Source organism: Plantibacter cousiniae (nom. nud.), assembly GCF_977070315.1.
This window is the reverse complement of the sequence record NZ_CDRVEU010000013.1, coordinates 57672-115187: the sequence shown is the minus strand read 5'-3', so window position 1 is coordinate 115187 and position 57516 is coordinate 57672. Positions and strand designations below refer to the sequence as shown.

56 protein-coding genes and 1 pseudogene (2 of these 57 running past the window's edge) are annotated in these 57516 nt (G+C 56.1%); 34 read left to right on the top strand and 23 right to left on the bottom strand.

The window, feature by feature from the left end:
- Positions 1-789, top strand: partial view of a sugar porter family MFS transporter gene (locus ACW55A_RS22680; RefSeq protein WP_498811206.1) — the 3' portion only. The gene continues 633 nt to the left of window position 1, outside the view; 789 of the gene's 1422 nt are visible here — the last part of the coding sequence; its start codon lies beyond the left edge, outside the window; it ends in the stop codon at positions 787-789.
- A 114-nt stretch (positions 790-903) separates the two neighbouring features.
- On the opposite strand, the gene ACW55A_RS22675 is transcribed toward ACW55A_RS22680, so the two are convergent.
- From ACW55A_RS22675 to ACW55A_RS22665, 3 genes and pseudogenes are all read right to left on the bottom strand, one after another.
- The gene (locus ACW55A_RS22675) at positions 904-1176 is read right to left on the bottom strand and encodes a transposase (protein WP_498811205.1); all 273 of its coding nucleotides are present in this window, start codon (positions 1174-1176) and stop codon (positions 904-906) included.
- A pseudogene (locus tag ACW55A_RS22670) lies at positions 1134-1399 on the bottom strand (transposase); the annotation flags it as partial. The pseudogene ACW55A_RS22670 and the gene ACW55A_RS22675, both read right to left, overlap by 43 nt.
- 103 nt (positions 1400-1502) lie before the next feature.
- Positions 1503-2036, bottom strand: a complete 534-nt coding sequence (locus tag ACW55A_RS22665) for a hypothetical protein (protein WP_369317911.1) — start codon at positions 2034-2036, stop codon at positions 1503-1505.
- 70 nt (positions 2037-2106) lie between these two features.
- Here ACW55A_RS22665 and ACW55A_RS22660 point away from each other — a divergent pair, with 70 nt between their 5' ends.
- The gene (locus ACW55A_RS22660; RefSeq protein WP_148279879.1) at positions 2107-2388 is read left to right on the top strand and encodes a hypothetical protein; all 282 of its coding nucleotides are present in this window, start codon (positions 2107-2109) and stop codon (positions 2386-2388) included.
- Positions 2389-3313: 925 nt separating this feature from the next.
- Here ACW55A_RS22660 and ACW55A_RS22655 read toward each other — a convergent pair.
- Entirely contained in the window at positions 3314-3535 is a 222-nt protein-coding gene (locus ACW55A_RS22655; protein ID WP_369317912.1) for a hypothetical protein, read from the bottom strand.
- A 375-nt stretch (positions 3536-3910) separates the two neighbouring features.
- On the opposite strand from ACW55A_RS22655, the gene ACW55A_RS22650 reads away from it, so the two are divergent.
- From ACW55A_RS22650 to ACW55A_RS22640, 3 genes are all read left to right on the top strand, one after another.
- Entirely contained in the window at positions 3911-4942 is a 1032-nt protein-coding gene (locus tag ACW55A_RS22650) for a diguanylate cyclase (RefSeq protein ID WP_410935964.1), read from the top strand.
- Between the two features lie 211 nt (positions 4943-5153).
- Positions 5154-5846, top strand: a complete 693-nt coding sequence (locus tag ACW55A_RS22645; protein WP_498811204.1) for a hypothetical protein — start codon at positions 5154-5156, stop codon at positions 5844-5846.
- Between the two features lies 1 nt (position 5847).
- Positions 5848-6801 (top strand): tyrosine-type recombinase/integrase, encoded by a 954-nt coding sequence (locus ACW55A_RS22640; RefSeq protein WP_369317915.1) that lies wholly within the window; start codon positions 5848-5850, stop codon positions 6799-6801.
- A 945-nt stretch (positions 6802-7746) separates the two neighbouring features.
- Here the strand turns inward: ACW55A_RS22640 and mtlD are convergent.
- Positions 7747-9888 (bottom strand): bifunctional mannitol-1-phosphate dehydrogenase/phosphatase, encoded by a 2142-nt coding sequence (gene mtlD, locus ACW55A_RS22635; RefSeq protein ID WP_410930314.1) that lies wholly within the window; start codon positions 9886-9888, stop codon positions 7747-7749.
- A gap of 1251 nt (positions 9889-11139) precedes the next feature.
- On the opposite strand from mtlD, the gene ACW55A_RS22630 reads away from it, so the two are divergent.
- Together ACW55A_RS22630 and ACW55A_RS22625 are read left to right on the top strand one after the other, a co-directional pair.
- Positions 11140-12336 (top strand): DUF1254 domain-containing protein, encoded by a 1197-nt coding sequence (locus ACW55A_RS22630; protein WP_498811203.1) that lies wholly within the window; start codon positions 11140-11142, stop codon positions 12334-12336.
- Positions 12333-12707 (top strand): DUF6388 family protein, encoded by a 375-nt coding sequence (locus ACW55A_RS22625; protein WP_498811202.1) that lies wholly within the window; start codon positions 12333-12335, stop codon positions 12705-12707. Before ACW55A_RS22630 ends, ACW55A_RS22625 begins: the two co-directional genes overlap by 4 nt.
- A gap of 241 nt (positions 12708-12948) precedes the next feature.
- Here the strand turns inward: ACW55A_RS22625 and ACW55A_RS22620 are convergent, their stop codons facing one another.
- From ACW55A_RS22620 to ACW55A_RS22605, 4 genes are read right to left on the bottom strand one after another with little or no spacing between them, the layout of a single operon-like run.
- On the bottom strand, positions 12949-14160 hold the full coding sequence (locus ACW55A_RS22620; protein ID WP_498811201.1) for a methyl-accepting chemotaxis protein: 1212 nt from the start codon (positions 14158-14160) through the stop codon (positions 12949-12951).
- Entirely contained in the window at positions 14090-14446 is a 357-nt protein-coding gene (locus ACW55A_RS22615; protein WP_498811200.1) for a Tar ligand binding domain-containing protein, read from the bottom strand. The genes ACW55A_RS22620 and ACW55A_RS22615 overlap by 71 nt, the downstream gene beginning before the upstream one ends.
- The gene (locus ACW55A_RS22610; protein ID WP_410930312.1) at positions 14337-14675 is read right to left on the bottom strand and encodes a hypothetical protein; all 339 of its coding nucleotides are present in this window, start codon (positions 14673-14675) and stop codon (positions 14337-14339) included. Before ACW55A_RS22610 ends, ACW55A_RS22615 begins: the two co-directional genes overlap by 110 nt.
- Positions 14675-15646 carry an efflux transporter outer membrane subunit gene (locus ACW55A_RS22605; protein ID WP_498811248.1) on the bottom strand — a complete coding sequence of 324 codons (972 nt, stop codon included), beginning with the start codon at positions 15644-15646 and terminating at the stop codon, positions 14675-14677. The genes ACW55A_RS22610 and ACW55A_RS22605 overlap by 1 nt, the downstream gene beginning before the upstream one ends.
- Here ACW55A_RS22605 and ACW55A_RS22600 point away from each other — a divergent pair.
- The gene (locus ACW55A_RS22600) at positions 15641-16396 is read left to right on the top strand and encodes a LysR family transcriptional regulator (protein WP_498811199.1); all 756 of its coding nucleotides are present in this window, start codon (positions 15641-15643) and stop codon (positions 16394-16396) included. The genes ACW55A_RS22605 and ACW55A_RS22600 overlap by 6 nt on opposite strands.
- A 763-nt stretch (positions 16397-17159) precedes the next feature.
- Here the strand turns inward: ACW55A_RS22600 and ACW55A_RS22595 are convergent.
- From ACW55A_RS22595 to ACW55A_RS22580, 4 genes are all read right to left on the bottom strand, one after another.
- Positions 17160-18059 carry a TniQ family protein gene (locus ACW55A_RS22595; protein WP_498811198.1) on the bottom strand — a complete coding sequence of 300 codons (900 nt, stop codon included), beginning with the start codon at positions 18057-18059 and terminating at the stop codon, positions 17160-17162.
- Entirely contained in the window at positions 18059-18850 is a 792-nt protein-coding gene (locus ACW55A_RS22590; RefSeq protein ID WP_498811247.1) for a TniB family NTP-binding protein, read from the bottom strand. The genes ACW55A_RS22595 and ACW55A_RS22590 overlap by 1 nt, the downstream gene beginning before the upstream one ends.
- Before the next feature lie 74 nt (positions 18851-18924).
- The gene (locus tag ACW55A_RS22585; protein WP_498811197.1) at positions 18925-19389 is read right to left on the bottom strand and encodes a Mu transposase C-terminal domain-containing protein; all 465 of its coding nucleotides are present in this window, start codon (positions 19387-19389) and stop codon (positions 18925-18927) included.
- A 66-nt stretch (positions 19390-19455) separates the two neighbouring features.
- The gene (locus ACW55A_RS22580; RefSeq protein WP_498811196.1) at positions 19456-20733 is read right to left on the bottom strand and encodes a TnsB C-terminal domain-containing protein; all 1278 of its coding nucleotides are present in this window, start codon (positions 20731-20733) and stop codon (positions 19456-19458) included.
- A gap of 844 nt (positions 20734-21577) precedes the next feature.
- Here ACW55A_RS22580 and ACW55A_RS22575 point away from each other — a divergent pair.
- Both ACW55A_RS22575 and ACW55A_RS22570 read left to right on the top strand, forming a co-directional pair.
- Entirely contained in the window at positions 21578-22072 is a 495-nt protein-coding gene (locus tag ACW55A_RS22575) for an alpha/beta hydrolase (protein ID WP_499140641.1), read from the top strand.
- 227 nt (positions 22073-22299) lie between these two features.
- Positions 22300-22818 (top strand): sigma-70 family RNA polymerase sigma factor, encoded by a 519-nt coding sequence (locus tag ACW55A_RS22570; protein ID WP_498811195.1) that lies wholly within the window; start codon positions 22300-22302, stop codon positions 22816-22818.
- A gap of 8 nt (positions 22819-22826) precedes the next feature.
- Here the strand turns inward: ACW55A_RS22570 and ACW55A_RS22565 are convergent, their stop codons facing one another.
- The 4 genes from ACW55A_RS22565 to ACW55A_RS22550 all read right to left on the bottom strand — a co-directional run bounded on the left by ACW55A_RS22565 (position 22827) and on the right by ACW55A_RS22550 (position 26676).
- Positions 22827-23960, bottom strand: coding sequence for an aldo/keto reductase (locus tag ACW55A_RS22565; RefSeq protein WP_499140640.1), 1134 nt, complete (start codon positions 23958-23960; stop codon positions 22827-22829).
- A 57-nt stretch (positions 23961-24017) separates the two neighbouring features.
- The gene (locus ACW55A_RS22560) at positions 24018-24791 is read right to left on the bottom strand and encodes an SDR family oxidoreductase (protein ID WP_498811193.1); all 774 of its coding nucleotides are present in this window, start codon (positions 24789-24791) and stop codon (positions 24018-24020) included.
- 228 nt (positions 24792-25019) lie between these two features.
- Positions 25020-26012, bottom strand: coding sequence for an aldo/keto reductase (locus tag ACW55A_RS22555; RefSeq protein WP_498811192.1), 993 nt, complete (start codon positions 26010-26012; stop codon positions 25020-25022).
- A 73-nt stretch (positions 26013-26085) separates the two neighbouring features.
- A complete protein-coding gene (locus ACW55A_RS22550) occupies positions 26086-26676 on the bottom strand; it encodes a flavodoxin (RefSeq protein ID WP_498811191.1) in 591 nt (196 codons plus the stop codon).
- A 139-nt stretch (positions 26677-26815) separates the two neighbouring features.
- Here ACW55A_RS22550 and ACW55A_RS22545 point away from each other — a divergent pair, with 139 nt between their 5' ends.
- The gene (locus ACW55A_RS22545) at positions 26816-27730 is read left to right on the top strand and encodes a LysR family transcriptional regulator (RefSeq protein ID WP_498811190.1); all 915 of its coding nucleotides are present in this window, start codon (positions 26816-26818) and stop codon (positions 27728-27730) included.
- Between the two features lie 40 nt (positions 27731-27770).
- On the opposite strand, the gene ACW55A_RS22540 is transcribed toward ACW55A_RS22545, so the two are convergent.
- Complete coding sequence (locus ACW55A_RS22540; protein WP_498811189.1) at positions 27771-28712, bottom strand: hypothetical protein; 942 nt, start codon at positions 28710-28712, stop codon at positions 27771-27773.
- A gap of 204 nt (positions 28713-28916) precedes the next feature.
- On the opposite strand from ACW55A_RS22540, the gene ACW55A_RS22535 reads away from it, so the two are divergent.
- The 19 genes from ACW55A_RS22535 (at position 28917) to ACW55A_RS22445 (ending at position 48433) form a co-directional block, all read left to right on the top strand.
- A complete protein-coding gene (locus ACW55A_RS22535; protein ID WP_498811188.1) occupies positions 28917-30284 on the top strand; it encodes a carboxylesterase/lipase family protein in 1368 nt (455 codons plus the stop codon).
- Positions 30285-30593: 309 nt separating this feature from the next.
- Positions 30594-31445 carry an energy transducer TonB gene (locus tag ACW55A_RS22530; protein WP_498811187.1) on the top strand — a complete coding sequence of 284 codons (852 nt, stop codon included), beginning with the start codon at positions 30594-30596 and terminating at the stop codon, positions 31443-31445.
- Positions 31446-31473: 28 nt separating this feature from the next.
- A complete protein-coding gene (locus ACW55A_RS22525; protein WP_410930290.1) occupies positions 31474-32229 on the top strand; it encodes a MotA/TolQ/ExbB proton channel family protein in 756 nt (251 codons plus the stop codon).
- Positions 32226-32645, top strand: a complete 420-nt coding sequence (locus ACW55A_RS22520) for an ExbD/TolR family protein (protein WP_410930289.1) — start codon at positions 32226-32228, stop codon at positions 32643-32645. Before ACW55A_RS22525 ends, ACW55A_RS22520 begins: the two co-directional genes overlap by 4 nt.
- Before the next feature lie 160 nt (positions 32646-32805).
- Positions 32806-33771, top strand: a complete 966-nt coding sequence (locus ACW55A_RS22515; protein ID WP_498811186.1) for a hypothetical protein — start codon at positions 32806-32808, stop codon at positions 33769-33771.
- Between the two features lie 143 nt (positions 33772-33914).
- Positions 33915-34433 (top strand): sigma-70 family RNA polymerase sigma factor, encoded by a 519-nt coding sequence (locus ACW55A_RS22510; RefSeq protein WP_498811185.1) that lies wholly within the window; start codon positions 33915-33917, stop codon positions 34431-34433.
- Between the two features lie 73 nt (positions 34434-34506).
- The gene (locus tag ACW55A_RS22505; protein WP_498811184.1) at positions 34507-36210 is read left to right on the top strand and encodes an ABC transporter ATP-binding protein/permease; all 1704 of its coding nucleotides are present in this window, start codon (positions 34507-34509) and stop codon (positions 36208-36210) included.
- An 18-nt stretch (positions 36211-36228) separates the two neighbouring features.
- The gene (locus ACW55A_RS22500) at positions 36229-37485 is read left to right on the top strand and encodes a thioredoxin family protein (RefSeq protein WP_498811183.1); all 1257 of its coding nucleotides are present in this window, start codon (positions 36229-36231) and stop codon (positions 37483-37485) included.
- A gap of 20 nt (positions 37486-37505) precedes the next feature.
- A complete protein-coding gene (locus ACW55A_RS22495; protein WP_498811182.1) occupies positions 37506-38846 on the top strand; it encodes a TldD/PmbA family protein in 1341 nt (446 codons plus the stop codon).
- A gap of 18 nt (positions 38847-38864) precedes the next feature.
- Complete coding sequence (gene tldD, locus ACW55A_RS22490; protein WP_498811181.1) at positions 38865-40322, top strand: metalloprotease TldD; 1458 nt, start codon at positions 38865-38867, stop codon at positions 40320-40322.
- Positions 40323-40435: 113 nt separating this feature from the next.
- A complete protein-coding gene (locus tag ACW55A_RS22485) occupies positions 40436-42832 on the top strand; it encodes a TonB-dependent siderophore receptor (RefSeq protein WP_498811180.1) in 2397 nt (798 codons plus the stop codon).
- Between the two features lie 179 nt (positions 42833-43011).
- Complete coding sequence (locus ACW55A_RS22480; protein ID WP_498811179.1) at positions 43012-43497, top strand: Lrp/AsnC family transcriptional regulator; 486 nt, start codon at positions 43012-43014, stop codon at positions 43495-43497.
- Positions 43494-44171, top strand: coding sequence for a pyroglutamyl-peptidase I (pcp, locus tag ACW55A_RS22475; RefSeq protein WP_498811178.1), 678 nt, complete (start codon positions 43494-43496; stop codon positions 44169-44171). The genes ACW55A_RS22480 and pcp overlap by 4 nt, the downstream gene beginning before the upstream one ends.
- A 174-nt stretch (positions 44172-44345) precedes the next feature.
- Positions 44346-44654 (top strand): hypothetical protein, encoded by a 309-nt coding sequence (locus ACW55A_RS22470; protein WP_061434187.1) that lies wholly within the window; start codon positions 44346-44348, stop codon positions 44652-44654.
- Between the two features lie 9 nt (positions 44655-44663).
- On the top strand, positions 44664-45089 hold the full coding sequence (locus ACW55A_RS22465; RefSeq protein ID WP_498811177.1) for a hypothetical protein: 426 nt from the start codon (positions 44664-44666) through the stop codon (positions 45087-45089).
- Between the two features lie 46 nt (positions 45090-45135).
- Positions 45136-47181, top strand: a complete 2046-nt coding sequence (locus ACW55A_RS22460; RefSeq protein WP_498811176.1) for an AAA family ATPase — start codon at positions 45136-45138, stop codon at positions 47179-47181.
- A complete protein-coding gene (locus ACW55A_RS22455; protein ID WP_498811175.1) occupies positions 47178-47531 on the top strand; it encodes a beta-keto acid cleavage family enzyme in 354 nt (117 codons plus the stop codon). The genes ACW55A_RS22460 and ACW55A_RS22455 overlap by 4 nt, the downstream gene beginning before the upstream one ends.
- Positions 47532-47588: 57 nt before the next feature.
- Positions 47589-47870, top strand: a complete 282-nt coding sequence (locus ACW55A_RS22450; protein ID WP_498811174.1) for a hypothetical protein — start codon at positions 47589-47591, stop codon at positions 47868-47870.
- On the top strand, positions 47798-48433 hold the full coding sequence (locus tag ACW55A_RS22445) for a PfkB family carbohydrate kinase (RefSeq protein WP_498811173.1): 636 nt from the start codon (positions 47798-47800) through the stop codon (positions 48431-48433). The genes ACW55A_RS22450 and ACW55A_RS22445 overlap by 73 nt, the downstream gene beginning before the upstream one ends.
- Before the next feature lie 21 nt (positions 48434-48454).
- Here the strand turns inward: ACW55A_RS22445 and ACW55A_RS22440 are convergent, their stop codons facing one another.
- Complete coding sequence (locus ACW55A_RS22440) at positions 48455-49660, bottom strand: MFS transporter (protein ID WP_455809000.1); 1206 nt, start codon at positions 49658-49660, stop codon at positions 48455-48457.
- 110 nt (positions 49661-49770) lie between these two features.
- Between ACW55A_RS22440 and ACW55A_RS22435 the strand changes: the two genes are divergently transcribed.
- Positions 49771-50397: a TetR/AcrR family transcriptional regulator gene (locus ACW55A_RS22435; protein WP_003364386.1), complete on the top strand. Its 627-nt coding sequence runs from the start codon at positions 49771-49773 to the stop codon at positions 50395-50397.
- A gap of 79 nt (positions 50398-50476) precedes the next feature.
- Positions 50477-52330 carry an ABC transporter ATP-binding protein gene (locus ACW55A_RS22430; protein WP_498811172.1) on the top strand — a complete coding sequence of 618 codons (1854 nt, stop codon included), beginning with the start codon at positions 50477-50479 and terminating at the stop codon, positions 52328-52330.
- 92 nt (positions 52331-52422) lie between these two features.
- Here the strand turns inward: ACW55A_RS22430 and ACW55A_RS22425 are convergent, their stop codons facing one another.
- A complete protein-coding gene (locus tag ACW55A_RS22425; protein WP_005745113.1) occupies positions 52423-53391 on the bottom strand; it encodes an ABC transporter substrate-binding protein in 969 nt (322 codons plus the stop codon).
- 87 nt (positions 53392-53478) lie between these two features.
- Positions 53479-54297 (bottom strand): phytanoyl-CoA dioxygenase family protein, encoded by an 819-nt coding sequence (locus ACW55A_RS22420; protein WP_003364393.1) that lies wholly within the window; start codon positions 54295-54297, stop codon positions 53479-53481.
- A gap of 108 nt (positions 54298-54405) precedes the next feature.
- On the opposite strand from ACW55A_RS22420, the gene ACW55A_RS22415 reads away from it, so the two are divergent.
- Both ACW55A_RS22415 and ACW55A_RS22410 read left to right on the top strand, forming a co-directional pair.
- On the top strand, positions 54406-55314 hold the full coding sequence (locus ACW55A_RS22415) for a LysR family transcriptional regulator (protein ID WP_499140639.1): 909 nt from the start codon (positions 54406-54408) through the stop codon (positions 55312-55314).
- Positions 55315-55412: 98 nt separating this feature from the next.
- On the top strand, positions 55413-56285 hold the full coding sequence (locus ACW55A_RS22410; RefSeq protein ID WP_057401802.1) for a LysR family transcriptional regulator: 873 nt from the start codon (positions 55413-55415) through the stop codon (positions 56283-56285).
- Between the two features lie 54 nt (positions 56286-56339).
- Here ACW55A_RS22410 and ACW55A_RS22405 read toward each other — a convergent pair whose 3' ends face one another.
- On the bottom strand, positions 56340-56765 hold the full coding sequence (locus ACW55A_RS22405) for a VOC family protein (protein ID WP_003364399.1): 426 nt from the start codon (positions 56763-56765) through the stop codon (positions 56340-56342).
- A 177-nt stretch (positions 56766-56942) separates the two neighbouring features.
- A protein-coding gene (locus tag ACW55A_RS22400; protein ID WP_498811170.1) for a nickel/cobalt efflux protein RcnA crosses the window boundary here: on the bottom strand, positions 56943-57516 show its 3' portion. It continues 308 nt past the right edge of the window; the window shows 574 of its 882 coding nt (coding positions 309-882); its start codon lies off the right edge, out of view; its stop codon occupies positions 56943-56945.

Here is a 57516-nt window from a genome sequence, read left to right as displayed (position 1 = left end):
GACCAAGTGGCCGAGGCGCGCGAAACCCTCGAACAGGTACGGGAGACATCCCGCGAGGTGCGCAGGGAGATCGCCGAGATCCGGGCGGTCCAAGAGCGACTCGAAGACGCCCCCACGGGTTGGGCGGCGCTGCGGCAGCCATGGTTGCGGCCCGCCCTGATCGCCGGACTCGGCGTCGCGGCGTTCACCCAGCTGTCGGGCATCGAGATGATGATCTACTACACGCCGACCTTCCTTGCCGAGGCTGGCTTTGGCCATTCCTCGGCGCTGTTGGCGGCATTGGGCGTGGCCATAACCTATCTAGTCATGACCTTTGTCGGTAAGCTTGTGGTGGACCATGTTGGTCGCCGGCGGTTGACGCTAGTGACTATGCCCCTGGCGGCCATCGTGCTGCTGACCCTGGCTGCCGTCTTCCGCTGGCAACTGGGTGGCGAACACCATGGCGGCTTGGTGGTGACATTGCTGCTGCTGTTCATGGTCTTCAACTCGGCGGGTATCCAGATCATCGGCTGGCTAGTGGGCTCGGAAATCTATCCGCTGTCGATCCGTGATCAGGCGACTGGCGCCCACGCCGCTATGCTCTGGGGCTCCAATCTGCTGCTAACCGGGACCGCGCTATCGTTGGTCAGTATTCTGGGGGTAGGAGGCGCCATGGCGTTCTATGGTCTGCTCAACGTCCTGGGCGTGCTCTTCATCTTCTTCTTCGTACCGGAAACCGCAGGCCGATCGTTGGAAGAAATCGAAACCTCGCTGCGCCAGGGCACCTTCCTCAAGCGCTCCGGGCGTTAAGGATGGTCTGAGCAACACTACCAAATGACGAGACATGTGACATCGGCACGCTGAGCTGCGCTCAGACGTTGGAATCTCCATCGTTTTTGGCGCTTTTTCGCGCAATTTCCCCGATCACAGGCACATCTCGGACACGACAAGCAGCAATTGCTTTCGCTTCATGCACAGGTTCGACAGCGCAAACAGCGTCAGTACCTGTGCCGTGTTCTTCGCCAGGCCGCGATAGCGTACATTGACGTAACCAAACTGGCGTTTGATCACCCGAAATGGATGCTCAACCTGGAGCGAACCTGAGCTTTGGCTCTCTCGATCTTGCGTATTGCTTTGTACAACACGCTGCGTTTTCCGTGCTTCTTGTAGGTGCTGCGCCGGGCTGCAACCTGCCATATGACTTGGCGTCCAGCATGCTCTTTGCGCTTCGCGACACCGGTATAGCCTGCATCGGTGCAGACCACGTTCTCAGCACCGTGTAGCAGTTTGTCGACTTGGTCACGTCCGCCACGTTGGCCGCAGTGACCACCACGCTGTGCACCAGCCTCGAGTCATCGTCGACACCAATGTGCGCTTTGGCACCGAAGTAATACTGGTTGCCCTTCTTCGTTTGGTGCATTTCCGGGTCGCGTTTACTGTCCTTATTCTTGGTCGAAGTGGCGCATGAATCAGCGTGGCATCGACGAGGTGCCTTGTTGCAGTGACAGGCCACGCTGGCCCAGTTAGTCATTGATCACGCCGAGAATGCCAGTGGCCAACTCGTGTTTTTCCCGCAGGCGACGGAAGTTGAGAATGGTGGTTTCGTCTGGGATTCGCTTCAGGCGAGGGTCGGTCATCAGCATGGGCATGCGAGTAGCAGAGACAGCAGCTGAAAAAGGATCTCCGCTTTGTACGGCAACTCCGGCTGGATGGGCATCGCGCCATGCTTTTAACTGAGCGTCGTGCTCTTTCCAATCGGCATCATCACCCCCGGCAGGAAGATCCGGCGGGCTGATGTGGTAATCCAGCAAATTGCCCTGCCATTCTTCCGCCTGGGCACGACTAGGGAACGCACGAAGTGGAACGGGCTCTGGCCATGTTTGATGCCGGTTGCCATGACCATAAAAAAAATGACTTGCGGAGTATCCATGGTCGCGTTTTCCTATTTGGATTTGCTTGGCAAGCGGGTATAGGCGGAAAGCGGTAAATCTGACCCTAATCAAGCATCCCAGCTGCGGCGTGGCAGCGCAGTTTCCGGTAGCCTTGACGAAGGCCAAGGCCTGACTCTTCCAAGATCGATTAGACTAGTAAATTGTTCAGCAACATCCTTAACCATGGGAAGCCCTGATGAAAGCACTGTTATTTATTCTCTCTTCAGCTTTGATCGCAGGCTGTGCGCAATCTAAGCCAGCTACTACAGTCCTTCATTCTTATGGCAATGACGGCTTACCGAGCGCCGAGGTCACCGCCTTTCAGGCGGCTGATGCGCGACTCAAGTATCAGAAAGCGCGCATTGAGTACGACCCCAAGGGCTGCGCCCGTTACCAAGGTGTTGCACCTGATGGACAACTCCGTAGCGAACCGCTGCTTGATGCCCGATCACAGCCAATCTGTGCGAAAAATCTTTGAGCTCAAAAATTCGAATGGCTCAGAACTCTGTCGTAGTCGAGGCTACCGACGACCATTGAGCTTAGCCCGCACTATGTGGGCTGCCGAGTCGAGCGAGGTTTTCCTTTGCACATGGCCTCGGTAAGGCGAGCTTGAAAAATACCATCACGCCGAACCCCAATAGACCAGGAAACTCGACCGCTCCAATGCTCTGTGGATTACTGGTGTATCCGCCTCCCCTCCGTACCATTCAAGATCGATGATCACGGGAACAATCCCAGCTATTGCGGCTTCTAGGTGACGCGACTCTCTGATCCAAGTTGCTAATGGAACAACATCACATCGCGCTCTGGCAAACGGTCAGTGACGGATGCAACGCGGATCAGGTGCTTGAATTGTCCAGATCGAAGCGAAGTAGCGCGGCGGGTGGTCATGCGGCCTCTCTGTCAGGATTGCACGGGAATCGTGCTGGATCTGGAGAGAGTCAGGCCAGGGCCTCCTAACAAGGGTATCAGCAGGCCCTACCTGGTGTTCACGGAAAATTGGGATTTCCCGTCCTTCTGCAGCCGCTTTCTCGTGAGTCAGTTGTGGCCTTCCACAGAAGGCCCCAGACTTCACGCAAAGTCCGGGGGACTATTTAACGGATATCCCGTTCTACGCAGCTCACAGGCAGCATAGATCATTGCCCCGACCAACTCCCTAGGGTCAGCCAGACAAGCGGTTACTATGCTGTAACAGCATTAGCTACAACCTAAATGCCTAACTCACGCACCTGACGAATATAATCGATCGTGATCGCCGCGTTGTGCTTTGCAAATGCAGCACTCAGGCGAGGCGGATCGATTCCACTAGACCACCCTACTTGCTCGGTGATGCGTTCGTGTGTCCTGGGCATGGAATGGACGCTTACTTCGATTCATACCTGGTCCACTTGCTGTGGCAGACGCTAGGCGTAGGGTACGGATGGCAATTCCCAGCCTCTTAATTCCGCGTCGGCCTCGGCCATCAGCACTTTCTGCTGTGCTGCGCTGATCCGGCCGCCGTCCAGCAGAGCCTGACTGTAGCCGCGAATGGCCGCATGCATTTTTTCGCAGCAATCGTAAGTCGGAGAGGTGTGTAACTCCGCGATGTCCTGGCGGGCGTGTTCCATTGCTTTTTTAGGCGTCATGCCAAACTCCTGTCTGGGCTATATCCAAAGCGGTTTTGCTCGATACGATATTAAGCCACAACGAAGAAGATGGCAGAGTGCCACTCGCCACCGATTGGTTCTGCTGGGTTGGCAACGCTGAGCCATGATTAGTTGGCCTGCGGGAATGACCGTAAATCAGGCGTGTATTTATGGTGATGCGGGCGAATAGACGCGGCACGTCAATCTGCAATTTATGATGGATGCGCAGCGTCGAAACAATGAGTAAGCACAGGTTTAGAGAGGATTAACTGATCGTTTGAATTGAACTTAGCATTACACCCTCGGTCGGATGGTGGCGCAAGGCCACCAAATACGAGCTACCATGCCCGCCGATCACCTGCAGACGATAAATTCATGACCTCAAAAACAGGATCTTTTGCCAAACGCTTGTACTTGCCGCGGGCGCTAGGTTCTGCTGTTGGGTTCTGGGCAGTTGCCGCAGTGCTGTACACCCTCCCTACCCCAGCCTGGATATGGGGCCTTCTGGCCTTCCAAGGCTTTGTCTGGCCTCATCTAGCGTTCTTGCTGGCTCGCAGGAGCGCGATACCCTATATCGTTGAACGCCGTAATTTGCTTGTCGAATCGGCCTTTGGCGGGTTGTGGGTGGCTGCTATGCACTTCAATCTGCTTCCCACAACCTTGCTAATTTCCATGCTGTGCATGAACAGTATTGCGGTAGGGGGGCCTCTATTACTTCGTTTATCGCTCGCGTCGCTGACGACTGCTGTGTTGGCCTTCACTGGCCTCTTAAACCCGGGATTTGCGCCGGAGACGACCCCTCTACAGGTTTACGCCTGTATACCAATGCTCGCCGTGTACCCACTGGCGGTCGGAGGCGCTGCCTACCACTTAAGCGCAAAACTAGCGGCGCATAAACGTGCATTTCGTGAGCACAGCCGAACGGATATGCAGACTGGCTTACTCAACCAGAGCGCTTGGCGCAGCATCCTTGACGAAGAATACGAATTAGCCAAGCGAGGCCTTGCCCGCTCTGCAGTGGCACTAATCGATCTGGATCATTTCAAAGCGATCAATGATGGGTATGGCCATCTGGCAGGTGACGCCGTCATCAAACTTTTCAGCGAGGTACTGGCCAAGGTAAAGGGTCCAACCGATACTGCCGGGCGGATTGGCGGAGACGAGTTTGGACTGATTATCCGCGGATCGAACATTCAACAGATTCGAGCCACTCTCGCGAGACTGCAGCAACATCTCCAGCAGACTTTTAGTGAGCGGCTCGACGTCCCAGCCGTGTCGCTCAGCATTGGGTTTGCCGAGTTCAGCGTCCATGATGATAGCGCTGAGAATTGGTTGAGGGCGGCGGATCTGGCGCTTTATGAGGCCAAGGGTCAGGGCAGAAATCAGATCGCCGCTGCATATGCCTGATTGGGCTTCATCAAATATTCGTCATGCTTCCTGCAGTTCAATCAGCTAAGCCACTGGTATCACTGAGACCAAGTCCACGTATCTGAATTTCTTTCGTGCGGCTTTTGTGGCGTCCATTTCTGCCTGCAGGGAACTGAGCGTGTCGGCCTCGTGGACAAACAACTGAGTCTCCCCTTCAAATTCGTTATCGTTAATTAGCTGAGAATTCTTGATGGGTACCACTGAACCGTTTCAAATGCGCGATGGTTGGATCCTCGAGGACACCATGGTGGACACCTACGCAGAAATTGCCGAGGAGGCGTTTGCTCAGTTCTTATCGGAAAAAGCCAGCCCTGTGATTCGCCCAGAGCTGGAACATGACGCTGCTGCTTACCATGAGCACGAAAAAAGAAAGAAAATGATGGGAATTAAAACCATCGTTTTCTCCGCCATGACCCTTGAAGCTGCGGCGTATGAATTTGCGACCCTCCAGCTAGGCGAGCACTTTGCAAAAAAGTACCTGGACAAGCTGGATGTAGTGGGCAAATGGCTAATCATTCCGCGATTGGTTTGTGGCCGATCCCTTCGAGAGGATGGCCCAGCCATCAATGGACTTAAAGCATTGATAAAGTCACGCAATGCGTTGGTCCATCACAAGTCCAAAGAATGGGACAGTAGGATCAAAGCCAGCGATACGCTGAATGCGATAAAAGAGCAGCGAGCGCAGTTTGAAAATGTCCAGGTTCCCATCGCGTTTAAAACGCTGATCCTGCTTTCGCTGGAATTGAATGCGGTGCTACAAGCCGACGGTCCTCTCCCATCCTTTGAGGATAGTTGGATACACGCTACCCCATGCGATCCGCTCGTAGCGCAAGTGATCCACCGCTGTCGCGAGGTTCATCGCGATAACTGGCGAGGGCTGTGACGTGACTGAAATTGTTACCCAGCAGGGACGCCGGCTAACCGCTGCGGAATTTCAGCACTTGGCCGCCGTGCCGGCCGCCGTCGAGTGGTTTGCCAATATCGACAACCCGCGCACGCGGCGTGCGTACCAGGGCGACCTGGAGGACTTCTGTCATTTCGTAGGCTTAGCGACTGCAGACGAATTCCGTTCGGTGACCCGAGCGCACGTGCTCGCCTGGCGCGCCGATCTGGAGCGCCGGGGCCTGGCCGGCGCAACCATTCGCCGCAAACTGGCGGCGCTGGCCAGCCTCTATGACCACCTGCTCAACAGCAATGCGGTCACCGGCGGCAATCCGGTGCATGGCGTCAAGCGACCCCGAATCGAAACCAATGAAGGTAAAACGCCGGCGCTCGGTGATCACCAGGCTAAAGCCCTGCTCGATGCGCCAGATCCGGACACGCTCAAAGGCAAGCGCGATCGGGCGCTTCTAGCGGTGCTGCTGTACCACGGGCTACGCCGCGAAGAGGCCGCGCAGCTGATGCTCGCCGACCTGCAGGAGCGTCGAGGCATCAAGCACCTGCGCATCCACGGCAAGGGCGGCAAGCTGCGCTTTCTGCCGTTGCATCCGGTGGCCGCTGAACGCATCTACATCTACCTAGAAGCATCCAGCCTTGATCAGCAGGACGGCAAGACTCCCCTCTTCCACCCGCTGCGCGGCCGCACCACGGGCGGAGGAATCAGCGCCGATGGCATCTACGCAGTGGTAGGGCATTACGCCAAAGCTGCGGGGATAGAGGTTGCGGGGCTGGGGGTGCACGGGTTGCGTGCTACAGCGGCAACGAATGCCCTGGAGCACGAGGCGGATATCGCCAAGGTGCAGGTCTGGCTGGGCCACGCCAATATCAGCACGACGCGGATCTACGATCGCCGGCAGAACCGGCCAGAGGACTCACCCACGTTCAGGGTGAAGTATTGAGGTGTGTGTGCAGCGCGGAAAAAGTGAAAGGTTTAGGTAACGTTACCATTAATAGGCAGGCAGCAAAGCCAAGCAGGCTGCGGGTGACGTCAACCCGGGGCTCTGCTCACGAAGGGAACCCACGTCATAGAGGTCATTGATGTCCGCTGATCATTACAATGCTGCGCCCGTCCCCCCAGAGCAAGGAGCGGCCAACGCCGAAGAGTTGGCTTACCGACTCCGTCAACAGCAGCTGACGGCAGATTTTGGACTGCTCGCCTTGAAAAACCACGATGCAGCGCTATTGCTTCAGGAGGCTACCCCCTCCAGTCGGCTAAAAGGGTCACTCTTGCGACATCCACCAGCGGTGTAATAGATGTATCCGTCAAGCTGTCACACATCACGCTCATGTCCAACGCAATGAATGCATCCCGGGCTTGGCGAAACGCATGGTGCTGGCAATTTTCGCCCGGCGAGTAGTTCCAGCTGAAAATTAATCTCGGCGTCAACCCAACTCGCTAACTCGGCCGCCGCGGAATGAAACGCGCGTCCAGCTCGTTCATATCCGGCGCGTCGTCTGATGCATGCAGCCAAGCCTTTCTGGCAATGCGGTAATCCTCCAAGACCGAAAGGATATCCTCACTAAGTCTGATAGCCGCCGGAAACGATAGGATATGAGGGGGGGTCTGCCTTTTTTCATGGTGGTTTTTCCTACATCTCGTTGCATATATTTATATTCCGGATCGCTGGTTTTGCCGGTACAAAGAGCACGTCGAACAGGAAAGAGAGAAGGTGCCGGCGACTGCCTTGCGAAAGCAGTTCGTCCTCGCCGGCGCCAAACGCGCCCGAGAGTTGCGGGCATGAATCTGGCCAGATGGTTATGTTGAACAGACAAAGCGCTGTAGCGGTTCAGGAACGTCTGGGTAAAACGCGTAAGACTCCCCTGCGTAGTTACGACATGGACGGCTACGATCCAACCTGAAGTGGCCAATCCCAGTGAGCCGAGATAGGTTCCACAAGCTGCCGAAAATGCCCCGAAATCGCCTCTATCAGAGTCGCATCAGTAAGCGGATCTAACCCAGGATAGGGCTTACCGTTGTAGTTCCCCGTATAAGTCAGTACGTTCTCAACACTGCCAGTGTCATCGTAAAGCTTCCTTATCTGAAAGCACTCCTGTTCTTTGCTGTCGGTCGAATGCAGTGCGTAATGGATGGCCAATGCAGCGCCGAACTCCAGAGCAGGGGTATCAATGCCGTGTTTTCTGGCGAGTTCGATGCTGCTCAGAATGCGCTCGTTGCGTTGTAACTTGCGCAAAGGGTCGCGCGCTACACGGGCGCAAGGGTCCTTGAAGGAGGTTTTGCAGCGCTCCAAGAAGGTTTGAGCAAAACCGGCGACGGCCTCGTTCATCTGTGCATTGTCTGCCAGCAAAGCAGGGGCCACCTCCTGACGGATCAAGCGCTCCGCCAAAGCGTCGACACGCGGGTCGCCCATGCCCTGGCCCACCCAGTCGTACCCCAGTAAGCTGGCATACCAGGCAATAATCGCGTGAGGGCCGTTCCATAGACGGTTCTTGATGACCTGGATTTGCGCGATATCGTCGACGGTCTTCACCTGGCGCAGCCTCTCCAGCAGACCGCTGCCGCGCTCCACGTACAGGGGCATGTCCGGCTCGCTGTTGAACAGAATCAAATGCATCTGGTTGAGTGCGCAACTGGACTGGGTGAACGGGCGAAATCGACCAATCAACCGTTCGTATTCAGGCAACGGAGAGGCAGGTTTGGGTGCCGCGATTTGCTCGTCGTCCATGCTGTTTTGAAACATTTGCGACTTTATCCGCAGTTGTCGCAGCAAGGCATCACTGCTGATCTTGTTGACGATGCGGCTGACCACGGTTTCGGCAAAGTGGGTCTTGTTCAAGATCTGCTGGCAGATATCTACCGAGCACAACAGCGCCAACTCCGCTTCGACGTGCCGGCGAACGAAGGCGGCGCCACCTACCTTGTTCAACACAATCAAGATCGTGAGTTCGCGGCCGCGGTGCTCAAAGCGTCGTAACAGCCCCTTGGCGATTACCCCTGCCTGTTTGCGGATGGCTTGCTCGGGCAAGCTAAGTCCAACGATCTCTGCGACGTCATACATATCTATCACCGCTTCGGCGTCATCCATGTCGATCATTCGCATGTTTTCGATGGTCTGATCGAAGGATGTCGCGCCGTAACGCACGCTGTACCGGCCAAACGCCGCGACAGTCTCACGCAGCATGCGCGACCGGGTAGCTGCGATAATTTCACTAGGCCGGGTGTAGCCGTCCCAGTGGGAGAAGACTTGCGTTAGGTATCCACCACCGATGGCCCCAAAGCCATGAATACCCACGCGGAATTGGTTCAGCGCCTGGGGAAAAGGCTCGCTCAATTCTGGTGTGCCCAAGTGGGGGATGCACTCGCTCAAGTCTGCGAGAAACTCGTGCATGCTGTGGTACGCCTTGAGCGCTCCGGCCTTGACCTCGGTGGCGGGCGGCTTGATGTCTTCAATCAGGATCGGCTGCCCTTCCGCACGGATTGCCGACAGCAAACCGTTTTCAGAGTCTTCGACCATGAAGCAACTGCCAGGCGCGCAATTGAGGGCGCCGGCCGCGCGCAAGAATATCTCGGGGTGAGGCTTGCCCTGGCTGACTTCGTCGCCACACACAGTAATGTCGAAGTACTTGAGCACGTTGGCATTGATCAGGTATTCCTCGGCAATGGCTCGGCGGCTTGAAGTAGCGACCGCCATGGTCAAGCCGCATTTGCGTAACCGCTCCAGCACCTCCAGCAAACCCGCCTTGATGGGTACGCCGTGATGACGCACGTACTCCAGTTCAAGTTCATCAGCCCGCTGGCGGATCTGCGCGTAGGGGAAATCTTCACCGTTGTGCGCCTTCGCGAGCGCTTCGGCCTTCTTCGCGCTCAAGCCCAGTGAGCCGATCAAGGTTTCCTCGCTGAGCGGCTTGCCGAAAAGCTCGTTGGAAGCCTGTTTGAGGGTTCTGAAGCGCAACCGCTCTGTATCAAACATGGTGCCATCCATATCGAAGATGGCGCTGAGTATTCTCTTCCCCTGGAAAAAAATCATTGGCTGATGCTCCTTGTAACGTGGGATCGCTCACCGCCAGTCAACCTCGTGCAAGAGGCACTGCGGCAGCACTCTGTCGTGACCCGAAGTTGATGCCGTTTGAGCCTGGATGCCGACCGGTCTGTATTTCACTCAGGTAGTGACGAATTCGGATAGAAAAAGCAGGCGAGCAGAACTCACCGCGACGAAGCGGAAAGTGACGGCGCAGGTTCAGTGACTAAACGATTAGAAAGCTAGGCGGAGGGACGTAAAGATGGCGCCGATAGGCGCAACTGCAAGAGAAACAAGTTGGCAAGCCGTGTGAAGCGGAGAGTGTGGAGCGGTGCGTAACGAACCCTGTGGCCACATTTATGTAGCGTTTAACGTGAGGCCCACAGTGCGCAAACAGGGATGCGTGCAATGGGCCAGAATGGCGATTGATGCGTGTGATTCCATGCATAGGGCTGGATAACTTCCTACGAAGTGGCTCGTCGTTTTTTAGCAATAGCATGTACGGATGCCCAAATCAAGGGTGACGGCTGCACAGTCCGGACTTCAATTGAACCCGAGCAGTGGACGGACATGGCCATCCTTTTTTTGACAAATCCGCAGTGTTAAAGCGCTCCGACGGGGTCGGCTCAAAGCGCTTTTGGTCGGTTCAAGTGAGGTTTTAATATTTTTTAACAATTAGTTTTTGTCTTTTTTTGAAATTGGTAAGCCCCGGAAGACATGGCCTAGAGCCATGACCACGGGACAGATTGTCGCACCCAACGAGAGGTCACGCGGTTGCGCTGAAACGTTTCAGGTGCGATAAAAAAAAGGGATGAGATACGAAAGCCAATAAAAATCCTAAATTTCCGACTGCGAGCCGACAACTTCGCCGAGCCCCTAGTCACAACTTTCAGTCCGCTACTCCTACTGGAACCCTGCCGTTCAACCTCATAGAGGCAATTTCATTCGGTATCGCCAACGCCGAGCTGTAACAAGGACCGGACCATTGAGAAATCAATCCACTCCGAACGGTGACATCGCCCGACTCGGCGAGAAAACCAGTATCCCCTACCCGGGATCTTTCGTCGGCCTGACTGAAGTGATCAGTGCCGTGCAAACCGCCCTGTCTGCTGTGAGAGCGCTGATGAAAATGTCTCTGCTCAATCCAGCGTCGGATGATAAGTCCCCCTCGAACAAAGCCAAGCGCAAGAACAGGCTATGCGCGCATCGGCCTGACCGCGGGGCAAGCGCCACGCGAGCAGAGTAAGGAGCGGGGGACCCATGTCTAAATTTACGTGCGCTCAGGTTTTACTCTCGGCAGCAACATTCACTGCTGCATTTTGCGTTCCGGCCGACACGGCCATCCACAGTCACGAACCGCTTAATTTGGCACCCAATACCTTCCCTCAGGACTATTGCACAGCCAAGCTCAGTCAATACGGCACCCATATACACACCAACAGCGTTCTACCGCTGCGGGCCGCTTTTCCGGTTCATGGCAATCCCGGCGCTCTCATCGCTAATAACTCTGGCATTGGCGAGCAGGGCTTTTCCGACATTTTCCCAATGCCAGGTGAATGGAAGCAGCTAGACATCGGTCCTCCAATCACTTCGTCCACTGCAGAACAGGGTGAAGAATTATCTGCTCCCAATTCCATCGACCAGATCTTCGCCGAGTCGGACCTCCAACAGGCGATCCAAAGCTACCTTTGGGCGCTGCCATTGGTGTTCTACACCCAGTTGCAGGAAGAAATCGGCAACAAACTGGATACACACAGCGGTGACCTGATGATGCTAAGCGGCGACGAAAATACGCTTGGCGCCCAATTCGAAAACCCTTCGCCGGCTTACATTCTAGCGTTCGTAGACCTCAATGAAACAGGTCCACTGGTGATCGAGCTCCCCCCCGATCCAACGGCTGTGGGTGGCGTCGGCGACTTCTGGCAGCGAGTTATCATCGACATGGGGCAAGTCAGTCGGGAGCAAGAGAAGGGTGGCAAATTTCTGGTAGTACCTTCAGGAGTAGAACCTCCCGCTGATGTCGGAAAGTTTGAATTGGCTAGATCGGAAACCACGAACGTGCTGTTGAGCCTTCGCGTACCCAACCCAATCAAGGGTAAAGCGCTGATCAAAAAAATGAAGATCTATCCCTATGCCGAACAAGACAAACCGGGCAAGAACAAACTGCTGTCCACCAGCAGCAGTATCTGGTCTGCCGCGCACCCTCGAGGTATGGCCTATTGGGAACATTTGCACCAGATTATCCAGACGAATCCAGTCAACGAATGTGATCGTTTCGATATGGCCATGCTTGCCGCCCTGGGCGTAGAAAAGGGTAAGCCCTTCAACCCAACCGACGAGCAGCGCAAGGCACTGGAGCAAGGCGCGCAAATTGGCGAAATGATCGCCACGCGCTCCCTATTGGTTGGATCTCCATCCAGATCTTCGAAATCGTCAACGCAGGTAATTCGACCATGAAGAGTCAATCGGACGCGACAATCGGAAGAGCCCCCATGCCACAAAATAAATCCGAGCACGAACTCTTCCTCCTCCTCACTGCCAAGCTAACTCTAAATGACAGTGGCTCTGTTTTTAGTTCGAATGAAGAGCAGATTGAACAGGAATTAGACGATGAGGCTGAGCGACGTGGAATTGCCCAATGGGAGTTGATATTGCAGCTAAGCACCACTTCTGAAGAACAACTACAGAGCCAACTGCATGCAGCCCATCAAGAAATAGCTGAAATGGTCGAGATGAGTTGGGAGGATTACTGTCGACTACACAACCTATCTGAGACGATAGAACAGCATCGTACAAGTGTGCAGGCATTCCCATCGTTCAAGAAATGAACAGATCACTGAGCATAAACTCCTCATTGAAGTGACATCTTTGAATTCATTTGAAAATCAGTTCGGCTACCGCCTTTTAGGCATAGAGAGGACCGCCAGATCCAATTCTTTCCGGAGCTCCTGCGTAAGCGGCTAGCCGACTGTAAGCGGATGGCGAACACACCTTCGGAACTCACACATTCATGAATGAAAATTGCGCCCACGTTTAAGCGGACACAATACAAACTTATATTGTGCTGACCTACAATCGGAATTGCCCTACCAATGTATTAAACGAAATTGCTAACTGCGATAGCTCGTGACTAGAAGCGCTGGTTTGGTTGGCACCCGCCGCCGTCTGCGTCGATAGATCCTGAATGTTAACCAGGTTGCGATCCACCTCTCGCGCTACTTGAGCCTGCTCCTCTGCTGCGCTTGCTATCACCAGGTTTTGCTCATTGATCTGGCTGACGCCTTTACTGATCCGCTCTAGTGCCAGGCCGGCTTCAGAGGCAAGTAATTGAGTGCTGCGCACGAGGTTTTGACTTTTCCCCATCGCCTGCACCGCATCGTCAGCACCGCCACGAACCCTGCTGATCATAGCCTCGATCTCGCCAGTGGATGTCTGGGTACGGTGTGCCAAAGCACGTACTTCGTCGGCCACTACAGCAAAACCACGACCTTGCTCACCAGCACGTGCGGCCTCAATCGCAGCATTAAGAGCGAGCAGGTTGGTCTGCTCAGCGATACCACGGATGACGTCCAATACCTTGGTAATGTCGTGGATCTGTCCGGCCAATGCCTCGACTCGCTGTGTGGAGTCAGTAATTTCCTCTGTCACAGTATTGATAGCCGTCACAGCCTGCTGTACCTGCTTCTGCCCTTTCAATGCGTCTTCAGCAGTCTGGCTGGAGATCTGAGATGTGCTGGCTGCGTTGCGCGCCACTTCTTCCACTGCAGCCGTCATCTCGTTGACCGCTGTAGCAGCTTGTAGGATTTCGTCGTTTTGTCGCACCAGTCCACGCGCGCTGTCCTCTGTAACCGCAGTCAATTCTTCAGCTGCGGAAGCCAGTTGGTTCGAGGCGTCGGCAATTTGCTGCACGGTGCCTTTGAGGTTGCTTTGCATAACGGACAGAGACTGCAACAACTGGCCAGTTTCATCGGTGCCCCGAACCTCGATGGCCTGGGTCAGATCGCCTTTAGCTACGCGCTCTGCACCTTCGACCGATAGGTAAATCGGACGGGTAATCATGCGAGTGACGATCATTCCAAGTACGCCGGCACACAGCATAGCGATCAGGCAGCCCACGATCAGCACCCAAGTCACTTGGTTGTTAGTGCTTTCGCCTGCTTTCGCGACATCGAGAGCCTGGCGACTGTTGGACTCGATTATGATCTTGATCTCAGCAATGAGTTTGAGGTAAGCCGGTGTAACGTTGTTTGTAGCGAGCCTTAGCCTGTTCAATATCGCCACTTTTTAGCGCAGCGAAACCCAAATCCACAGCAGCAATGTAGGCCGGCCAGTCACGTTCGAAATCGTCGCCCGCAGCCCGTTCGTCTGCCTCTAGCGGGGTGGCACGGTAAGTTTTGAATGCATCTTGAGCCTCGGACTGATTATCGCGGTACGACTGGATAACGGCGTTGATATCGTCATCGCTGGCGTTCGCAGCTGGCCCTGGCCAACGCCGCCTTGCTGCGCTCGAACTGGATTTCGGCGTCCACCGGATTGAGCCGGACCACCGGGTCTCCAGCGCGGACATAATCAGTGTTGTCCGCGCCGATCCCCGTGACGGTGCCGGTGATCTGCGAGGTCACTTGAACGGCGTTGCCGTCCACATAAGCGTCTTCGGTGCGTTCATTGCCAACTTGATACCCGTACCACAGGGCCAACAGCGCAATGAGGATCAGACCGGCGCCGATAAAGACAACGGGGCCGGAGTGGCGAGATGCGGCGACAGGGACGCCGGACGCGGGAGATTGAGTGCTCATCATTTACTCGAAAGATCAGGTGTCAGAGCTGCGTTCGACGCAATGGCATCGGGACTGAAGCCGCCCCCCAGCGCCCGGCTCAGGCTGGCCTGGAGTGAAAGGCCTCGGGCGCGCAAGTCAACGAGTTGGCGTTGCTCGGCCAATGCAGCGTTTTGCGTGATCAGTACCTGGATATAGGTGGCAAGCCCGGCACCGTAGCGGCGATTGATCAGGTCGTAGGCATCATTGGCGGTCTGAACGGCCTGTTGTTGCTGGTCCACGCGTTCTTTCAGCCAGCGCAGAGAGGTCAGTTGATCGGCTATATCGTGGAGCGCGTCGATCAACGTCTGGTTGTAGCCTTCGACCGCAACGTCGTAAGCCGCATCCTGGCTGGCCAGATTGGCCCGTAGACGACCTCCGTCGAAAATCGGCAGGCTGATCGCCGGCCCGATCCCGAGCATCCGGCTGCTGCTGTCCTTGAAGTCGCCAAAGCCAAAGCTCTGCAAGCCCAGGGAGGCCGCCAGGTTGACGTTGGGATAAAAACCGGCCTTTGCCACGTCAATTTCATGCCCGGCTGCTTCGACTCTCCAGCGCTGGGCAACCACGTCGGGGCGCCGGCCAAGAAGCTCTGCGGGAAGACGGCTGGGTATCGAAAAAGGCTCGACCTCGCCGATGGCGGGCCTCCGGATGGAACGACCACGGTCCGGGCCTTCACCCATCAACGCCGCCAGCCGGTTCTGGTCCAGCTCCACGGCCTCTCTGAGCGCGGAGAGGGTGGCTTTGCTGGCCGGAATACTCGCTTGAGCCTGTTTGATATCAACCTGGGAATCCAGCTCGGCGGCGAAGCGCCGGTGCGTGAGATCGAGGATCGACTGTTGCTGGGCGAGCACCTGCTCGGCCAGGACAATCTGATCGTAGTTTTTCTGCAATTCGATATACGCCTGCACCATCGCCGAGGAAATCATCAGCGTCGTCGCGTAGAGCTTATGAATCGCAATGAGCTGCGCAGGGCTGACATAAATCTGATGGTTGTGTTCGAAACCTTGATGCTGGAGCGCAATGTCACCCGGGCGGCAGAAAAACTGTTCCTCAGCCAGCCCACCATCAGCTCGGCGCTGAACCGGCTGCGCGGCCTCTTCAATGACCCGCTGTTCATCCGTGTGGGCAACCGGATGGAGCCTACGGCACGGGCCAGCGAGATCATTCATCATCTGTCTCCGGCGCTCGACGCGATGTCCGTCGCCTTGAGCCTGACCCGGGATTTCGATCCTGGCAGCAGCACCATGTCGTTTCGAATCGGCCTGTCCGATGACGTGGAATACAGCCTGATGCCCGCGTTGCTGCAAGCGCTGCACGAGGAAGCGCCGAACGTGGTGATTGTCATCAAGCAGGTCAACGCGTGGAATATTTCCGAGCTGCTAGCCTCGGGCGAGATCACCGTGGGGGTCTGCATTACTAAAGACCTGCCTGCCAACGCCAAGCGAAAGCTGCTGAGAAACGTCGTGCCCATGGTACTGCGCACCGATGTATCCGACACCCCGCTGACCCTGGATGAGTACTGCTCACGCCCCCATGTTGTCGTGTCCCATGTCGCGAACATTTCCAGCTTCGCCGATGAGTGGCTGGAGGCCGTCGGGCCCGCAAGGCTGTGCTTTCGATACCCCAGTACACAACCCTCCCCGCGCTCATGGCCGTCGGCAACATGCTGTGCAATATGCCTGACTACCTCGCGCTGGCGTTGAGTCAGACAGGTGCGTTGCACGCTGAACCCCTGCCCTTCGTCACGCCGACACTGGAATTGTCCATGTCCTGGTTAAGCGTTATGGACAGTGATCCGGCTGAGCGCTGGCTGCGCAGAAAAGTTGAGCACGTTATGGGGACCAGAAAAGGCTCACCTTAACGGTTGCGTTGATGTTAGGTCTGATAAAGCAGTGTTATCCGATGTCAGTTTTTAGGCTCGGAATCAAATACATTGCGCGTAATAAGGTTAGCGCTGACGTGCTGTCAAGCGACTACATAGCGCGCACTGTTCAGCATGGGGCGAAACTGGCCGGCTAGTGGGCACTCGGGCAGCGCACAACCCGCGTTCGACATTAGTGACGAAAGCCGGCCGTCAGGGCGTATTGCTAGACGAAGTCATGGCTGTGACCGAACACTGCAGCATCAAAACACTGTCATGGATTACTTTCAAGTGGGCGCCTTGCACAATTGCCGTGCGACTGACTATTGCTTGTTCCTGAGGCCCGAAATGCAGCGAATCTTAGGATGCTAAACAAAGTTAATTTAGCGAAAGCGTCGAAATTTCAGCCTGTGGATGATTATTTCCTAGGGACTGGCGGCAATTCACAATGTCGGAGTTACGGCACCTAACCCGTGAAAAAATTCAAATGAGATTCCGGGCCTGACCCTTTCAAACCTTACGAGGTAGGCCCGAACTGCCTGCTCGAGGTTGCCTGCCGGCAGTAATTCCAGACCTCCCAAAAGGGACCTAAGCGTGTAGCAGTCTTATACACTTGCACAACCAAACTGAATAGCCTGAAAAATATCAGGATTATAAGTACACCAATCTCTAAACCTAGCGCTTTTTGACATCATAAAATGGATATCCCGCTCATTAAGCACCTCTAATAGGTATCCCACGAGAACAAGACTACCAAATTTCGCCTTGATATTACTAAGCTCAGAACCGTACCTAACCCCCTCCACATAGTTGGGCAGAGTATGCCGAAGAGCGGGTCGATGGCCGCTAAATAGTTCATGTGCTTGACCATGGTTCCCATTGTAAACTGGTGCAAGCAGAAATATATCATATAAATGATCAAAAAGACTTTGCAGGCGTTCGCAGTTTGTTTTTTTCCAGGAGTGAATTCTGCGAATGAGGACAACTCGAAATCGCTGGAAGCTTTCATTCGACCAATCGGCGTCGTAATTGATTGGATGTGAACTTTGCACGAAAGCATCCCAAGAGCGAGTAAACTGTGGAGCAACAATAAGTCTTTGCAAGTCAACACAGTGAACCATGCATACTACCGAATCTTTATAACACCAACTTTTACGCCAGCCTGGCGCTTGTCCTGCGGAAATATCTGCCCTCATACACTGTACACAAAACCACCAGCGCCTACGCCACCCTACGACGCGGCCAGAACTCCTAAAAAAAATACAGCTTAGGTACTCGAATTTATAGGCAAACTCAGGGATGGTTTTGTGAAGCAAAACCACATTGGGATCAAAATCCCAGTCCTCACTTTCAATGAGAGCGCCTCCGCCAAATACAGTTGGTGCTAAAGGTATAAGCTTATCGTTGACCCATGGTCGAGACCGCGTTTTTAATGAAGATCTGAATATCCATGATGAAAGTGTTTCGTCATAAAAAATTTGGGTCATCCCACTTATAAACTTCATCAATACCCCCAAGGATTCGCTGACGCTGAGGATAAGTGAACAGCTTGAATTCGTTCCGACCCACTCTTGAGCGCATAGCAGCCAGCATGACGGATGAGCTCTATAACCTTATCCATTCGGCCTCCAGTTGAGGTAAGAATAGCGGAAACCATATCTCGATCATACAACCTCGAAGGCTCCTTTAATGGCATTAACTCCTCGACACCTAAAAGAAATGTCCGAAAGTGCTCATCCTCGCTCCAGTCTTTCAGTCTTACTTCCGTAAACCTGCGCTGAGTTTCGAGCGTCGCCGAAATAAAGCTACTAGACTTAAGCGTACCAAAGGCAAATAAACAAATTCCGTACCTTTCACCAAGAAACGTCTTCAACATTGAACTATTTATACGCTGCTCAACTTTTCCACACAATAATAGATCGTGTATTTCATCAATAACAATTCCCCAGACATTCCGTAGCTTTAGTATTTCCGACAATTCCCGAGGAATGAAACCGTTGGGACGGGTCCTATCTTGCGTCGGCGGGCAAGGTAATTCTAGTGACTTATAAATCTCCGATCTAAACTCTTTCTGCTTCAGTAGATCAGGATCTGCTGCCATATTTACAAATAGGAGGCCGTCGCTACGTTTGACGCGGAACTTGATCTGATTTACTATGGCAGTTTTACCAGATCCGCCGTTGCCTGTCACTAGCAGAGCGGGAGCCGTGATCCGCCTGGGCGCATCAGCGATATTATTCATAAGATGAAAAATGCTCTCGCTTGGCGAGTGATCTACCCACACGTCCTCTAGCATTAAGGAAATTCGCGTACTGATATCTAGATTTGCAGATCCTCTCCGATCTGACCTGATATGGTCGTACTCCATGCTCAATCTCCTCTCCGAAATGGTTTTGGCGAGGATGAATAGTCCGGAAGGTCTTTGGGGGCTTCGAGTGCAGTATCTGAGAATGGATACGCTTTTTCATATTCTAGGAGCGCAGCGGTTCTTTTTCTTGCTTTTTTAGTTAGCTTTATGCTGATCTCCTCAATATTTGCTGCTTCCCGATATGCCTGTGCCGCTTGCGGCTCCGCAAACGTTCCAGGCTGCAATCTTTCAGAAAAGAAAAGGGATGCCCTATGTTCTTCATAAGAAATATCAGGTAGCGTCATATCGGCGAAAGGGATTGCAACAAACTGCCCATTAAGTTGAACCCATAATTGTTTGAGCGAAAACGGGTCGTATTTCACAACAACTTTCTTTTCCCCCACATAAGAGTATAAGACCGGATCCCAATAGAATCTACCCTTGAATTCTATGCCGCGTGATCGTATGCACCTATATTCCTCAGGCATGAACCGAAGGCGGAATTGGTGCTCGTCAGAAATTTGCGGTGGGTATGGGGTTATACTATGGGGATTTTAATATTCATTCCAGGCTTGCAGTGGAGACTTCGCTATTTCGCTGTGTACAGTCGAATGATACTCTATCACCTGCAAAGCGAACCATTTGGAAAACTCTGTAAATGTTTGGGTGGGTTTTTTTGACTTTGCCAGTCGTTTGCGCGCAACAGTGTTAGACATTGCGCTCCCACTCAATAAATGAACCTTGTTCATCATTGTTCCAATCAGCCGTTCGACATGGCCTCCATAATGCTTCTTTCCTAGCGGACGATGACCGTAGGTAATGTGTGAACGCTCCAGTGCCCTGAGGTATTTTGGGCTGCAATACTCCTTTGCATTATCCATGTACACCATTTCGGGCGGTCCGAATATCGGGTAGCTGTACTCTGACAAACCTAACCTACGAAAAAAATCTTCTTTTCGCATCACTGAATGTGTCAAGGCACATGCAACCGATAAAGAGCTGGGCGCATGAAGGCTGAGGTAGTAGCCAAGTATCACACGACTATATACATCGATAAATAATGTTAACCAAGGACGTCCAATCACCTCTTTACGATCGTCTGAAAGTACTTCCACATCTACTAATGTATGATCCGACTGCACCAACTCTAAGGGCCTTTTGGCATTGTACTTGCCAGGGCGACCATCATGCGTTTGGGATGCGATATCTCGCCCCGATTTCATACGAGTAATTTGTTTCGTTGAAAGAGAAGCCTCTATTCGAGCCTGGACCGTTTTGCGCGCCGGGCATTTCAGCCTGAGTAGATCGCAATTTGATTGCACTTCACGCCAGACTTGCGCAAACGAGACTCCTTCCTTGCGCTTAAATTTTGTTATAGCCTCGCTTATTGCTACTTCGATGTTGTCAACTAAATGTCTTGAACCTTTTTTATTACCACGGCGCTGCACAATCAAGGAACAATAGCCCAAACCCTCATCATATTTGCTCCTTAGCTTATAGATATGCGCAGGTGCAACACTGAGTTCCCCTGCCGCCTGCTCGACAGTAATTTTGCCTTGGACCAGTTTTGTTATCACAGCGAAGCGCTTAACTGCCTGATTTCGCTCCTGTTCAGTAGCTTGCGCATCGAGCGTTATCATGAGAAGAATATCTGGAGCTGCATCATTCTTTTCACTTTTCGCGATGAATTCTACTTCATCCAAACCAACGATCAGCTTTTCTCTTGTTGAAATTACAATTACTTCCACGGACGTTTCGTCCACAGCTCTTAATATTAATGAGAGTTTTCCCCGTGCAACAACCTGCAAACCTCTCTCGAGCTGAACATGCATAATCGACCTCCTCAACCGATAAAGTCCTGTATAGCCAAAAAATACGAGGCCCGACGCATTATTTTGATCAGCGTGCATCAGATCACTGAGAAAAACTGCACAACTCATTGAATTTCAAATAATTTTTATGATTTTATTAATTCGAAAATATTTTATACTTCGTGTATCCGTTACACGCCACAGGTCGAACAATGGTTTTTCATAGTCTTTGCAACGTGCCCCTGCATCGTGCGGGCGGACTTAGAAAACTCCAAGTAGGTCCTCAGATATGCTGGAGTACCCGCTTATCGCCTGATCTGAGCTAGACATGATCCAAATGAGCTTCCTACTTCGAATATGCGGTCAAGCGTGAGCAGACCCACTGCGAACGATCCCTCTCTGTGCTGGGTCAGGTGATGCCGTGGAGTCGCTTGCCGCTGTTGATCCAGACGTTCTGCGCTAAGGCTGATGGCGGAAACTTACCTGCTGGAAACAAGGCTTAGCATTCATTTCGGGTGATCAAGATCTAAAGCACGGCTCCGCTGACTACGTTGTTCGCGCTGTCAAACATATTGATGGATCGAAACATCTGATGGGATGGGCTAATCCACGCTTAACACGAAGAAAAGGCGCAAAAGCTCACCAAAAAAGACGGCATGGCTTTCTTAAAAAATTTATGTCGCGCGCTGCGAATTTTTGACTCGTCACTCAAGGATTCGAGACGATAGGAATATCAATAACAGCGCTTTACAGATTTTTGCTATGCATAAATGATAAAATCGTCTCGACTTGAAAACTTTCTATCATTTATCGCTCACTCTGCCAGTAACCAGTTGAAAAATTTGCCGTTTTATTAACAGCATCTATGGGTAACGCGTACAGCAATGGCTATGTCGATTCCCAACTGGACTCCATTCAACAGCGCATGCAACAAGCGTCGGCTGCAAGAGCTCAGGAGGCTGCGGGCGGGGCAGTGATTTACTCGGGTGATGCCAATCTCAGCGATGAGCAAATCGCCAAGTTGCCCTTCGATCTGTATCGCCAAGGTTATGAGTACTACTGGAAAACCCATGCCCATCCCAACTCCACCTTCAAGTACACCACCAGCAGCCTGATCGACTTGATGCGTTTTGACGCAGCCAATCAGATCGATCTGATCCAGCAGCCGCTGCTCATGATCGCGGGGACCAAAGCTGACAGCCTCTACATGACTGAAGATGCGTTTGCCAAGGCAACGGGCGCGAAGGACAAGGAGCTATTCGAGCTAGAGGGTGCAACGCACATTGAAACCTATTGGGTTCCAAAGTACGTGGCAGCAGCGACCGCCAAACTGGATGCGTTTTTTGGCCGTACGCTGTAAAGCCTGGATCTGATGAGCCGTGCGTGCCAGGCAGATGCCTTCAAACCGCGCTCGGCCTGCAGTCAGATATAAGTGCCTAACCAAACGATATTGGTCACCAGCCGGACCACTTGATACCGTTCAGCCCACCCACTTACGGGCTGACCGGTGCAAGAGATAGACCAAAGCAATGGCTGCCTTCGTCTTCCCCTCGCCATGGATTGTGAGTTGCGCGCAGGAGCAATTAGATGACAGGGCAAAGCTTGGCATCGTCTGAATTACTGGCTGATGTCTTTCGCAACGACTATCAGTGGCTCACCCATAAGCTGCGCTCGCGCCTCGGCTGCGGTGAGAACGCTGAAGACTTGGCATGCGAAGCTTTCACCCAACTGGCGGCACTGCCTCGACTGGAGGAGGTGCGTGAATCTCGGGCGATGCTCATGAGGATCGCCAGCCGCGTCGTCTACGAAGTAAGGCGACGAAAACGGCTTGAGCGTTCCCATCTGGCGACTCTCACTCATCGCCCCAGCCACCACCATGTTTCTCCAGAGCGAAAACATCTTGTGCTCGCCGAGCTGGACGCAATCGACCAATCCCTGCAGGAACTGTCAGAGAAAGCCAGACAGGCTTTTTACTACAAACAATTGGAAGGGCTCACGTACGGCGAGATTGGTCAGCGGTTAGGAGTCTCCGCGAGTATGGTTCGCCAATACGTTGCCACGGCTCTGGCGAAGTGCAACTGCGCGAAGCTCACGAGCATTGGTTAAAACCCTTGTCATTTGGCCGGAGCCTCCACATCGGAAAATGCCAGCACGGCATCAGGCAAGCGTGCTCCCTTGATCTCGATCACCTGCACCGACCGATTCAGTTCGGCGACCTCCGCGGGGGTAAACCGGACTCCTGCCGCGCCGATATTTTCCAGCATATGGGCCATCTGAGTGGTTCCCGGAATCGGTACGATCCAGGGCTTTTGCGCCAGCAACCATGCCAGCGCAATCTGCGCCGGCGTCGCCTGCTTGTGTTGTGCCCAGGCATTCAGCAAATCTACCAAGGCCAGATTATGTGGCACGTTTTCGGGAAAGAAACGCCCCTCGACCTTGCGGATGTCGCCGTCGGCAAAGCGCGTCTTGCCATCAATCGCCCCTGTCAGAAACCCTACACCCAGCGGGCTCCACGGTACGAACCCAATGCCGAGCTCCTGACACGCCGACAGCACGCGTTGCTCAGATCCACGCCAGAGCATTGAGTACTCGCTCTGAACGGCAGTGACCGGCAGCTCTGCATGCGCTCGCCGTAGCGTATTGAGCCCCATCTCGCAAAGCCCCCAATGCAGCACCTTTCCTTGGGCAATCAGTTCCTTGATAGCGCCTGCGACATCTTCGATTGGAACCTGCGGATCGACTCGGTGCTGATAAAGCAGGTCAATCCGATCAGTACGCAGCCGTTTCAGCATCGCTTCAACGGCCGTTTTGATGTGCGCTGGCCGACTGTTCAACCCTGGCCGACGCTCTCCGGTGACTGGGTCGATGTTCCAACCGAACTTGGTAGCGATGACGCACTTGTTGCGAATCGGCGCCAGCCCTTCTCCCAGGATGCGCTCCACTTCAAGTGGCCCATAGGCTTCGGCAGCATCGAAGAACGTCACGTCGTGCTCATGTGCCGTACGAATGATATTGATCATCTCGGGGCGGCTGGGGATAGTGGTTTGGTAGGTGCGGCTCATGTTCTGCACGCCCAACCCGATGCTCGATACCTCGAGAGCGCCAAGCTTTCGTCTGCCGGTACTGGATGATGGCGCACGGTGCGCATCTATCGATGCGGCGCCAAGTGTCGTGCCGGCACTTGCCAACACAGGCGCCATTGCCGCACTTCCCATCGCGCCCAGCAATAGACGACGACTGATTTCCACGCTTGAAGCCATTTGTATTTTCCTTAGCTTTTGCCCGAGGGAGTGATGCAGGATTCACTACCGAGAAAATTTGCCTTTGAGTGCCTCGAGGTCGCGTTTGACCGAGTCAGGCACCTGCTCGGGCGCAAGGTTGTCACGGTCGCCGATGGCATCTGTACTGCCAGCAGGATCTGCCGGCAGCGCCGAGAACAATGGGTCCAGATCGGTCTGCGCCGGACCACGGTTGGCGACCAACTCGAACGTCTTGTCAGTTGCCGCCGGCGAGGTCAGCGAAGCGACCAGCACCTGCGCAATCTGTTGCCGGGAGATCACGCCGTCGGCGGGCGATCCCGCCCAATGGGTATCGCCTTGGCGCATCACCAACTGGTGCTGGTCGGCGGCGTTATAGTCGAACCAGCCTGGGCGCACGATGGTGTAAGGCAGACCGCTAGCGCGCACCAGGCGCTCGCCCCGGCGTTTCCAGTCATGTCCCACCGACAGCTTGGTGACGCCAACAGTGGTCATCAATGCAACCCGAGCGGGCGCTTTCAGTGCACTGAGCACGTTACGCACTGCACCGTAATTCACGGCTTCGGCGCCCTTCGCATTGTTGCCACTGATGCCATGGGTGAAGATAACCCCGGTCACTCCTGCGACTGCTTTGTCGAGGGTTTCGGCGCGAGTCAGATCACCCACCACAACTTCCACGCCCTGATCGAACAGCTTGGCCTGGGAGGGATCGCGAACCAGTGCACGGGTCTGATAGCCCCGGCGCAACGACTCGGCAACCGTAGGTTGACCGATGCTGCCGCTCGCCCCCACGACCAGCACGACGGGTTTATCGGTACTCATGGTTGTACCTCGTTCGGATCGGCGTGAAGGTTCCTGCGCCTCAGCCGCAGCATTGCCAATACCTGGCAGCATGGAGCCGGCGGTCATCAGCACGGTCATGAGAGCAACAGGTAATGAACGCACATTGGCAGACCTGGCGATCGATGTACTAGGCATCCAGCGTGTGCTCCATCCATAAGGCTAAGCACGATATGAAAACAGGGCGAAACAGTCGCCACGACGATCCGTTCAACGCCCCACCATTTTCATGGCCGCCTCGGGCAAGCGGTCGCCGAGAATCTGAATCTTCGACACAGCACCATCGATTGCCGCCAGTTCTTCTTCCGTCCACTGCACGTCCACCGCGCCCAGATTTTCTTCCAGGCGAGAGCGTTTGGTTGTGCCCGGAATAGGTACAATCCAGGGCTTCTTTGACAGAAGCCAGCCAAGCGCCACCTGGGCCGGCGTGGCGCCCTTGCGTTCGGCCAACTCACGAACGAGCTTGACCAGCGCCATATTGGCTTTACGCGCCTCGACGGAAAACCGCGGTACATGGCTGCGAAAATCCGTGGGCTCAAATACTGTGTGCTCGTCGATCTGGCCCGTCAGGAACCCCGCGCCCAATGGGCTAAACGGCACGAAACCAATCGCAAGCTCCTCAAGCAGTGGCAACAGTTCCAGCTCGGGTTCTCGCCAAAACAATGAATATTCGCTTTGCACGGCAGTGAGCGGCTGAACCGCGTGTGCACGGCGAATGGTCTCGACCCCCGCTTCCGAGAGCCCGAAGTGCATGACCTTGCCCTGACCAATAAGCTCTTTCACTGCACCCGCAACATCTTCGATAGGCACCTGTGGGTCGACTCGATGTTGGTACAGCAGATCGATGCGATCGGTGCCCAGACGTTTGAGGCAGGCTTCCACCGCAGCTTTGATGTGCTCCGGCCGACTATTTGTACCCGCACCGCGCGCACCGGTCTTCGGGTCGATATCGAAGCCGAACTTCGTCGCGATGACGACCTGGTCACGGATCGGCGCGAGCGCCTCCCCTACGAGTTGTTCGTTGGTAAGGGGGCCGTAGGCCTCTGCTGTGTCGAACAGCGTGACGCCTTGCTGGTGAGCGGTGCGGATCAACTCGATCATGTCTTTGCTATTGGCTGGCGGGCCGTAGACAGCCGTCATGCTCATACAGCCAAGGCCTATGGCGGAGACTTCCAGGCCATTGCCGAGCGTGCGGGTTTTCATGAGTGGCTCCTTGGGTCAAAGTATCTATGAAGTTTCGATCGGGGGTGCTGGAACTACGGCACTACACCCGTTTTCAACTGGATTGGTTCAGGCTGCTAAACCAGTCGTTGACCTGTTCCATCGTCTTGCGCTCTTGATCGGCCTGCATGTCAAAGCCTTGGCGTAGGACGGCCTTAGGAGCATGACGTGCGAGCACCTGATAGCTGCTGCCGGGCCCATAGCCGCCGTGTGTAATGAATGGCACGATCACCTTGCCTGCAAGATCATGGGTAGACAGAAAAGACCGAATGACAGGAGGCGCCGTTTCACCCCAGATTGGAAAACCCAGGAAGAGAACGTCGAAGTTCGACATATCAGATACATGGGCTGCCAGGGCAGGCTCGAAGCCGCTGTCACGCTCTTGACGGCCCTGCTCTAATGTCTGCAGGTAGTCTTCAGGATAAGCATTGGCAGGCCTTATTTCAAATAGGTCGCCCTGCTGAGCGCGCTGTAATAGCCCTGCGACGACCTTGGTATTGCCCGAGCGAGAGAAATAGGCGACGAGTACTTTTGAGCCGCCAAGGCTGACCTCCTCACTCTGGGCTGGTTGCGCCGACCCTATCAGTGGCAAGCTTGCCAAGGCCGCCACTACCTTGCGGCGCATGGGGTCATTGGGTGCGGTCATCTGTTCCTCGCTCCAGAACCTTCAACGTGGACAGGAGCAATTTAACGGCACCTACCCGTTGAAACTAGCCCTCCCACCACGCTAGGTTCTATGAGACCGATTCATGAATTGATAGCCATACCATACCGCAGGCTCGCCTTTGGACTATTTCGCAGCATTAAACGCGTTCGTTGAAGCCGCAAACGGGAATAATTTCTCACGCGCAGCCGAGCGTCTCGGTATCAAGGCGTCGACAGTCTCCAGGTATATTAAAGACCTTGAAAGCGAGCTAGGTATTGCACTGTTCAACCGATCAACTCGCATGCTGCACCTGACTGAAGGCGGGCGGATATTTCTCCTGCACGCACGTCGGGCGTTGGAAGAGCTTGCGCAAGCGAAAGCCGCCGCCGGCGCCTTGAATCAGCACCCTCGTGGCGTCCTGCGACTCAACCTGCCGCCGGCCTTCGCCCGGCACCACATCTTGCCGGCACTGGGAGCATTCCAGGAGCGCTTTAGCGATATCGAACTGGATTTGACGCTAGATGACTCCCAGGTCGATCTTATCCATTCGGGAACCGATCTCGCCATTCGAGTGGGTCATCTGGCGGACTCGACGCTCAAGGCTCGACGCATTGCGTTTGAAACTCATCTAGTGGTGGTCAGTGCTGGGTTCGCAGACACACATTCAAAGCCGGATGTACCGACCGAGCTCGAAACCTTGCCTGCCGTCGTAGGTGTCAGTGGCCTTGCCAGCGCTACATTTACTCTGGAGCAGCAAACGCATCCGGTGGTGCCCAGCAAAACCATCAAGATCAACGATCTGGAGGCTCAATTGCTAGCGGTCCATCATGGGCTGGGGTATGGAGTGCTGCCTGATTGGCTGGTGGCTGAAGGTCTGGCATGCGGGACATTGATTCAGTGGCTGGAGCCATGGCAGATACAGCTGCAGCCTAGCGCTCATGCGTCTTCGATCTCGTTCATCTATCCACCCAAGCGCATCGTGTCCACCAAGGTACGAAGTTTTATTGACTTCATGATCGAGCGTTTCGGTGTCAAGCCCTACTGGACTCAGTAAGCCATCCTTGCCGCTGCCGACGAGGGTGGCTTCTCAGCGATTAGCTGAACCGGATGTCAAGCGAGCGCAGATGTGTCTGCAGCCCAGCATCCTGGATAGGAATCAGGTAGGCCCCTTTGCCAGATTCATTGAAATGGGCGTGCCAGTAGCCCGGTGGAGTGACGAAAGCCAGGCCTGGCTCCCAGTCCACCCTTACCGGATTGCGGATCTTGCCGTCAGCATCCAGCTCCGTACCCACCAGCGAATAACAGCCCTGCGGACAATCGACGATGAAATCCAGCGCGATCGACTGATGACGATGAGGCTTTTGGACCGAACCGGCCGGCAAGATGCCGTACATAGCCCAGAGCACGTGGGTCACAGTCCGAGTCTGCGGGAAGTTGCGATTGCCGAGCAGGATGCTGATACGGCTGCGATCTTGTGCCCGAGGATCGTTCGCGGCTTCCTGCAGCTTGGCATTGGCCACGGAGCTAGGATACAACGTGGCAGCGAAGCGGTCGCTTGTGCACCCTACGCCGAGATAGCGCAGCATGGGTTCGTCGTGAACGTAGTACAAACGAGCGTCACTGGTCGCCGAAAACTGTGCTTCTGCCATACATGGCAATGCCATGAAATCGCCCTTCGACCATTCGATGGTCTGCCCACCTTGGGCAACGCTACCTTGGCCACCGATCACATAAAACACTTGGGACGTTGCGTTGGGTTGCAAGCTCAACGAATCGCCGGCATTCAGGCGGATGAAGTTGGCGCACAGACCCGGGCCAGTAGCGGGCCCGGCGCAGCCCATTGCTTCGCTGAGATCAAGAGGTAACACTCGGCTTGCGCCAGAGTCGTAAAGCGAGGCCGGAAAAGTCTGGTACGGGACCCGCGAAATCAGGTTCGCACTGATAGGGTTAGCGGCCTTGCTGTATTCGAAGTACTCGGCATCTCGCTGATGAAGCATCGCGGCATCGGCATCTTGGGGCTTGAATGTGCTGTTCATTATTATCACCTCAATCGTGGCTGAAGGCAGTGGCGAGGAGCCGCTGCGTGAAGTGATGCCACTATAAGCGTGGACCTGAACATGCATTAAGTACCCCGCCCGCACAGCAGTTATGCACAACGGGGAAGGCTTGCGCGCGCCGTGAAGTGAGTAACTGGATAAACTTGTCGGGAGTAGATGCAAGGCAATCAGCTCAGGACATTTATGGCCACAGAACAGCTCTCGACCTTCAACCCCGTCACACTACAACTACCGTGCGGCATGCTAAGGGGACAACGACTTGGGGACGTCCAGCGATTTCTCGGCGTTCCCTTCGCCGAGCCACCCATAGGTGACTTTCGCTTCAAGGCGCCACAAGCATTAGCCGACTGGACAGGTATACGGGAAGCAAACAGCTTCGCGCGCGCAGCCATCCAGTCGCCTAGGCCTCCTACCCTTGTGCCCGATGATCCTGGTTACAGCGAGGACTGCCTCTACCTGAATGTCTGGGCGCCCATTGCGCCCGGGCCACATCCGGTTTACGTCTGGATACACGGTGGAGCCAATATGGCAGGCACCACTGCCCAGCCGGTTTTCGACGGCACATCATTCGCGCGGCGCGGCGTGGTTTTTGTTTCGATCGCCTACCGCCTTGGCATCCTGGGCTTCGTCGATGTTAGCGGGCTCTTGGGTGAAGAATATCGTGGCAGCGGCAACAATGGCTTACGCGATCAGATCGCTGCACTTGAATGGGTAAAGCACAATATTGCGGCCGTGGGCGGCGACCCGCACAGGGTTACCATCGGAGGCGAAAGCGCTGGTGGCAAAAACGTGATCAGCCTGCTTACTGCACCGGGGGCCCAAGGCCTTTTTCACCGAGCGATCTGTCAAAGCGGAGGGGGTCAGACCTATGCCGATCAGCTGATGGCGGAAGACCTGGCGCAGCGGGTCCGAATTCACCTAGGTGGGGAATCTGACAGTGCAGATGCGTTGTTGGAGGCTACCCCAGAACAGTTGCTGGCAGTTCAAGCGTCGTTAGTCGATAGCTATCCCGCAAAATCCCCCTTTCGTGCGGTCGTCGACGGCGTCGTTCTCGAACAGGCACCGCTTGCGTCCATTGCCAATGGAGCTGGCAGAGACATTCCGTTGCTGTTGGGATGGAACAAAGACGAGGCCGGCTTCTATGGCGCGTCCGCCAATGGTGACGGTGGAGTCATGCAACAGGAGCTTGCCAACATGTCTCTGTCTGAGTTCGACCAGATCTTGATCCGATACCCTGAAATGTTCCCCCACCTCAAGGCCGAAGCGTTAAGGTTCAAGGCTTTGACCGCAGAGTCCTATGGCGTCCCGACTTTGCGCATCGCCGAGGCGCGAGCCATGATAGGGCGACCGGCCTATGTGTACCGCTTCGACCTGCCCCCCGAGCACGGTGCTTTCCGGGGATTATGCGTACACACATCGGAGCTGCCATTGGTGTTCGGCAACGTACAGCTGCCGACCGCCGAAGCCATAGGCCCGATCGAACCAGCCGCACAGCGAATGAGTGGAATCATGCATTCACTGTGGATTGATTTTATCACTGCCCGATTCTGAGCGATGCCAAGACGATATGGCCCGTCTATGAACTCGGCGCCCGGCAAGTTGCGATACTCGACGAAGAGCTGCGAATAAAGTCCGATCCAGATGCAGGCGAACGCCTGGCTTGGACAACCTGGCAGCCGGTTGCAGCAGAATAACCGGTGATAAAAACAGCGAATGGGCGCAGAGGGCTTCCCGACCCAGGCCACCCTTACTGTAACCAGCCGCCGAAAAAATTTCCCGCACCACTGTCACTTTCGGATTTTCGTTGCACATAAACAAGTGAGAGACCCTGTGAGGTCGGCCACTGAACGAGAATCCAAGATGACGAGCCTGAAAGTCCGTTTAGGCAATCATTCACTTCGCTCCACCTGGACCGCTGAATCCACCTACGAGGCTCCGCCGCAAGGAAAGCGCTTCTCGTGGGTGCTGGCTGCAGGGGCGGTGCTTCTTCTCCACGCCTTGCTGGTAGGCGCGTTGCTGATGGCGCCACCCCCGAAGAAGATCAGCCTGATGAGTGCTCCAGCGGCTCCGGCCAGCGTGCGAGTGACCATGCTGCCTCCACCGACTCCCGAGCCGGAGCCGGTGGAAGTTCAGCCACCGCCACCGCCAGAACCTCCGGTCATGACCAGCGAGAATGCGGAGCGAACCATCGCCCCGCCCCCGCCGCCTGCGCCCAAACTTGCACCGGAGCCGCCCAAGCCTAAGCCCAAGCCAGTGGTACCCAAAGTGACCAAGCCTGTGCCCAAGCCGGTAAAGCCGCAGAAGCCGGCACCGCCCCACCCTCCGGCTGAAGTAGCGAAGGACGACCCTGTCGACGCTGCACCTCAAGCACCCAGTGCGCAGCCAGCGCCGTCGCCGTCGCCGGAAAAAAATCTGCAGCCTCCCGCTGCCGGCCCCAAAGACGTAGCAAGCGTGGGTTGCCGCGTTCCAGCTCCGGAATATCCGCGCAAAGCCAAGCGCTTGCGGATCGAGGGAGAAACGCTGATCAGCCTGGTCGTTAGCGCACAGGGGAAAATCGAGCAGGCCAATATCGCTCGCAGCTCCGGAAACGCCGATCTTGATGCTTCAGCGCGTCAAGCCGTGCTGGGCGCCTCGTGTACGCCATACATCGAGGCTGGTCGGCCAGTCGCGGTTCGCGCCGTACAACCCATCAGCTTCCGTCTTACTCGCTAGAACTCATTGACTTTAGAGGTACTCGAAAATGCAGGAATTTGGAATCAGTGGGGCATGGGCTCAGGCCGACGCCGTATCGCGGTCAATCGCAATCATCTTGATGATCATGTCGGTGATGTCATGGAGCGTGCTTGTGGTCAAGTCCCTTCAACTGCTGCGCGTGCGCGGCATGATGCACCGAGCCCGGACCCAGTTTTGGCATGCCAGTAATTTCCAGAAAGGTGTCGAGGCACTGGGCCCTGCGCACAACAACCCTTTCGTGGAGCTGTCGATTGCCGGTCACGCCGCCGATGCGCACCAATATGAACGCAGCTCCGAGCTACACACGCGCTTCGATTTGAGCGACTGGCTTACTCGCTGCCTCAAGGACGTCCTGGACGACCGGGTCGCCAAAATGCAGTCCGGCCTCGCGATTCTCGCCTCAATCGGCAGTACTTCGCCGTTCGTTGGTTTGTTCGGTACCGTCTGGGGTATCTACCACGCCCTGGCAGTGATCGGCGCGAGCGGGGATGCCTCGCTTGCACAAGTTGCCGGGCCGGTTGGCGAGTCGTTGATCATGACCGCGTTCGGACTGTTCGTGGCCATTCCGGCGGTGCTGGGTTACAACGCCCTGGCGCGTCGCAACAAGGCGGTCATCCACCAATTGAGCCGCTTCGCACACGACCTGCACGCCTTCTTCCTGACCGGCGCCCGCGTCAACTTGACCGCCGCCGCTCCTTTTAGCGGCAAGCCCGCTGATCTTTCGTTAGCACCAAATGCGATCCGGGGCGCCGTCAAATCATGAGCATGTCCGGATCCTCTTTCGAAGGTGACGATGATCTCGTCACCGATATAAACATGACGCCGCTGATCGATGTGATGCTGGTACTGCTGATCATCTTCATCATTACCCTGCCTGTCATCACTCACGCGGTGAAGGTCGATCTTCCCCGCGGCGATACCCAGAGCTCGGTGCAGCAGGACGTAGCAGTCGATATCTCGATTACTGCCGACGGAACCATTCTGTGGAACAAGGAGCCGCTGGACGATCAGCAACTTCAGCAGAAAGTTGCCGAGAGCGCCGTATTGGTCCCGGCCCCGACCCTGCGCGTGTATGCCGACAAGGAAGTACGCTACGACCGCGTTGCTCACCTGCTCGCAACCGCACAAGGCGGTGGGCTGTCCAAGATCGACTTCGTTACCCAGGCTACCTCGCCCTAGGCAGTCGTACCTCGCCAAGGGGAAATGACTTCCCTTTGGCTGGTGCGAGAACCAAGGCCTGCGCACTGCCCACCAAGAACAATATGGTAAGCTTCACCCCATAGCCCATCAACGCTGTTAGACGCAAAAGACGAAACGGTCAGCGCGAGACGGAGCCTACATGGCCGAAGCATCTTCCTGCACTAGCAATTCCTCTCTCCAATGGACAGCCTTCTACGGCGATCCGCAACTTGCGCAGTTCTATTTCAATCGTCTTCGCTGGCATGCTAAAGCCGGACAGCTTCTTGTATCCCGACAACCGACATGGAGCGGCGGCAAGGGCACGATTAGCTCGGCGATGGTTCACAGCACCGACCCGGAAATATTCGAGCGGATGACCGGCTTGCCTTATTCCCTGGCTATGTTGCTGGAGATGCTTCAGCTCACAAGTTCAAACGACATCGACTTCATTGCGGACGCACTGCCCGCAGGCACCGCCACCCATAACATAGCCGCGCAAGTCATGCGGGACTGGTTCGCAGATCCGGCTTGTCGGTGGTCTGAACTGATCAACGACAAGCAAGTGGACGACTTACGCCTGGAGTGGATAGCGGCTTGCGAGAAGTGGCTGACCGGTCAAAACAGTAACGACGCCACCGAACTCAATCAACGCATGCGCGCGCTGCTAAGACCCAAGGATGCGATGAGCACCGTGCAGAACACTGTTCTTGAAAGCCTGATCGCCCTATCCCCTCCCCCCCCTACTAACAGTGCGGGCCGGTGGCGCAGCATCACGCTAGGGCGCGGCGTGCATTCGAAATTTATGGTGGCCCAGTTCGCCCTCGGCTGGACCACTTCTGATTTCGCCAAGGAGACCGAACTGTTCCAATGGTTCACCGAGCGGCAGAAACAAGAACCCGGTGGTCAGTTTACCGAGGCGACACTCAAGGTCGCTCAAGAGGAGTGGAGCCTCCTGCCCAAGGATCATGACTATATCGCCAAAGAGGAGTATTTTTTCGAGCACATTAACAGTGCACTGGCGCCCATTAATGAGCGGTTGCGTAACATTGTCCGCCGGCATTTTAAGGCCGGTCTCTGCCCGCCCGAGGAAGGTCAGATATCCGCAAGCCCACGTACAACCTATTGAAATACAATTGAAATATAACGGCTGAACGTCCGATTTGACTAAGTCCTGATGCCCGCTTTTCTATTCGCGGCTCCCACTCACCCTTGGCCCGCTTATTGCTTATGAGATTGTAGACACATATATCTACGCGGGTATCAATAATCATGATTGAGCAGACACTTCGCTCAACGGAACTGTTGGACGATGTTTTCCGTAGTGATTACCAGTGGTTGACACACAAGCTGCGCTATCGGCTTGGGTGCGGTGAAAGCGCCGAGGACGTCGCCAGCGAAACCTTCACGCAGTTGGCTGCCATGCCACGACTCGAAGAAGTTCGCGAGCCGCGCTCGATGCTGATCACCATCGCCAGCCGCGTTGCCTATGAAGTACGCCGTCGGAAAAAATTGGAGCGTGCGCACCTGTATTATCTGTCGCAGCGCCCCGAAGACAGCCATGCCTCTCCTGAGCGCAAGCAAATGCTGCTGCAAGAATTAGGCAGCATAGAGCAGGCATTGGACGGTTTGTCACCGCGAGCGAGTCAGGCCTTTTATTTAAGCCAGCTGGAGGGCCTGACTTACGCTGAAATCGGCGAACGCCTGGGTGTATCGGCCAGCATGGTCCGCCAATATATGGCCAAGGCCTTGCAGGTGTGCCGGGATATCGCCAATCCAGAAGCGAATTAATTTCGCGCAGCGCTGTCACTTTCCCGATCTCATTGCACATATAAGGTAATTCCATTGAAACGGATTACCTTCAGTGAGCCGCACACCCTCCCCTGCTGCCGAACGCCCGAGCATTATCGGGCTGTTGCTTCCTTATTGGCGCAGCGCTGATCGCTGGAAGGCACTGACGCTCCTGGCCGTCATCCTGACCATCAGTTTTACCACGATATACGCGCACATTGCCTTGAACGACGTTCACGGCAAGACGACCGACGCATTGATCAAGCTAGACTGGTCGCACATCAAGCCATTGCTACTGCTGACGTTTGGCTATGGCTTGATCACCGTGCTGATGCCCATCACTTCCACCATTGTCCAAGATTATCTGCAACTGCGCTGGCGGACCTGGATGACCCGTGGACTGCTGGACCGCTGGACCAGTCGCCTGACCTACTACAAGATTGAGCGCGACGACCTTCTCAGCAACGCGGACCAACGCATCGCCGAAGACACCCGCGAGTTTGTTGACAGTTCACTGAACCTTTTCATCAAGCTCGTTACTGTGGTCGCCGGGGTCATATCCTACACCGTCGTGCTCTGGTCTCTCTCCGGGACCCTAGAGTTCACGGTGATGGGCGTCGACGTCGCCATTCCGGGATACATGGTCTTCGCGGCTTACCTGTACTCCATCGCCCATCTGGCGGTAACCCACTGGTTGGGCAAACAGCTCATCGGCCTGAACAACCATAAACAAACGGTCGAAGCCGACCTGCGCTTCACGGGCATGCAACTGCGTGAAAACGCGGAGCAGATCGCTTTTTACAAAGGCGGTGCGCGCGAGGGCGGTCGACTGCAGGCGCGCTTTACCCGGGTACGCGATAACACGCTGCAGGTCCTGATACGCACCTTCAAGGTGATGTTCGGCCAGAGCACCTTTTCTCATGTGTTCAGCCTGCTGCCTACGCTGCTTGCACTTCCGCTGCTGTTGCAGGGCAAGATTAGCTACGGCGATATGATCAAGCTGATTGGCGCCTACGCCATGGTCACCAGCAGCCTTTCGTTCTTTCAACAGGCCTATCAGCAGTACGCGCAGTGGATGGCGTGGACAAACCGTTTGAGGGATCTGCACTGGACCTTCAACAAAGCCGAGTCGCAAGCCACTGATATCTCAGTTACGCAGACACAATCATCCACCTTGCGCTGTCAGCAGCTCACGCTGCAATCGCCTACCCATCACTCACTGACCAAGCTGTCCGATTGGCAGGTCGCCCCTGGCGAGCGCTGGCTAGTGCGCGGCCCGTCCGGGTGCGGCAAGAGTACCTTGCTGCGCGCCTGCGCCGGCCTATGGCCCTACGGCAATGGCAGCATCGAAACGCCCGCAAATGCCCAATCGATGTTTTTGCCACAGAAGAGCTACATCCCTGCTGGCACCTTGAAAGCCGCACTGTGCTACCCGTCCGACCCCGATCAATTCAGTGACGCGCAGTGTCGCCAGGCATTGACCGACTGCGCACTGGAGAGCCGTGCGGACTCTTTGACGACCAATGATCGCTGGCAGCACGTGCTTTCCGGCGGCGAGCAACAGCGCTTGGCCATCGGGCGGGTATTACTGCACAAACCAGACTTCATTTTCCTAGACGAGGCTAGCAGCGCTCTGGACCCAGCGACCGAACAGCGCCTTTACCAAACCTTGATTACCCAGCTACCGGACAGCGCCATCATCAGCGTTGCCCATCGCAAGTCTCTTGAAGACTTCCATCCACACCACCTCGATCTCGCTCGCCGCGCCGACGCCTGATTTGCCTTGGAGATTTACATGCCCCACACCACTATTGCAGCTACCGACGTGTCGCTCAAAGAATATCTAGCCAAAGCAGACGCTCCGATCCTGCTCGACCTATGGGCACCTTGGTGCGCACCGTGCCGTGCCCTGGCACCCACCTTGGAAAAACTGGCGGAAGAAGCCGGCGATGAACTCATCGTGCTCAAGGTAGATGTCGACGAGTACCCTGCGGTACGTGAACGGTATGCCGTGCGCGGCATTCCGACCATGATCCTTCTCAAGGGCGAAACCGAGCTGGCACGCCTTTCCGGCACTCAACCCCTGAGTAAGCTCAAACAGTGGCTGAGTGAACACGGCGCGCCGATCGAGGCCAAGGCAGCCCGGCCTACCCAGACGGCCCAGCGCTGGGGCGCGTTTTACGGTGATGCCCAACTTCGCGATTTCCTTGTGACGCGCATGAAACAACACGCCGATCAAGGTGATGTGCGCACTTCCCGAGCACCAGTCTGGATGGCAGGCAAAGGCACATTTGCCGCGACATTGGTACACAGCGAGAGCCTCGACGTATTCGAACGCGTCTCAGGCCTGCCAGCAAGTCTCGCTCCGGCTTTGGACTTTGTCGGCGCCTGCAACGAACAGGAAGTCAGTGCCCTGCTCGATGACCTGCGTATTGACACGGACCTTAACCATGCGGCTTTGCAGCTCCTGCAAAACTGGATGAGCGACCCGGCGCATCGCTGGACCGATGTGCTCGGCGAGCCGCAACTCGACGAATTACGTGTGCAATGGCTTGCGCTGTGCCAACAAGCGATGACCCAGCAAGCTCCTGCGGCGCAACAATGGGAGCAACTGCGTGAAGCCGCCGCTGCACTGGAGAACCCCAAGCACGATCCTCATCGGCAACTACAGGGCATGTTGGCCAACCTACTGACGCGGGTGTCGCCGCTGCCTGCCAGCAGCGATGGCCTGGCATGGAGCGCGGTATTCCAGGCCGCTGGGTGGTGCAGTCTGCATCTGCTGATGGACTCGATGGGCTGGACCGCCGTAGAGCGCGCAACACCGGCACTGCGCAGCAACTGGTTCCAGACCCACGAGCGCGAACTGGGTAATTTCAGCAAGGAGCAGCTGCAAGCTCATCGCGAACAGTGGAACGCCGAGAACGCCGAGTTTCTGATCAAGGAACAAGCGTTTCACGCCCAGTACGGCGAGAACGCCAAAGCGCCGAATCTTAGACGCATCGCCGCCCTTGCCCAGGCACTGGCCAAAGCTCCCCTTTACCTCCCGGCGTGACACGCAGACAGGATACCCAGATGTCTTTTACATTCGAACAAGCGCGCCTGGCGGCCGTCGCCGAGCAGTTGCTCGCATTGGCCAAGACTGGTGGAGCCACGGACGCCAAGGTACATCTTTCGACCGGCCAAGGCCTGAGCGTCAACATGCGCCAAGGCCGATTGCGAGCTCGCCGTGAAGAGGCGCACAACAGCGTCACCCTCACGGTGTACAGGGGGCAGCGGCAAGGCAGCACACAATCCACGGATTTCAGCGACACAAGCTTGAGCGAGATGGCACAGGCTGCCTGCGCTATCGCCACGCACACGGCTGAAGATCCCTGTGCCGGGCTCGCCGAAGCCACGGCAATGTGCTCTAGCCCGCGGGACCTGCAAATTTACACACCTTGGGAGGTGACATCGGAACAAGCCCAGCATCTGGCCGCGCGCATCGAGGCTGGCATGAACGATGTTGGCCAAGGCGTGGAAAGTGATAGTGCCACGGTCAGCGCCTTCCAGATGCACACCTTTCTGGCCAACAGCTGCGGCTTCGCCGATGGCTACGCCCAGTCACGCCATAGCCTGGGTGGCGCAGCCTTAGCTGGGGAAGGGTCCAGCCGACACTTGGGTTACTGGTCGAGCCAGGCACGGGCAAGTGAACTGTTGAAATCCCCCGAAGAGGTTGGTGCCAAAGCGGCACGCAAAGCGCTGAGTTACTTGAATGATCGCCCAGTGCAAACTGGGCGCTACCAGGTGCTGTTCGACCCTCATATGGCGATTTCGCTGTTGGGGGACCTGATCAACGGTATCACGGGCCGCGCCCTGTTCACCCAAAGCAGCTATCTACGCGACCGCCTTGGCACCCAGGTAATGGCCGACCACCTTACGTTGACTGAAGATCCGTACATCCTGGGCGGCATGGCGAGTGCGCCATTCGATGACGATGGCGTATCGGGGCAAAGCCGAGCGCTGGTGGAGAATGGCATCTTGCAGGGTTACCTGCTCTCCACCTATGCAGGCCGCCGCCTGGGCCTAGCGTCCACGGGCAATGCCAGCGGGCCGTACAACGTCGCGCTAAGCAGCCATCACACGTGCCCTGAAGACGGCTTCAACGCGATGCTGGCTCGTCTGGACACAGGTTTGCTGGTCACTCAACTCAATGGCGAAGGCACCCAATTGCTCAACGGTAATTACTCGCGCACCGCCAAAGGCTTCTGGGTAGAAAACGGCGTGATCATGCATCCGGTCACCGGAATCACCATCGCTGGAAACCTTAATGAGATGTTGAGCCAAATCACCGCGGTGGGTAGCGACCTTCAGACCCAAGGCAACTTCACCAGCGGGTCGGTACTCGTCTCGCAAATGCAAATAGGCGGGCGTTAAGTGACCGTGGAAAACCTCATGAACGATACCAACACCCCCGATAATCTCGCATTGGCCAGCGACAAACTCTTGGTGCCCAATGGCCTGGAGCTGAGCGACCTGCGCAAGACGCTCGACCAGGTCATGACCCACCGGGTGGACTTCGCCGACCTGTACCTGCAATCCATTCGCCGTGAAAGCTGGTCGCTGGAGAATAGCCAGGTCAAAGCCGGCAGCTTCAATGTTGATCAGGGCTTCGGGCTGCGCGCCAGCGAACTGGACCAGACCGCCTTTGCCTATTCGCAACAGATCACCCACAAACGCCTGAGCAATGCTGCCGATTCGGTTCGCAGCATTGCCGGCAAAGGCAGCAGCGCGCGGATGCCGCTTGTGGAAACGCGAATGATCGATCGCCCAAGTTATGGCACCGACGACCCCCTGCTGGGCTCCTCGGCATCGGCCAACATCGCGCTTCTCGAACAGGTCGAGCAGTACGCTCGCAGCGCCGACCCTCGTGTCACTCACGTTTCGGCAACACTGGAACTTAGGCATGAAATGATGATGGTGATGCGTCACGATGGGCGCCTGGCTGCCGACGTGCGCCCGCTGGTGCTGCTGTTCATACGCATCACCGTACAACACAACGGCAAACGGGAAGCGGCTACCGGTGGCATGGGTGGGCGCAATGGCTTCCTGCATTTCGAAGCGTCCACATTGCAGATCGAGGTCAAGCGTATCGTCGATAGCGCCTTGATTAACCTCGACGCAATACAAGCTCCGTCGGGTCAACTGCCTGTGGTACTGGCTAGCGGTTGGCCTGGCATGCTGCTGCACGAGGCAATGGGCCACGGCTTCGAGGGCGATTTCAACCGTACTGGCAGCTCCATCTACTCCTCGAAAATGGGGCAAAGCGTGGCCGCTCCAGGCGTCACTATCTATGACGATGCCACGGTACCTGGCTCGCGCGGCTCGCTGAACATCGATGATGAAGGTGAACCGGGGCAGCGTACCGCACTCATTCAAAAAGGCGTGCTGCGCAGCTATATGCACGACGATCTGAATGCCCGCTTGATGAAGCAACGCCCGACTGGCAACGGTCGCCGCCAGTCCTATGCGCACTTGCCCATGCCACGCATGACCAATACGTTCATGGAGCCAGGCGAGTACGCGCCGCAGGAGATCATCGAGTCGGTGAAACGCGGGGTCTATCTGCAGGACCTGGGCAGCGGCGAAGTGGATATCGTCAGCGGGCAGTTCTGCTTCCAGAGTGCCCTGGCCTGGCTGATCGAAGACGGCAAGCTAACCGCCCCGATACGGGGAGCGACCCTGACCGGCAGCGGTCCAGAGACGCTGCGCCATATCAGCATGGTCGGTAACGACCTGGCACTGGACCGCGGCCTAGCCATGTGCGGCAAAGCCGGCCAGCGTGTTCCGGTCGGCGTAGGCCAACCGACGTTGAAGATCGATAACCTACTGGTGGGCGGCACCGCTCGATAAACCATTGTTAAAAAAATGGGATCGGCACTGTCACTTTAGGATCCTCATTGCACTTTAGTAATAACTGCACTGAATGGCAGGATAATTTCGTAGTTCATCCGGGGATGTGAAGAATGGGGAATGCAACAGGTTTCAAGCGTTTCAAACCTTTGCCGTTGGCATTGGGTATATCGTTGGGCTTGAGCAGCATCGGTTATACCGAAATGACATTGGGTGCACCGCCACCTGCCACTATTACCCAACAGAGCTACTACGACTTACCTGCCGCTTCATTGCAAGAAACTTTGTCGCGTATCAGCAGCCAAAGTGGACTGGACATTCAAGTCAGCGTGCCGAATATTGGCGACTATAATGCACCGGCGATTAAAGGTAATTTGAATGCTGGCCAGGCGGTGGCTGCGGCTATTGCAGGAACTTCACTGACTTCTAGCACCACGCCGGATGGCAACCTTCTGATTTCAGCCCCTGCCCCGGTCGCTGCGTCCTATGCCCCTAGCAATGGCGCCATGCTCCCGGCAATCTCGGTCGAAGGTGCTCCCATCACCGAGGAATACGCTGCTACTGCCTCCAGCAGTGCAACCCGCACCAACACTGCGCTGCAAGAAACGCCGCAATCGATCAAGACCGTAACGCGCCAAGTGATTGAAGATCGCCAGACCACCAGCGTTGAAGATGCTCTACGCAATGCCGCGGGCGTGGTCGCGCAGGAAGGCAACCTCGGTACTACCACCTATTACATTCGTGGCTACGAGGTAACTCAGACCGCAACCGACGGTGTCAGCGGCCCCGAAACCCGTGGCGGGGTCCTGCTACCCTCCGCGCCTATCGACGGTGTCGAAAGCGTTGAGGTTATCAAGGGCCCTGCAGCCGTCATGTCCGGTAGCTCTTCGCCTGGCGGCACTATCAACATCGTGCGCAAGGCACCGGTCACCACCCCACTGCACGTAATTCGCCAGGAAGTCACCGACCGGGGCGAATACAAGACCGCCATTGATCTGGGCGGAGCGCTGACTGACGACAAGGCGTGGAGCTACCGCTTGAACTATGCTCGCCTTCGTTCAAGCGAAACCTATCCTGACTACAATGGCTCACGTGGTGACTTTTTCGCCCCGGTCATAGCCTGGCAAGGGAATTCCACCCGCATCAAGGTAGGCGCGGAGTTCAATGATTCCCGCTCCGCCCAGAATCTGGCAGGTACGTTCTACAATACCCGTACCGGAAAAATTGCTGATCTCTCCACGCCGCGGCTTGGTGACCAGGACGACCACATTTCATCGATCACTAAAACTGGCTACTACGAGCTGAACCAAGACCTCGCTGACGGCTGGACTTTCAACAGCAAGGCAACCTATTCGGATTCACACCTCAATTTCCAGATCTACCAGCCTTACGCCATTGCAGCGAACGGCACAATGGTGGTCAACCCCTTCACCTCGGTCAACAACGTCCGCTACTGGAGCACCCAGAACGACTTCAGGGGCACCTTCGACACGGGTCCGTTGAAGCATGAAGTGCTGATCGGGTTCGACTACATGCACTCCAACAACACCCAGTATGACGGTATTACCGGTCGAGGTCCTTTCATCGGTGGCAACGCCTATGATCCTGATTCTCAATCCTACCAACCCATCAGCACCACCGACCGCAAGAGCTACGAAGGCCGCAGCATTCAGCGCGGCCTGCTGATCCAGGATCAGATAACGATCATGGACAAACTCCACTTGCTGTTCGCCGGCAAGGAAGCCCAATGGCAAAATGAAACCCAAGTGGTAGGAAGGGCGGGATCCTCATTCGATCAGAAGAAATGGGTACCTAACTATGGGATCGCCTACGACCTGACCGATGAAATCACGGTCTATGCCAATCTCCTGAACGGGTTCAGCGGCTCTTCCAACGTAGACGTCAGCGGTACTCAGTTGGCACCGAGCGAAAGCAAGGCCAAAGAGCTGGGCGTTAAGTTCAGCCTTCTTGACGACCGACTGACCATTACCTCGGCAGTGTTCGATATCGAGCAGACCAACGTACCGGTGGCCAACCAGCTCGGGCAGTATCTGGGTACCGAAGGACGCATGAGCAAAGGCTTCGACTTTGATCTGAACGGGCAGTTGCTGCCAGGGTGGGACCTGACGTTCAGTTATACCTACTCGAAGTTCGAGGACCCAGCCATGGTCAATGGCCGCGTTAACAGAATCACTGGCCAACCGAAACAATCGGCCAACCTGTGGACGTCCTACCAACTTCAAGAAGGTCTCCTTAAAGGGCTCGGTGCAGGCATCGGCGTCACAGCGCAAAGCTCTTCGTGGAACGGGTTTCGCAACAGCACCTATTTCAACAACCCGGGGCGGGCACAAACCGACCTGTCGGTTTTCTACCGACAGAAAGAATGGTCGCTCACCCTGGGCGTGAAGAACGTGTTCGACCGGGATATCTACGCTTACAGTACCTCACCACTCTGGATCAATCAGAAAGAAGGACGTACGACTCGGTTAACGGCTGAGTATCGTTTCTAAAAGATCGCCAAGTGCATAGCACCGCCCCCATCAGTCATTGTTGTCACTATCACTGAGCTGCGTTTGCAATAACGCGACTGCGCGCGCATGCGCCTCAATGCTTATAACTATGATTCTACGTATTGAGGCGCAGGCTCGCTGATGCTCGGATTCTAACGTATTGGTCAGGAGCGCCCTATATGGCCACTTCACCCCCTCTTCAGCTGGACAAATTTGACAAAGCAATTCTCGAAACACTTCAGCATGATTGTAGCATTGCAATTGGGACGATAGCCGAACGAATAGGCCTGGGTAATACTGCATGCTGGCGGCGTATTCAGAAGCTGGAAGAAGACGGAATTCTTGGAAAACGTGTTGCTCTTCTTGATCGTGAGAAACTGAATGTTGGCGTAACTGTATTCGTCTCTTTGAAAACCAGCCAGCATTCTGCGCAATGGCTCAAGTCTTTCAACATCGGCGTGGCGGAAATTGCCGAAATCACGGAGCTGTACCGTATGGCCGGCGATACCGATTACCTGCTTAAAATGGTAGTTCCTGATATCAAGGGCTACGACAAAGTGTACAAGCAACTGATTCAGATACCCGGGCTGCTCGACATCAGCTCAAGCTTCGCCATGGAGCAGATCAAATACACCACTTCGCTACCGCTACGCTACGCCGTATGACGCCGGACAAGGAAAAACCCGACTCACCTCGAATCATTCTAATGGCGGGCTTCGAGCCATTTGGTGGCGCGTCGGTCAACCCTGCATGGGAGGCGGTGAAGTCAATGAATGGCGTAGAACTGGCGGCCGGCTACCAGGTCGTTACGTTGATGCTGCCATGTGTATTTGATGAGGCACGCCGAGTTTTGATCGATGCTACTAGAGCCCTTCAACCCCACATCGTAATCGCCGTAGGCCAGGCCGGTGGAAGGACAGATATTTCGATAGAGCGCGTGGCCATAAACATCGACGATGCTCGTATCGAAGACAACTCTGGCCAACAGCCGGTTGACACGGCTATCGACCCTGACGGCCCTGCGGCTTACTTTTCTACTCTGCCGATAAAGGCCATGATGCTCGCGCTGCGTGATAAGGGGATACCGGCCAGTGTCTCTAATACGGCCGGCACTTTCGTTTGTAATCATGTGTTCTATAGCATGATGCATTCGCTACGTGACCGACCGGACGCCAGGGCGGGATTCATACACATTCCCTATCTGCCTCAGCAGGCAGCCCAGTACCCCGGCGCGCCCAGCATGTCGGCAGAGCAGGTGACAGACGCCTTGCGCCTTGCAGCGCAGACAGCGGCCACCACCGAAATCGATATGCCGATCCCCGCGGGAGCCTTGCACTGACCGCTGTGCCTCGGCCACTCATGCAGGCCACCGCCACAGCGGGCCATCGAGCAAGCCGCCCTTCTCCTTTATCTGCGTTCGACCGTCGGGCTTCTCCAGTTCGAAACTCACCAGCTCTAAGGCGACCCGGAGCCCGGCCGACTCAATGATGCTGACGCCAAACGCAAGTAAGCCATGAAACGCTCACCGCTATTCACTCTGCTTTCAGGTCTGGGGATTGCCGCGGTGATGGTCCTCACCGCCGCACTGGTCGCCTGGATCGGCCGTACTGCGCTGGGTAGTTTCGAGGCATGGCAACAGGCAATTGAATCCGTACGACCTTATCTGCGGTGGTGGCGTGCTCTGCTCTACGGCGCCCTCTTTGCGCTCTGGTGGGATCTGCTTCGGCGCTACCGACATCGACCACAGGATCGACTGCGCGTGTGGCGCATCGGGGCATTAGGGCTCGTGCTTTTTACCTGCGTCGAACTCACCCGACTGTGAGGCACCATCATGCTCTTGAGCACCAACAGCTACCTGGAGTTTTACCTCTCCCTGCTGGCCTGGATCATCAACAACGGCCTCTGGAGCGTCCTGTCCGACACCGGGCTGTTCGCCACGCCCTTCGGAGCAATCATCCTGCAAGAATGGCTGTCGGCCCGTCAGCAAGGCGCGGATGAAGGCAACAAGGGACTGCTTTCAGTGCCGCGGATCGAGAACCGGTTGTGGCTGGCCTACATCGTCGTATTGTTCGGCTGGCCGAACAGCTCACTACCCTTGTCGTTGCTGTTAGTCATAAACATACCCGTTTGCCTATCCCTTATCTTAAGGGGGGGACGGTGTCCTGTCTTTCATGGGGCTCGTTCACGCAGTTCGTACCCAATATTCTGCTTGACGCTTGAATTTCATACATTGCAAATGAAGACGCCATCAAGATGATATTACGCTAAGCTGGACGCAATGAGGCGGTACCAAAGGATAGGATATGGCATCGGCCAGGCAGGATTTTGAGCGTTTTGTGGGATGGCTTTATCAGCCTGAAAAAGACATCCATGCGGATGTCCGTCGTCTAGCTGCCTTGGTTTTGTCGAAATTCGATGAATTGGTTGGGACCTCGCGTCAACGAAGCCAGCGATCCATATACCTAGTTGAGCTGATTCGACGAGAACTCGTGGGTACCGCAGATATTGCTCCGGTCGTCGCAGTTGCTCAGGCTGATCTCGGGATATGGCCTTGGGCGAAACTTCGACATCTGACACTCGGTCCATTTCGAGGCTTTCGAGCAGCCGAGCCATTCGACCTCACCAAGCAAATCGTCCTTTTCTACGGCCCCAACGGTAGCGGCAAAACCAGTCTGTGCGAAGGACTGGAATACGCGCTCTTGGGAGATGTCGAAGAGGCGGGAAGCAAGCGCATTGCAGCCCGCACTTATCTCGCCAATGTCCATGATGGGCGATTCAACGCACCAATACTGAAAGCGACCGATCAGCAAGGGCGAGAAGTAAATGTCGTTGCCAACGCTGACACCTATCGTTTCTGCTTCGTAGAAAAGAACCGGATCGACGCGTTTTCCAGAATCGCCGCACGCCCCAATGCCCAACGAGCGGAACTCACTGCCACTCTCTTCGGCATGGATCAGTTCAATGAGTTCGTGGGCCATTTCAATGAGAGCATCGATGGGCAGCTTATCCTTCTCGGCGAACAACAGACCACATTGACTGCTCGCCGAAATGCGTTGGCAGCAGATAGAACGACCGTTGAAAATGAGGCAGCATCCCAGCAAGCACTGGCGGAAGAAGAGGCAGCCCTAGCGAAGGAGTACGACGCCGAGATCACATATGACGTGCTTAAAGAGCTTATCGGTACCGGCGAAACTCCGGGTCGCCTTCAGGAACTCGAAGCGATTTTGGAAGCGGTACCGCTTAATGTGCTCGGCGTAACGCGCCAGGACCTTCTAGATGCTTTTGAGAAAACACACAAATGTGATGAGGAGCTCAAAGACATCGTTGAAGCTCTTCGCGCCAGAAGCGACCAAGTGTCTTTTAAGGCGCTTTATGACTCGGTCCTGGCCCTACAAGAAGTCGTGGGAGACCGGTGCCCGGCCTGTGACACCCCACTGAAAGGTCAGACTCACGTAGCTGCGGATCCATATCTAAGGGCGGGTGAAGGCCTTAAACAGCTTGAAGAGCTTGGTGTTCTCCAGGAGCAGCAGCAGGTTACACAGACCACGTTTGGGCAAGCGTCACGTGAGTTGCGCCAGATGTTCAGTCCCGTCGCCGCTTTCATCGATGCCCAGCCCGGAGAAAATAAGGCCATTTCCCAGTGGATTGGTCAGCTTCCAGAAGAACCGGTTGAACGTTGGTGGTCAAGCATCTACCCCCAAACGGTAGTGATTCAAGACGCACTACCGTCCCTTGATGAAATACTGTCTGTGGTGGATCGCATGGCAGCACAGGACGTTGCGTCGTTGCAAGCTCAGCAGGATCGCCAGCCGCATATTACGGAGCGTCGACGGCTCAACGAATTCCAGCTCAAGGTTCAAGCCCAGAATCTCAAGAGACAGCAACTGCAAGAGAACGTTGAGGCTGCAAATAGCCGTATCAATGCATTCGACGAAACAAATGCTGAGCTAATCGCCCAAGCGAACCAAGAGATTCTCGACATAGAGCGGGATACCCCCTTCAAGGGGACCTATGACCGATTTCTTGTAGAACTAAGGTCCTATAGGGATCAACTCCCGGGGCAGTTGATAGCAGGACTCAACGACGCAGCCAAGGATCTTTACAACGCATTCAATCGCAACGATCGGGATGAGGACAAATTATTCGCACTACACCTTCCAATTGGAGGTGAAGGGAAGATTGAGATCTGCTTTCAAGGTAATCCGGGCGCTCGGGTCGATGCACTTCACATACTTAGCGAAGGCCATATTCGATGCCTCGGGTTGGCAATCCTCATGGCTAAGGCGAAAAGCATAGAATGCCCTGTCATCGTCTTCGACGACGCCACCTGTGGTTCGCCAAACAGATGATCAAGGAAGGTCTGCTCGACAACCCGCTGTTCCAGCTGTGCCTGGGTATTCCATGGGGCGCACCCGCCGACACCACCACCATGAAAGCCATGGTCGATAATCTGCCCGCCGATGCGGTGTGGGCGGGCTTTGGTATTGGCCGCATGCAGATGCCGATGGCCGCGCAAGCGGTGTTGCTGGGCGGCAACGTCCGGGTCGGTCTGGAGGACAACCTGTGGCTGGACAAGGGCGTGCTCGCCACCAACGGTCAATTGGTGGAACGCGCCAGTGAAATTCTCAGCCGCCTGGGCGCACGAGTCATGACCCCGGCAGAAGGCCGCATCAAGATGGGCCTTGCCAAGCGCGGCTAATGCCTTCAGGACATAAAACCCTGTGATTGAATCACCGCACTCTTCAGGATCGTCGCCATGAGCTTTATCACTGAAATCAAAACCTTCGCCGCTCTTGGCAGCGGCGTCATCGGCAGTGGCTGGGTATCCCGCGCCCTCGCCCATGGACTGGATGTGGTCGCCTGGGACCCCGCGCCCGGCGCCGAAGCAGCGTTGCGTAACCGTGTCGCCAATTGCTGGGGTGCGCTGGAACAACAGGGTCTGGTACCGGCCTGGCCGTTGCCCTGGTGGAAGACTCGGCCGAGCGCTCGTTCATCTCCTATGTGGGCGCTGAAGGTGGTTTGTCTGCCGATGACCTGAAAGGCGTGCAGGTCAGCGCCGAAGATTACGTAGTTGTCAGCGGCTACAGCCTGGCACACAAAAACAAGGTCACGGCCCTGCTCGCCTGGCTGGACGGATTGCCCGGCGGCACTACCGTGGTATTCGACCCAGGCCCATTGGTTGATGCGCTTCATGGCGTCGAGATGCGCGCCGTACTTCCTCTTATCAGCGTATGGTCCAGCAACTGCGAAGAAGCCCTGCGCTTCACGCAAACCCGGACGCCCGCCGACGCGCTCCACCACCTGGCGTCCATTCTGCGCGAAGATGCGCTCATAGTGATTCGTGACGGCCCCGCAGGTTGCTGGGTCCACCATGCCGGACAGACGCGACACATACCCGGCTTTGCCGTCACGGCAATCGACACCAATGGAGCCGGCGACGCCCACGCGGGTGTGCTGCTGGCCGAGTTGGCCAGAGGCAGCAGTGTCGACCGCGCGGCGCTGCGCGCCAATGCGGCAGCAGCGATTGCGGTCACACGCCGGGGGCCGGCGACGGCGCCTGGCCGTGAGGAGGTAGATGCGCTGGTGGGGGCCGATTTTTAGGCTGGCTTGAGCTCGCTGTGCTCAACCAGCCAGACCACACTCCCGGTCCAGCCGGCTGCCCCGTGCAAAACCATGAGCACCTGCGCGCAGTGCGATCACCAGACTTAGCAACAACAGCATCAGCAAGACCCAAGGAAAGGAACCTGCTCCCCATTGGCCAAGCAACACGCCACCCAGTAACCCTCCGCCTGCGATGGCGCTGTTCCAGACCACGACGTTCATCGAAAGCGCGACATCTGCGCCCTCACCTGCCGCATCGGCGAGCGCAGTTTGCAGCAACGTGGCGGCACCGCCGAAGGTCAGCCCCCAGATGAAAGCGCCGATGTAAATGGCCGTTGCAGAGCCAGAAAACACGCCGAAGAACACTGACACCGCTGCGAATGTTGCCAGGCTGGCAAGTACTGTCTTGCGCAAATGTCGATCAACCAGCCGTCCCGTGACCCAGATGCCGGCCAGTGCGGCGACCCCGAATGCCAGCAATACCAGGTCCACATCATTCGCCAGCCCCGCCGCGGAAACGAAGGGAGCGACGTAGGTATAAAGCAGGTTGTGAGCCAGCATCCAGGTGAACACAACGCCCAGCACCGAGCGTACGCCGGGCGTGAAAAAGACCTGACGTAACGCCATGCGCTGTGCGGAGGACTTGCCGGAATAGTCCGGCACTTTGACCAGCACCCAGATGATCAGCAGCACGGTCATCCCGGACATCAAGCCAAACGCCATGCGCCAGCCCATGAACCCGCCAAGCCAGGTTCCCAGAGGCACGCCCAGCGACAAGGCAACGGGCGTACCGACCATCGCCACGGCCAGTGCACGGCCTTGCAGTTGCGGGACCACCATGCGCCGTGCGTAACCGGCGATGAGGCTCCAGGCCAGGCCCGCCGAGACGCCGGAGAAAAACCTTGCGATCAGCGTCAGTCCGTAACTGGACGACAACGCAGTGACGCTATTGAAAACCAGAAAGCCGGCAATCGTCACCAGCAAGACCGTCCTGCGCCGCCAGCTTTGCGTCGCGATCGTCAGCGGAATGGCGGCCAGCAATGAGCCCAACGCATAAACAGTCACCATCTGCCCGGCAAACGATGCGGACACCTCCAACCCGTCGGCGATCTGCGGCAACAAACCTGCCGGCAAAGTCTCGGTGACAATGCAGATGAAACCCGTCATTGCCAGCGCCAGCAACGCCCCCAGCGGGAGTGTTTCGCCCTGCTTCTCATCTGTAATCATTGAAAAACCCTCACTAATATACTGATCGGTACAAATATAGGCAGATGGAGTCAGGTGGTCAATGACTTATGTATCGATTAGTATTTAAGTAATTCCGTAGGAGACTCGACATGGCACAGCTGGGGCGTCCGCGTACATTTGACCGTGACTTGGCGATCACCCAGGCGCTACACCTGTTTTGGGAGCACGGCTACGACGCAACTTCCCTAAGCCAGCTCAAGGCAAACATAGGTGGCGGCATCACGGCGCCGAGCTTTTACGCAGCGTTTGGCTCTAAAAACGCCCTGTTCAATGAAGTGATGGAGCGCTACCTCGACACCTACGGCCGAGTCACCGACAGCCTGTTCGATACGACCCTGCCGCCCAGAGACGCGATTGAAATCACCCTTCGTCGCTCAGCGAAAATGCAGTGTGAGCCTGGGCATCCTAAAGGGTGTCTGGTGGCGTTGGGGCTGATGAGCGCCTGCTCGGACGAGAGCAAGGCCATTTCCGAACCCCTTGCTCGGGCCAGGGATCTGAACCGCACAGGTATCGTGGCCTGCATCCAGCGCGCCGTTGCGGCAGGCGAGTTGCCCGCAACGGTAATACCGGAAACGCTCGCGGCCGTGTTTGACAGTTTTCTTCTGGGCTTGTCTACACTGGCGCGCGACGGTGTCCCACATGCCACACTGGACGCCGCAGTGACCCAGGTGATGAGACTGTGGGACAGCCTGGGCAGTGTTGCCGACAATCATTGACCCTGAAGCTCAATATGGAAGAGGTTCGGGAGGCGTCGAGGACGCCAGACTCTTTGCACTGATTTTTTTGGAGAACACCATGCTTCGCGCGTTTGAAAAATGGCTTGACCCCTTCCCGCCTGACGAAGTGCCGCCACCACCTGACGGCCTGGCACGGTTTCTCTGGGCCTGCACGCGAGGGGCACGCGGTTACATCCTTGCGTTTGCGCTGCTGTGTGCCGGTGTGTCGATTTACGAAGCCTGGCTGTTTTCCTTCCTCGGGCAGGTCGTGGATCTGTTGTCCACGTGGCAGGCTGGCGGCGATACGGCCGCGCAGGAAAGCAGCGTGCTGTGGGGTATTGGCCTGGTATTGCTGAGCAGCATCGTGCTGGTGGCATTGCGCACGATGGTGCAGCACCAGGTATTGGCGATCAACCTGCCCCTGCGGTTGCGTTGGGACTTCCACCGATTGATGTTGCGGCAAAGCCTGTCTTTCTTCTCCGATGAGTTCTCCGGCCGCGTCACCACCAAGGTGATGCAGACAGCGCTGTCGGTGCGCGAGGTGCTGTTCACCATCATCGAAATCGTCCCCGGTATCGGCGTCTATTTCATCGCGATCATTGCCCTGGCCGGCGCCTTCGATTTGAAGCTGATGCTGCCTTTCCTTGTCTGGCTGATGCTGTTCGGTCTGGCCATGCGCTACTTCGTACCACGCCTGGGCAAGGTCGGGCAGGAGCAGGCCAACGCGCGCTCATCGATGACCGGACGTGTCTCGGACGCCTACACCAACATCACCACAGTAAAGCTGTTCTCCCATTCCAAGCGTGAAGCGCATTTCGCGCGCGCGGCGATGGAGGACTTCAAGCTCACCGGCTTGCGCCAGATGCGTCTGGTCAGTCAATTCGAAATCGTCAATCAGGCCCTGGTGGTCGCACTGATCATGGGTGCTGGCGGTTACGCCCTGTGGCTGTGGCACCAGGGCCAGGTCGGCACCGGTGCGGTTGCGGCGATCACCGCCATGGCGTTGCGCATCAACGGCATGTCGCACTGGATCATGTGGCAGATGACCTCGTTATTCGAGAACATCGGCACCGTCCAGGACGGCATGCAAACCTTGACTCGCGGTCCCAAGGTTCAGGATGCGCCGGACGCGAAGGCTTTGGTCACCCGAGGCGGCGCGGTCACCTTCGATAACGTGAGCTTCAATTACAACGGCGAACGCCAGGTACTGGATGCCCTGAGCCTGAGCATTCGTCCAGGTGAAAAAATCGGCCTGGTGGGTCGCTCCGGCGCCGGGAAGTCCACGCTCATCAACCTCCTGCTGCGCTTTTATGACGTGGACAAGGGCTCGATCAGTATTGATGGGCAAGACATTGCGCACGTTACTCAGGACAGCTTGCGCAGCGCCATCGGCATGGTCACGCAGGACACCTCGCTGCTGCACCGCTCCATTCGCGACAATATCGCCTACGGACGTCCCGATGCGACCGATGAGCAAATCCGTAGCGCTGCGGCGAGTGCGCAAGCCGACGGGTTCATCAGCCAGCTGAGCGACAAGCAAGGCCACAGTGGCTACGACACGCTGGTGGGTGAGCGCGGTATCAAGCTGTCGGGCGGCCATCGCCAACGCGTCGCCATCGCCCGGGTGATGCTCAAGAACGCCCCGATCCTGCTGCTCGACGAAGCCACCAGTGCGCTGGACTCGGAAGTCGAAGTGGCAATCCAGGAAAGCCTCGATGAAATGATGCAGGGCAAGACGGTGATCGCCATCGCCCACCGTCTGTCCACGATTGCCGCCATGGACCGGCTGATTGTCATGGACGACGGCCGCATCATCGAACAAGGCACTCACGCCGAACTGCTGGGTAGAAACGGTACCTATGCGCGGCTGTGGCAGCACCAGAGCGGCGGGTTTCTCGGGGAGGATCAGGGTGTGGCCGATATCATCGATTAGGCAGACTGACCAATAGCCCGGCCAGATCGCTGGTGGCGTACGCAAGCACTCCAGCGGCGATAAGAGAAAGGGCATCCATGCCCTTTCTTGCCTTAAAGCGTTGCTTCGATCTTTTTGGCAGCAGCGTCACTGACCCAGGTGTGCCAGATTTCCGGGTGCTCCTTGAAGAATATCTTCGCCAGCTTGGGTGAATCGATACGCTCTTTGCTCATGCGGGCCAGGTTCTGGTTTAACAGGTCGATCGGCAGATTGACCTTTTCCAGAACGGCTACCAATTCCGGTGCCTGCTCGTGAAAGACATTGGAAAGCCCTACCTGAATGCTGATTTTCTTATCGACGCCCGGCTTTTCTTCCAGCTTCAACAGATCGACTTGTCCCATTAACGGCGTCGGCGACCAGTAGTAGAAAAGAATGGGCTCGCCCCGCTTGTAGCTCGACAAAACGGCAGCATCCAACGCCGGGCCTGTACCCGGGCGGAAGTTGGTATAACTGGCTTCCAGGCCATAGCTCTTAAGCATCTCGCTGTTTTCCAACTCGCAGGTCCAACCCGCTGGGCAATTGTAGAAACGGCCTTTGTCCGGTTCTTCCGGGTCCTTGAAGAGCGCCACGTACTGGGTCAGGTCGGCGATCTTCTTCAGATCGGGAGCCTTGGGCTTGAGGTTGCGTTTGGCATCGCCTTCGACCAGATAACGTGGCACATACCAACCTTCGGTGGCCCCGATAATCGGTGCCCCCACACCAACTACCTTCCCACTGGCGGCCGCCTTGTTCCAGACCTCGCTTCGCCCGATCCACTCCTCCGCCAGTACCTGAATGTCGTTATTGCTCAAGGCGCTTTCCATGGTGATGGAGTTGCCTGGCAATGTATCGATCGCACAGCCATAGCCGTCCTTGAGCAATATCTGCAGTATGTCGGTGAGCAACATGCCGCTTTCCCAATTGAGCCCGGCAAATTTGACCGGTTTACCCGACTCGCACCAACCGGCGGCCTGGCTTGCAGCACTGCCGGCAAACAGCCCGAGAGCAATCAGTGTGGCGGTAAGGTTTTTTCTGATCTTCACAATCGCACGCTCCAACACAGTGAACAGGGTTATGGCAGTGCAAATGCTCGTCACATCAGTGGCGAACCTGTTTCATCTACATGAAACTCAAGCTCCTTGATGTATCGTCGGGAACCAATCTTCGCGCAGTCTCTGACCGGTCTGCATCGCATGCCCTGGATACGGTGGAGAGGTCCGTCCTGGACGCTCGAAGTAACGTATATCGTCGCCAAGCCAGCGCAGCGACAAGACACGACGGCGCTGAGCCGACGCATTGCCTCTAGCACCATGCACGGTACGGAAATCGAACAGCACCGCGTCGCCCGGCTGCATCTCCCACTCCAGTACCTGCAGGCCTTGCTCGGTATCAGTATCTGGATCCGGCGCGTCGCGGTACCCGCCAGCATCTTTGTAGAAATCGCTTTGATCGGCCCAGTGCACCGGTTTTATGCCCTTCTCCCAACGGTGTGAGCCGGCAAGCAGCCGCAGCGTCGACTCGCGCACCGGGTCCACGGGGATCCAGAAGCTTACGTTCTGGCTACCTTCGACAAAATAGTAAGGGATGTCCTGGTGCCATGGCGTGGCCTTCTGCGCGCCGGGTTCCTTGACCAGAACATGGTCATGAAAAAACTGTGCCGATCTGGAGCGCATCACGGCAGCCGCGACAGACGCTGCCGGTGAATCCTCGACCATGGCGCGAAACTCTGGAATCCGCTGCCAGTTGCAATAGTCGTCGAAAAAGCCGCCCGGTTTGTCATCCTTCTCGACGTAACGGCTGGCGTAAGCACCCGGCTCGGCGAGGTTGCGCTCGATTCCGTCGGCAATGGTGCCGATCCAGTCGCGGAAAACGCCGCGCAGGCAAATTGCGCCATCGCGCTGAAAGGCCTCAATGTCTTCTGTCGTGAGGGCAAACGAATGTTGTGTCATGACCTGAAACTCCCTCGGAGAAGAATAAATGTGGGCAAGGGGCAAATATTTCATGACACTCAGCGAAGATAAAATAATATGTATTGATTTATCACCCAAGAAATTCTTATGAAGTTCAGTCTGCGACAACTCCGTTATGCGCTCGCTGCCGCCAAACACGGCAATCTCACGTTGGCGGCCGAAGAGCTGCATGTTTCCCAACCGTCAATTTCAACGGCGATTACCGACCTCGAGCAGCTTTTTGGTCAGCCGCTGTTTGTTCGTCAACGCGGACTGGGCGTATCGCTTACGCCTTTCGGGCGCACAGTGATGGCCCAGGCCAGGCGGGTTCTGGCCGAAGCCCGGACGTTTTCAGACATCGGCAGCGACAACAACGACTTTTCCGGAGAGCTGGTACTGGGTTGTTACGAGGACCTGGCACCCTATTGCCTGCCGCAGATCCTCAGGCGCCTGCAACAGGAACATCCGCGAGTGAGGGTCGACATGCGCGAAGGCGGCTTCGACTATCTGGGCAAGCGCCTCGCCGAAGGTACTCTGGAGCTGGCGCTGACCTACGACCTGGGGCTGCCGGCAAACATGGCGTGTATCGAGTTGCGTCAACTGACTGCCCATGCCCTGCTGGCGGCTGATCACCCATTGGCAAACGAGCCCGATGTCAGTCTGCACGCACTCAGTGAAGGCAATCTGGTAGTTACTGATCAGGTCCACAGCTGGCAGCACGTGCTGGACCTGTTCAACATGCATGGACTGTCGCCTCAAAGCCTCCAGCGCACCCACAGCTTCGAGTTTCAGCGCAGCCTCGTCGCCAACGGATTCGGTGTTTCCCTGACCTATACCAGGCCCTTCGGCGACCGCAGCTACGACGGTCAGCCCTTGGTGTGTCGCCCGATACGCGAAACGCTGCCCAACCAGCGCATCGTACTGGCCTACGATCAGCGCTACCCGTTAACGCCGCCCGCCGAAGCATTCAAAAACCAGGCCGTTGCCTGGTTCCAGGAAAGAGTACCTTTTGTCTGAGGCAGCGCCCGGGCGCCTATGACGCTGAAGCGGCGACAACCCGCCAATAACAAAATAAACAAATGCATTTTTAGCAAAAATACAATTATTCTTTGCCCATGATCAAAGAACTGAAAACGTTTATCGCCGTGGCAAGAGAAGGCACGTTCGCTGCGGCGGGCAGCAAGATCGGGCTCACCCAGGCCGCTGTCAGTGCGCAGATGCAGCGCCTTGAAGCTGAACTGGGCGTCGAGCTGTTCGACCGAAAAGGACGTTCAGCCCAGCTCAACCGCATGGGGCAGCAGGTGTTGTTACAAGGTCAGGATCTGGTGCGCCAGTTCAGCAGCCTCGGCACTACGACAGTAGGGCTACCCGCGAGCGTGCTGGTGACCATCGGCGCAATTGCCTCTGTACAACGCTCCTTTCTGCCGGAAGCGCTGGCTCGGTTTCATCAGCAATTCTCCGCGTGCAGGACGCGTGTCATTCCCGGCCTGTCCATGGACCTGGTCAATCAGGTGGACGCTGGCGAGATCGACATGGCAGCGATCATCCGCCCGCCCTTCTCACTGCAAAGCGACTTGCGCTGGACAACGCTGGTCCGTGAACCCTATCGCCTTATCGTGCCTGCTGACATGCAGGGGGATGACTGGGCCGAACTGATTTCGGCTCATCCATTCATTCGTTACGATCGATCGTCATTTGGTGGCCGACAGGTCGATAGGTTCCTGCGCCAGACCCATGTCTCGCTGCGCGAAGTCTGCGAGCTCGATGAACTGGATGCGATTATGAAACTGGTCGCCAACGGCGTCGGCGTCGCATTGGTTCCGGAAACGGCAACCCTGCAGAGATGGCACGCCGGTGTGCGCTCTATCGACTTGAAAGAGCATACGTTCCATCGCGATATTGGGCTGGTACATCGCGCTCGCCGCAGCCTGACCGAACCGGTAACCGCGCTGGTCCAACTGATCAACGAACAGGCTCTGACTCGTTAGCGCTGCGCCCGCTCTAGCAGGCCTGGCGCAACATAGTGTGCGCCAGGCTTTTTACTATTTTGCGAACAGCTGACTCATGTCCTTGAACGCCTTGAACTCAAGCGCATTACCGCAGGGATCGAACAGGAACATGGTGGCCTGCTCACCCACCTGCCCCTTGAATCGAATGTAGGGTTCGATGACGAACTCGGTGCCGAAGGATTTCAAGCGCTCGGCCAGAGCTTCCCACTGAGCCCATTCCAAAATGATGCCGAAGTGCGGAACCGGAACGTCGTGACCGTCTACCGGGTTGCTGTGCACGCTCTCTTGAGAGGCGGTTTTCGGGTGTTCATGAATCACCAACTGGTGCCCGTAGAAATCGAAGTCGACCCACTGATCGCTGGAGCGCCCTTCGGAAAGACCGAACACTTCACCGTAGAAGGCACGTGTCGCGGCCAGGTCATAAACCGGGATTGCAAGGTGGAAAGGAGAAAGACTCATCAGGACTCCGATTGCAGCTCTTGGTGGCGTGTGAGCCTGACAGCGTGCTCGCTGTCCGGCGACTTATTCAAGTTCCACTCATGCTAAGGCCGGGCGATACCAATAAAAATCAATATATATTTTAAAGATGCACAAATTATTTTTGTGATAGCGGCCACGCTCAAGCACCAGGCCAGCTCACGAATGCAGGCTGATCCAGCCGTTGATCCCTACATACATCCCGACACAGATAATCAGGACGCTGGACAGGTAAGGTGCGCGTCGAGCAGCTGCACTGAGCCAGGGGAAACGATTCGAGGCTCTTCGCGCACCGATGGCGGCGGCGGCACCAACGGTGACCAACGTAATGGCAAGCCCCAGGCTGAAACAGATCACCATCATCGCGCCCAAAGTGACCTGCTTGACCTGCAGGCACAGCAGCAGCACGGTAATCGCCGCCGGGCAAGGGATAAGACCCCCGGTCAATCCGAACATCAAGATTTGGCCGTTGCTGACCTCGCGATGGGTGAAGCGCTTGCGGATGTCATCGGCATGGGCCTTTTCATGGGCATCCTGATAGCCCTCGGCACTCAGGTTCAAGCCGTCCAGATCGCTGTGGTCATGGCTGTGACCGTGTTCGTGTTCGTGCTCATGCTCATGCTCTTTGAAGTTGACATCGTGGCCATGGCCTGCATGCCCGTGACTCTGCCGGGCACTTTCGAATTTATACAGCTGCTCGCCACGCCAGGTGCGCCACAGCATCCACAATGCA

Excerpts from the sequence above, each read along its gene's own strand:
- ACW55A_RS22675 (WP_498811205.1), bottom strand. The coding sequence starts at position 1,176 with ATGGCAGGTTGCAGCCCGGCGCAGCACCTACAAGAAGCACGGAAAACG.
- ACW55A_RS22660 (WP_148279879.1), top strand. The coding sequence starts at position 2,107 with ATGAAAGCACTGTTATTTATTCTCTCTTCAGCTTTGATCGCAGGCTGT.
- ACW55A_RS22655 (WP_369317912.1), bottom strand. The coding sequence starts at position 3,535 with ATGACGCCTAAAAAAGCAATGGAACACGCCCGCCAGGACATCGCGGAG.
- ACW55A_RS22650 (WP_410935964.1), top strand. The coding sequence starts at position 3,911 with ATGACCTCAAAAACAGGATCTTTTGCCAAACGCTTGTACTTGCCGCGG.
- ACW55A_RS22645 (WP_498811204.1), top strand. The coding sequence starts at position 5,154 with ATGGGTACCACTGAACCGTTTCAAATGCGCGATGGTTGGATCCTCGAG.
- mtlD (WP_410930314.1), bottom strand. The coding sequence starts at position 9,888 with ATGATTTTTTTCCAGGGGAAGAGAATACTCAGCGCCATCTTCGATATG.
- ACW55A_RS22630 (WP_498811203.1), top strand. The coding sequence starts at position 11,140 with ATGTCTAAATTTACGTGCGCTCAGGTTTTACTCTCGGCAGCAACATTC.
- ACW55A_RS22625 (WP_498811202.1), top strand. The coding sequence starts at position 12,333 with ATGAAGAGTCAATCGGACGCGACAATCGGAAGAGCCCCCATGCCACAA.
- ACW55A_RS22615 (WP_498811200.1), bottom strand. The coding sequence starts at position 14,446 with ATGTCCGCGCTGGAGACCCGGTGGTCCGGCTCAATCCGGTGGACGCCG.
- ACW55A_RS22610 (WP_410930312.1), bottom strand. The coding sequence starts at position 14,675 with ATGAGCACTCAATCTCCCGCGTCCGGCGTCCCTGTCGCCGCATCTCGC.
- ACW55A_RS22600 (WP_498811199.1), top strand. The coding sequence starts at position 15,641 with ATGAATCGCAATGAGCTGCGCAGGGCTGACATAAATCTGATGGTTGTG.
- ACW55A_RS22595 (WP_498811198.1), bottom strand. The coding sequence starts at position 18,059 with ATGAAGTTTATAAGTGGGATGACCCAAATTTTTTATGACGAAACACTT.
- ACW55A_RS22590 (WP_498811247.1), bottom strand. The coding sequence starts at position 18,850 with ATGCTAGAGGACGTGTGGGTAGATCACTCGCCAAGCGAGAGCATTTTT.
- ACW55A_RS22585 (WP_498811197.1), bottom strand. The coding sequence starts at position 19,389 with ATGCCTGAGGAATATAGGTGCATACGATCACGCGGCATAGAATTCAAG.
- ACW55A_RS22580 (WP_498811196.1), bottom strand. The coding sequence starts at position 20,733 with ATGCATGTTCAGCTCGAGAGAGGTTTGCAGGTTGTTGCACGGGGAAAA.
- ACW55A_RS22575 (WP_499140641.1), top strand. The coding sequence starts at position 21,578 with ATGGGTAACGCGTACAGCAATGGCTATGTCGATTCCCAACTGGACTCC.
- ACW55A_RS22570 (WP_498811195.1), top strand. The coding sequence starts at position 22,300 with ATGACAGGGCAAAGCTTGGCATCGTCTGAATTACTGGCTGATGTCTTT.
- ACW55A_RS22560 (WP_498811193.1), bottom strand. The coding sequence starts at position 24,791 with ATGAGTACCGATAAACCCGTCGTGCTGGTCGTGGGGGCGAGCGGCAGC.
- ACW55A_RS22555 (WP_498811192.1), bottom strand. The coding sequence starts at position 26,012 with ATGAAAACCCGCACGCTCGGCAATGGCCTGGAAGTCTCCGCCATAGGC.
- ACW55A_RS22550 (WP_498811191.1), bottom strand. The coding sequence starts at position 26,676 with ATGACCGCACCCAATGACCCCATGCGCCGCAAGGTAGTGGCGGCCTTG.
- ACW55A_RS22540 (WP_498811189.1), bottom strand. The coding sequence starts at position 28,712 with ATGAACAGCACATTCAAGCCCCAAGATGCCGATGCCGCGATGCTTCAT.
- ACW55A_RS22535 (WP_498811188.1), top strand. The coding sequence starts at position 28,917 with ATGGCCACAGAACAGCTCTCGACCTTCAACCCCGTCACACTACAACTA.
- ACW55A_RS22530 (WP_498811187.1), top strand. The coding sequence starts at position 30,594 with ATGACGAGCCTGAAAGTCCGTTTAGGCAATCATTCACTTCGCTCCACC.
- ACW55A_RS22525 (WP_410930290.1), top strand. The coding sequence starts at position 31,474 with ATGCAGGAATTTGGAATCAGTGGGGCATGGGCTCAGGCCGACGCCGTA.
- ACW55A_RS22520 (WP_410930289.1), top strand. The coding sequence starts at position 32,226 with ATGAGCATGTCCGGATCCTCTTTCGAAGGTGACGATGATCTCGTCACC.
- ACW55A_RS22515 (WP_498811186.1), top strand. The coding sequence starts at position 32,806 with ATGGCCGAAGCATCTTCCTGCACTAGCAATTCCTCTCTCCAATGGACA.
- ACW55A_RS22510 (WP_498811185.1), top strand. The coding sequence starts at position 33,915 with ATGATTGAGCAGACACTTCGCTCAACGGAACTGTTGGACGATGTTTTC.
- ACW55A_RS22500 (WP_498811183.1), top strand. The coding sequence starts at position 36,229 with ATGCCCCACACCACTATTGCAGCTACCGACGTGTCGCTCAAAGAATAT.
- ACW55A_RS22495 (WP_498811182.1), top strand. The coding sequence starts at position 37,506 with ATGTCTTTTACATTCGAACAAGCGCGCCTGGCGGCCGTCGCCGAGCAG.
- tldD (WP_498811181.1), top strand. The coding sequence starts at position 38,865 with ATGAACGATACCAACACCCCCGATAATCTCGCATTGGCCAGCGACAAA.
- ACW55A_RS22485 (WP_498811180.1), top strand. The coding sequence starts at position 40,436 with ATGGGGAATGCAACAGGTTTCAAGCGTTTCAAACCTTTGCCGTTGGCA.
- ACW55A_RS22480 (WP_498811179.1), top strand. The coding sequence starts at position 43,012 with ATGGCCACTTCACCCCCTCTTCAGCTGGACAAATTTGACAAAGCAATT.
- pcp (WP_498811178.1), top strand. The coding sequence starts at position 43,494 with ATGACGCCGGACAAGGAAAAACCCGACTCACCTCGAATCATTCTAATG.
- ACW55A_RS22470 (WP_061434187.1), top strand. The coding sequence starts at position 44,346 with ATGAAACGCTCACCGCTATTCACTCTGCTTTCAGGTCTGGGGATTGCC.
- ACW55A_RS22465 (WP_498811177.1), top strand. The coding sequence starts at position 44,664 with ATGCTCTTGAGCACCAACAGCTACCTGGAGTTTTACCTCTCCCTGCTG.
- ACW55A_RS22460 (WP_498811176.1), top strand. The coding sequence starts at position 45,136 with ATGGCATCGGCCAGGCAGGATTTTGAGCGTTTTGTGGGATGGCTTTAT.
- ACW55A_RS22455 (WP_498811175.1), top strand. The coding sequence starts at position 47,178 with ATGATCAAGGAAGGTCTGCTCGACAACCCGCTGTTCCAGCTGTGCCTG.
- ACW55A_RS22450 (WP_498811174.1), top strand. The coding sequence starts at position 47,589 with ATGAGCTTTATCACTGAAATCAAAACCTTCGCCGCTCTTGGCAGCGGC.
- ACW55A_RS22440 (WP_455809000.1), bottom strand. The coding sequence starts at position 49,660 with ATGATTACAGATGAGAAGCAGGGCGAAACACTCCCGCTGGGGGCGTTG.
- ACW55A_RS22435 (WP_003364386.1), top strand. The coding sequence starts at position 49,771 with ATGGCACAGCTGGGGCGTCCGCGTACATTTGACCGTGACTTGGCGATC.
- ACW55A_RS22430 (WP_498811172.1), top strand. The coding sequence starts at position 50,477 with ATGCTTCGCGCGTTTGAAAAATGGCTTGACCCCTTCCCGCCTGACGAA.
- ACW55A_RS22420 (WP_003364393.1), bottom strand. The coding sequence starts at position 54,297 with ATGACACAACATTCGTTTGCCCTCACGACAGAAGACATTGAGGCCTTT.
- ACW55A_RS22415 (WP_499140639.1), top strand. The coding sequence starts at position 54,406 with ATGAAGTTCAGTCTGCGACAACTCCGTTATGCGCTCGCTGCCGCCAAA.
- ACW55A_RS22410 (WP_057401802.1), top strand. The coding sequence starts at position 55,413 with ATGATCAAAGAACTGAAAACGTTTATCGCCGTGGCAAGAGAAGGCACG.
- ACW55A_RS22405 (WP_003364399.1), bottom strand. The coding sequence starts at position 56,765 with ATGAGTCTTTCTCCTTTCCACCTTGCAATCCCGGTTTATGACCTGGCC.